49 protein-coding genes, 1 tRNA gene and 1 pseudogene (1 of these 51 only partly in view) are annotated in these 57,492 nt (G+C 63.6%); 24 read left to right on the plus strand and 27 right to left on the minus strand.

What is annotated here, in order from left to right; genetic code table 11:
• The 4 genes from AC56QP_RS24485 to AC56QP_RS24500 all read left to right on the plus strand — a co-directional run.
• A protein-coding gene (locus tag AC56QP_RS24485; RefSeq protein WP_497101003.1) for an O-fucosyltransferase family protein crosses the window boundary here: on the plus strand, window positions 1–314 show its final stretch. It extends 469 nt beyond the left edge of the window; only the last 314 of its 783 coding nucleotides appear in the window; the start codon falls outside the window, past its left edge; it ends in the stop codon at window positions 312–314.
• Window positions 314–1,018 carry a hypothetical protein gene (locus AC56QP_RS24490; RefSeq protein WP_497101002.1) on the plus strand — a complete coding sequence of 235 codons (705 nt, stop codon included), beginning with the start codon at window positions 314–316 and terminating at the stop codon, window positions 1,016–1,018. Before AC56QP_RS24485 ends, AC56QP_RS24490 begins: the two co-directional genes overlap by 1 nt.
• Before the next feature lie 206 nt (window positions 1,019–1,224).
• Entirely contained in the window at window positions 1,225–1,434 is a 210-nt protein-coding gene (locus AC56QP_RS24495; RefSeq protein ID WP_489863125.1) for a hypothetical protein, read from the plus strand.
• Between the two features lie 296 nt (window positions 1,435–1,730).
• Window positions 1,731–2,435, plus strand: a complete 705-nt coding sequence (locus AC56QP_RS24500) for an outer membrane protein (protein ID WP_489863124.1) — start codon at window positions 1,731–1,733, stop codon at window positions 2,433–2,435.
• 250 nt (window positions 2,436–2,685) lie between these two features.
• Here AC56QP_RS24500 and AC56QP_RS24505 read toward each other — a convergent pair.
• Together AC56QP_RS24505 and cpdR are read right to left on the minus strand one after the other, a co-directional pair.
• Window positions 2,686–2,760, minus strand: a tRNA-Val gene (locus AC56QP_RS24505).
• Between the two features lie 220 nt (window positions 2,761–2,980).
• Window positions 2,981–3,343 (minus strand): cell cycle two-component system response regulator CpdR, encoded by a 363-nt coding sequence (gene cpdR / locus AC56QP_RS24510; RefSeq protein ID WP_006199474.1) that lies wholly within the window; start codon window positions 3,341–3,343, stop codon window positions 2,981–2,983.
• 162 nt (window positions 3,344–3,505) lie between these two features.
• Between cpdR and AC56QP_RS24515 the strand changes: the two genes are divergently transcribed.
• The 3 genes from AC56QP_RS24515 to AC56QP_RS24525 all read left to right on the plus strand — a co-directional run bounded on the left by AC56QP_RS24515 (window position 3,506) and on the right by AC56QP_RS24525 (window position 6,263).
• Window positions 3,506–4,447: an N-formylglutamate amidohydrolase gene (locus tag AC56QP_RS24515; RefSeq protein ID WP_497101001.1), complete on the plus strand. Its 942-nt coding sequence runs from the start codon at window positions 3,506–3,508 to the stop codon at window positions 4,445–4,447.
• Between the two features lie 372 nt (window positions 4,448–4,819).
• Window positions 4,820–5,593, plus strand: coding sequence for a histidinol-phosphatase (hisN, locus tag AC56QP_RS24520; protein ID WP_489863123.1), 774 nt, complete (start codon window positions 4,820–4,822; stop codon window positions 5,591–5,593).
• Window positions 5,594–5,750: 157 nt separating this feature from the next.
• Window positions 5,751–6,263 carry a DUF1579 domain-containing protein gene (locus tag AC56QP_RS24525; RefSeq protein WP_489863122.1) on the plus strand — a complete coding sequence of 171 codons (513 nt, stop codon included), beginning with the start codon at window positions 5,751–5,753 and terminating at the stop codon, window positions 6,261–6,263.
• A gap of 34 nt (window positions 6,264–6,297) precedes the next feature.
• Here the strand turns inward: AC56QP_RS24525 and AC56QP_RS24530 are convergent, their stop codons facing one another.
• A complete protein-coding gene (locus AC56QP_RS24530; RefSeq protein ID WP_489863121.1) occupies window positions 6,298–7,275 on the minus strand; it encodes an alpha/beta fold hydrolase in 978 nt (325 codons plus the stop codon).
• Window positions 7,276–7,754: 479 nt separating this feature from the next.
• Here AC56QP_RS24530 and AC56QP_RS24535 point away from each other — a divergent pair, with 479 nt between their 5' ends.
• On the plus strand, window positions 7,755–8,222 hold the full coding sequence (locus AC56QP_RS24535; protein ID WP_489863120.1) for an Hsp20 family protein: 468 nt from the start codon (window positions 7,755–7,757) through the stop codon (window positions 8,220–8,222).
• Window positions 8,223–8,341: 119 nt separating this feature from the next.
• Here AC56QP_RS24535 and AC56QP_RS24540 read toward each other — a convergent pair whose 3' ends face one another.
• On the minus strand, window positions 8,342–9,394 hold the full coding sequence (locus tag AC56QP_RS24540; protein ID WP_489863119.1) for a threonine aldolase family protein: 1,053 nt from the start codon (window positions 9,392–9,394) through the stop codon (window positions 8,342–8,344).
• Window positions 9,395–9,868: 474 nt separating this feature from the next.
• Between AC56QP_RS24540 and gltB the strand changes: the two genes are divergently transcribed.
• Together gltB and AC56QP_RS24550 are read left to right on the plus strand one after the other, a co-directional pair.
• Window positions 9,869–14,605, plus strand: a complete 4,737-nt coding sequence (gene gltB, locus AC56QP_RS24545) for a glutamate synthase large subunit (protein ID WP_489863118.1) — start codon at window positions 9,869–9,871, stop codon at window positions 14,603–14,605.
• A gap of 145 nt (window positions 14,606–14,750) precedes the next feature.
• Complete coding sequence (locus AC56QP_RS24550) at window positions 14,751–16,205, plus strand: glutamate synthase subunit beta (protein WP_489863117.1); 1,455 nt, start codon at window positions 14,751–14,753, stop codon at window positions 16,203–16,205.
• A 78-nt stretch (window positions 16,206–16,283) separates the two neighbouring features.
• Here the strand turns inward: AC56QP_RS24550 and AC56QP_RS24555 are convergent, their stop codons facing one another.
• Window positions 16,284–17,507 carry an SGNH/GDSL hydrolase family protein gene (locus tag AC56QP_RS24555; protein ID WP_489863116.1) on the minus strand — a complete coding sequence of 408 codons (1,224 nt, stop codon included), beginning with the start codon at window positions 17,505–17,507 and terminating at the stop codon, window positions 16,284–16,286.
• Window positions 17,508–17,635: 128 nt separating this feature from the next.
• Complete coding sequence (locus tag AC56QP_RS24560; RefSeq protein ID WP_091578067.1) at window positions 17,636–18,859, minus strand: lytic murein transglycosylase; 1,224 nt, start codon at window positions 18,857–18,859, stop codon at window positions 17,636–17,638.
• Between the two features lie 211 nt (window positions 18,860–19,070).
• Here AC56QP_RS24560 and galU point away from each other — a divergent pair, with 211 nt between their 5' ends.
• Window positions 19,071–19,976, plus strand: coding sequence for a UTP--glucose-1-phosphate uridylyltransferase GalU (gene galU / locus AC56QP_RS24565; RefSeq protein WP_306280080.1), 906 nt, complete (start codon window positions 19,071–19,073; stop codon window positions 19,974–19,976).
• Window positions 19,977–20,139: 163 nt separating this feature from the next.
• On the opposite strand, the gene AC56QP_RS24570 is transcribed toward galU, so the two are convergent.
• Complete coding sequence (locus AC56QP_RS24570; protein ID WP_489863115.1) at window positions 20,140–21,924, minus strand: outer membrane beta-barrel protein; 1,785 nt, start codon at window positions 21,922–21,924, stop codon at window positions 20,140–20,142.
• Window positions 21,925–22,178: 254 nt separating this feature from the next.
• Between AC56QP_RS24570 and AC56QP_RS24575 the strand changes: the two are divergent.
• A pseudogene (locus AC56QP_RS24575) lies at window positions 22,179–23,181 on the plus strand (KpsF/GutQ family sugar-phosphate isomerase).
• Window positions 23,182–23,185: 4 nt separating this feature from the next.
• On the opposite strand, the gene AC56QP_RS24580 reads toward AC56QP_RS24575, so the two are convergent.
• From AC56QP_RS24580 to AC56QP_RS24640, 13 genes are all read right to left on the minus strand, one after another.
• A complete protein-coding gene (locus AC56QP_RS24580; protein ID WP_489863113.1) occupies window positions 23,186–23,650 on the minus strand; it encodes an NfeD family protein in 465 nt (154 codons plus the stop codon).
• A gap of 23 nt (window positions 23,651–23,673) precedes the next feature.
• A complete protein-coding gene (locus tag AC56QP_RS24585; RefSeq protein ID WP_489863112.1) occupies window positions 23,674–24,624 on the minus strand; it encodes an SPFH domain-containing protein in 951 nt (316 codons plus the stop codon).
• Between the two features lie 121 nt (window positions 24,625–24,745).
• Window positions 24,746–25,957 (minus strand): NAD(P)/FAD-dependent oxidoreductase, encoded by a 1,212-nt coding sequence (locus tag AC56QP_RS24590; protein ID WP_489863111.1) that lies wholly within the window; start codon window positions 25,955–25,957, stop codon window positions 24,746–24,748.
• A 131-nt stretch (window positions 25,958–26,088) separates the two neighbouring features.
• The gene (hemH, locus tag AC56QP_RS24595) at window positions 26,089–27,153 is read right to left on the minus strand and encodes a ferrochelatase (RefSeq protein ID WP_489863110.1); all 1,065 of its coding nucleotides are present in this window, start codon (window positions 27,151–27,153) and stop codon (window positions 26,089–26,091) included.
• 135 nt (window positions 27,154–27,288) lie between these two features.
• Window positions 27,289–29,370 carry a 5'-nucleotidase C-terminal domain-containing protein gene (locus AC56QP_RS24600; protein WP_489863109.1) on the minus strand — a complete coding sequence of 694 codons (2,082 nt, stop codon included), beginning with the start codon at window positions 29,368–29,370 and terminating at the stop codon, window positions 27,289–27,291.
• 187 nt (window positions 29,371–29,557) lie between these two features.
• Window positions 29,558–29,935, minus strand: coding sequence for an outer membrane lipoprotein Omp10 (gene omp10 / locus AC56QP_RS24605; RefSeq protein WP_489863108.1), 378 nt, complete (start codon window positions 29,933–29,935; stop codon window positions 29,558–29,560).
• A gap of 187 nt (window positions 29,936–30,122) precedes the next feature.
• Window positions 30,123–31,568, minus strand: a complete 1,446-nt coding sequence (locus AC56QP_RS24610; RefSeq protein WP_489863107.1) for a homospermidine synthase — start codon at window positions 31,566–31,568, stop codon at window positions 30,123–30,125.
• A 130-nt stretch (window positions 31,569–31,698) separates the two neighbouring features.
• Window positions 31,699–32,637: a heme-dependent oxidative N-demethylase family protein gene (locus AC56QP_RS24615; RefSeq protein ID WP_489863106.1), complete on the minus strand. Its 939-nt coding sequence runs from the start codon at window positions 32,635–32,637 to the stop codon at window positions 31,699–31,701.
• Window positions 32,634–32,921 (minus strand): YciI family protein, encoded by a 288-nt coding sequence (locus tag AC56QP_RS24620; protein WP_489863105.1) that lies wholly within the window; start codon window positions 32,919–32,921, stop codon window positions 32,634–32,636. Before AC56QP_RS24620 ends, AC56QP_RS24615 begins: the two co-directional genes overlap by 4 nt.
• Before the next feature lie 58 nt (window positions 32,922–32,979).
• Window positions 32,980–33,642 (minus strand): aminotransferase class IV family protein, encoded by a 663-nt coding sequence (locus tag AC56QP_RS24625; RefSeq protein WP_489863104.1) that lies wholly within the window; start codon window positions 33,640–33,642, stop codon window positions 32,980–32,982.
• Entirely contained in the window at window positions 33,591–34,736 is a 1,146-nt protein-coding gene (locus AC56QP_RS24630) for an aminodeoxychorismate synthase component I (RefSeq protein WP_489863103.1), read from the minus strand. The genes AC56QP_RS24625 and AC56QP_RS24630 overlap by 52 nt, the downstream gene beginning before the upstream one ends.
• A 233-nt stretch (window positions 34,737–34,969) precedes the next feature.
• Window positions 34,970–35,764 carry a helix-hairpin-helix domain-containing protein gene (locus tag AC56QP_RS24635; protein WP_489863102.1) on the minus strand — a complete coding sequence of 265 codons (795 nt, stop codon included), beginning with the start codon at window positions 35,762–35,764 and terminating at the stop codon, window positions 34,970–34,972.
• A gap of 377 nt (window positions 35,765–36,141) precedes the next feature.
• Window positions 36,142–37,980, minus strand: a complete 1,839-nt coding sequence (locus AC56QP_RS24640; RefSeq protein WP_489863101.1) for a M3 family oligoendopeptidase — start codon at window positions 37,978–37,980, stop codon at window positions 36,142–36,144.
• A 156-nt stretch (window positions 37,981–38,136) separates the two neighbouring features.
• On the opposite strand from AC56QP_RS24640, the gene AC56QP_RS24645 reads away from it, so the two are divergent.
• The 3 genes from AC56QP_RS24645 to AC56QP_RS24655 all read left to right on the plus strand — a co-directional run bounded on the left by AC56QP_RS24645 (window position 38,137) and on the right by AC56QP_RS24655 (window position 42,325).
• Window positions 38,137–39,675, plus strand: coding sequence for a sigma-54-dependent transcriptional regulator (locus tag AC56QP_RS24645; protein ID WP_489863100.1), 1,539 nt, complete (start codon window positions 38,137–38,139; stop codon window positions 39,673–39,675).
• A gap of 449 nt (window positions 39,676–40,124) precedes the next feature.
• The gene (locus tag AC56QP_RS24650; protein WP_489863099.1) at window positions 40,125–41,951 is read left to right on the plus strand and encodes a peptidoglycan L,D-endopeptidase MepK; all 1,827 of its coding nucleotides are present in this window, start codon (window positions 40,125–40,127) and stop codon (window positions 41,949–41,951) included.
• A 179-nt stretch (window positions 41,952–42,130) separates the two neighbouring features.
• Complete coding sequence (locus AC56QP_RS24655) at window positions 42,131–42,325, plus strand: hypothetical protein (RefSeq protein ID WP_489863098.1); 195 nt, start codon at window positions 42,131–42,133, stop codon at window positions 42,323–42,325.
• Between the two features lie 72 nt (window positions 42,326–42,397).
• Here AC56QP_RS24655 and AC56QP_RS24660 read toward each other — a convergent pair whose 3' ends face one another.
• Window positions 42,398–43,036 (minus strand): 2-dehydro-3-deoxy-phosphogluconate aldolase, encoded by a 639-nt coding sequence (locus AC56QP_RS24660; protein ID WP_489863097.1) that lies wholly within the window; start codon window positions 43,034–43,036, stop codon window positions 42,398–42,400.
• Window positions 43,037–43,213: 177 nt separating this feature from the next.
• Here AC56QP_RS24660 and trhO point away from each other — a divergent pair, with 177 nt between their 5' ends.
• The 3 genes from trhO (at window position 43,214) to AC56QP_RS24675 (ending at window position 46,053) form a co-directional block, all read left to right on the plus strand.
• Entirely contained in the window at window positions 43,214–44,140 is a 927-nt protein-coding gene (trhO, locus tag AC56QP_RS24665) for an oxygen-dependent tRNA uridine(34) hydroxylase TrhO (RefSeq protein WP_489863096.1), read from the plus strand.
• 122 nt (window positions 44,141–44,262) lie between these two features.
• Window positions 44,263–45,003 carry a tellurite resistance TerB family protein gene (locus tag AC56QP_RS24670; protein WP_489863095.1) on the plus strand — a complete coding sequence of 247 codons (741 nt, stop codon included), beginning with the start codon at window positions 44,263–44,265 and terminating at the stop codon, window positions 45,001–45,003.
• Between the two features lie 294 nt (window positions 45,004–45,297).
• Complete coding sequence (locus tag AC56QP_RS24675) at window positions 45,298–46,053, plus strand: SDR family oxidoreductase (RefSeq protein ID WP_269904965.1); 756 nt, start codon at window positions 45,298–45,300, stop codon at window positions 46,051–46,053.
• Window positions 46,054–46,086: 33 nt separating this feature from the next.
• On the opposite strand, the gene AC56QP_RS24680 is transcribed toward AC56QP_RS24675, so the two are convergent.
• Window positions 46,087–46,461: a YciI family protein gene (locus AC56QP_RS24680; protein ID WP_489863094.1), complete on the minus strand. Its 375-nt coding sequence runs from the start codon at window positions 46,459–46,461 to the stop codon at window positions 46,087–46,089.
• Between the two features lie 148 nt (window positions 46,462–46,609).
• A complete protein-coding gene (locus AC56QP_RS24685) occupies window positions 46,610–47,794 on the minus strand; it encodes a pyridoxal phosphate-dependent aminotransferase (RefSeq protein ID WP_489863093.1) in 1,185 nt (394 codons plus the stop codon).
• 83 nt (window positions 47,795–47,877) lie between these two features.
• Between AC56QP_RS24685 and AC56QP_RS24690 the strand changes: the two genes are divergently transcribed.
• The 4 genes from AC56QP_RS24690 to denD all read left to right on the plus strand — a co-directional run bounded on the left by AC56QP_RS24690 (window position 47,878) and on the right by denD (window position 50,871).
• Window positions 47,878–48,564, plus strand: a complete 687-nt coding sequence (locus AC56QP_RS24690; RefSeq protein WP_489863092.1) for a GNAT family N-acetyltransferase — start codon at window positions 47,878–47,880, stop codon at window positions 48,562–48,564.
• 29 nt (window positions 48,565–48,593) lie between these two features.
• Window positions 48,594–49,577 carry a cation diffusion facilitator family transporter gene (locus tag AC56QP_RS24695; RefSeq protein ID WP_489863091.1) on the plus strand — a complete coding sequence of 328 codons (984 nt, stop codon included), beginning with the start codon at window positions 48,594–48,596 and terminating at the stop codon, window positions 49,575–49,577.
• 92 nt (window positions 49,578–49,669) lie between these two features.
• Window positions 49,670–49,882: a hypothetical protein gene (locus AC56QP_RS24700; RefSeq protein ID WP_091577817.1), complete on the plus strand. Its 213-nt coding sequence runs from the start codon at window positions 49,670–49,672 to the stop codon at window positions 49,880–49,882.
• A gap of 11 nt (window positions 49,883–49,893) precedes the next feature.
• Complete coding sequence (denD, locus tag AC56QP_RS24705; protein WP_489863090.1) at window positions 49,894–50,871, plus strand: D-erythronate dehydrogenase; 978 nt, start codon at window positions 49,894–49,896, stop codon at window positions 50,869–50,871.
• A 39-nt stretch (window positions 50,872–50,910) separates the two neighbouring features.
• Here denD and AC56QP_RS24710 read toward each other — a convergent pair whose 3' ends face one another.
• The 4 genes from AC56QP_RS24710 to AC56QP_RS24725 all read right to left on the minus strand — a co-directional run bounded on the left by AC56QP_RS24710 (window position 50,911) and on the right by AC56QP_RS24725 (window position 55,028).
• The gene (locus AC56QP_RS24710; RefSeq protein ID WP_489863089.1) at window positions 50,911–52,089 is read right to left on the minus strand and encodes a nickel/cobalt transporter; all 1,179 of its coding nucleotides are present in this window, start codon (window positions 52,087–52,089) and stop codon (window positions 50,911–50,913) included.
• Window positions 52,086–52,754 carry a DUF1007 family protein gene (locus AC56QP_RS24715; protein WP_091577814.1) on the minus strand — a complete coding sequence of 223 codons (669 nt, stop codon included), beginning with the start codon at window positions 52,752–52,754 and terminating at the stop codon, window positions 52,086–52,088. Before AC56QP_RS24715 ends, AC56QP_RS24710 begins: the two co-directional genes overlap by 4 nt.
• Before the next feature lie 175 nt (window positions 52,755–52,929).
• Window positions 52,930–53,829, minus strand: a complete 900-nt coding sequence (locus tag AC56QP_RS24720) for a LysR family transcriptional regulator (protein ID WP_091577813.1) — start codon at window positions 53,827–53,829, stop codon at window positions 52,930–52,932.
• Window positions 53,830–53,831: 2 nt separating this feature from the next.
• Window positions 53,832–55,028 (minus strand): amidase, encoded by a 1,197-nt coding sequence (locus AC56QP_RS24725; protein ID WP_489863088.1) that lies wholly within the window; start codon window positions 55,026–55,028, stop codon window positions 53,832–53,834.
• Window positions 55,029–55,570: 542 nt separating this feature from the next.
• Between AC56QP_RS24725 and odc2 the strand changes: the two genes are divergently transcribed.
• Window positions 55,571–56,704: an ornithine/lysine decarboxylase gene (gene odc2, locus AC56QP_RS24730; RefSeq protein ID WP_497108995.1), complete on the plus strand. Its 1,134-nt coding sequence runs from the start codon at window positions 55,571–55,573 to the stop codon at window positions 56,702–56,704.
• Between the two features lie 99 nt (window positions 56,705–56,803).
• Window positions 56,804–57,412: a GNAT family N-acetyltransferase gene (locus AC56QP_RS24735; protein ID WP_489863087.1), complete on the plus strand. Its 609-nt coding sequence runs from the start codon at window positions 56,804–56,806 to the stop codon at window positions 57,410–57,412.
• The last annotated feature ends 80 nt before the right edge of the window (window positions 57,413–57,492 follow it).

Consider the following 57,492-nt stretch of genomic DNA (forward strand, 5'->3'; position numbering starts at 1 on the left):
GGCAGGCGCTCGACGCGGCCGGCAAATGCCGCTTTCCCGGCCCGATGGCAGCGTTGCATCTTCGCAGCGGCGACATCGTCTACGGCCATCATCGCAGACGGCTGGTTTTCGCCGACAAGGTCATTCCCTCGACATTGGCCAAGGCGATCGTGTCGGAACTTTCATCGAGGGGCCTGACAACCCTGCTGATCGGCCAGGATCATGCCACGCTCGACTATCTCAAGGCCGAAACCGGGGCGCTGCGGACCGACGACTTCGGCGCTGGAGACTTCAGGGGGAGGAAGCCCTCAGCGCATTCTTCGAGATGGCGCTGATGGCAAGATGCCAGCAGATCCATGCCGGAGGCAGCATCTACGCGGCGGTAGCATCAGTGATGGGCGATGTCCCTTGCGTCGGCGCCAACGCACTTTTCAGCAAGTCGCGCGCGGCGGAAATCATCCTGGAAGAGTTGCGGGTGCACCAATCCGACTATCACCCGCTTGAGGCTGCCTTTGGCTATCAATGGACCCTTCTGACCCTGGAAGACGAGATCAGTCCGGCGCGAGCAAGGGAGCTTCTGGAGAAAGCCCAGGTGCTGGACCCGCGAAACGACGCCTATGACCTGAAAATGGCGGCTGCCTGTTTTCGTGATGGCGATCCTGCCTCGGGCGAGGCGATCCTGAAATCGCTGATGACCAGCCAGTCCAGGACGCGCTCCAAGATTCCCTTGCCGATGATGGACATCCTGACCGATCGGCTCGGTGGTCGCCTGACGATGGAAAAGGACTTCGAGGTTTTCTTCGCCGCGGCGAAGGCTGGCCATCCCTACGCCATGGCTTGCTCGGCCTATATCCTTCTTGAAGTGCTGGGGAACAGGAAGTCGGCGGTGGAGATGGCGGCAAGGCTGGTGAAGACGGAGCCTGAAAATTCGATCTTCAGGAGAATCAGGCGGCGCGTGGCGTTGGGCAAGAAGCCGAAATCCGGACGAATGGCGAGAGCCATGTGGCGGCTCGGCCGGCTGAGGACGTCCTGGCTCTAAGCTGCGATCGAGCACAGGTCCCGAGGCTTCGCGGCGTGATCGCCGTGGCGATCAAGATGATGACCGGCTGGCGGTGCGGAGGTGTCATCAGGACCGCCCGCCCACTCAAGCATGGAAGCCGGCATCGGCATTTTTCTTTTGAACCAAATCTCCCGGGATCGCGACCAAGCGGCGTGTCCAAACACGGTCAATCACGGAGAACGTCTATGCGTACTGTTTCAAGAAACGTCCTTTTGGCCGCCCTCGCCGTTTCGGTGCTGGCCGGCTGCAAGACAACCAGCCCCAGGGAATGCGACAAGCTGAAGCCGGGCGTCACTTACAACGGGAAATGCTGCGGTGTCGGCGATGCGCCTTGCCGCGAAGGCAAGGGCGGCAGCGACAGGCCCGGAAATACTCCCGACCCAGAACCGCAATGATCTGATCGTGCTCACCGTCCTGGCCAGGGCGTTCTGCAACGAGGCTTCCCCGTGGTTCGACGACCTGCGGGGCTCGGTGGGAAAAACGGGACTTATTTGGAGGTAGCAGCAGGCTGTCGGATGTGGGAACCCAATGAGTTGCGAAAGGGCTGAATTGGTTCGCTTCTCCCGGTCAGTCTATGTGACCAGGCTGAGGTCCGCGATTGACGGATTCGTAACAATCCTCAACGCTCGCCAAGATCATCTGGGGATCGCCTCGCCGTTTGTGCTGATCCTGTGACTTTCTGGCTACATACATGACTGACAAAGCTGATACACTTTGGTGCTTGTCGAATTCGGTGGGGATTATGATGAAGAGTTTCTTGCTCGCTTCTGTTTTTGGTCTCGCACTGTGCGCACCTGTGATGGCTGCCGATATGGCAACGCCAGCCGAGACGCCGGAATGGACATGGCAAGGGCCTTATGCAGGCGTGTTTGGTGCGGGAACGCTCGAGCACTACAAGATTCACGAGCCGAACATCGACGCCGGTGCCACGCACAGTGTTGGCTCGGCGACCCTTGGCGGTTTTGCCGGCTACAACTTCCAATCGGGCAAGGTCGTCTACGGTGTTGAAGGCGAACTGGGCTATCGCTTCAAGAAGTCGTCCTTCGATGATATCCCTGGCCCGGGCAGACTGGACGCCTCGCTCGGCTTGTTCGGTTCGCTGAAGGGCAGGATCGGTGTTGATATGGGCGCCTATATGCCCTTCGTGACAGCAGGTGTCACCGCAACCCGGCTGAAGACAAACGCAATCGGCTTCTCGGAGCAGGACGCGACGCTTGTCGGCGGCATTGTCGGTGCTGGTATCGATGTGGCGCTGACCCACAACGTCTTCCTGCGCGGTGAGTACGACTTCTCGTTCTTCGGCAAGAAGACGCTTGAATATTGTGGCGGCGGCTGCGTACTCGAACACACAGTTCAGACGCATGATTTCAGGGTCGGTGTCGCGATGAAGTTCTAACTGCCCTTGGCCGCTATATAGGCGCGGGCTTCCGCGATCACACCAAAACTCCAGCCGTGCAAATCGGCCATGAGTTGCAGCGCGGCGGACCTGACGGCCGTCTGCCGGTGTCACGCTCTCCAAGGCGCCGGCCTACCGCTGTTTGCCGAGATCCCAGTGAAGCTGGAGCAGCGCAATTGCGGTGCCAACCAAATCGACCTCCGATAAGCGCTGCTATGCAGCAGAGGCTATCGGCTAAGTCTTGAAAGGATGGTGGGCGTGACAGGGATTGAACCTGTGACCCCTGCAATGTCAATGCAGTGCTCTCCCGCTGAGCTACACGCCCATCCGAAGCCGCGCATACACCATTTTTGATCCGGCGCGTCAATAGCAGGAAAAAGGAAAGAAGGCGTCGTCTCGCCGCAGCGGCGAACGGGCGCCAACGGCTAAAGCGCGTCGCGTCTGAACGGATTCAGGCGACGCGTTTTGGGTCTTTGTTTTCATGCGTGTCGTCCTCCCAAAACCGGGACCACTTTTGGGCGACATGCATCGGCCGGGAAAGCGGCTCAGGCTGCCTGCAGCATCTTTTCGACCTCGTTGACGAGATCGCGCAGGTGGAATGGTTTCGACAGCACCTTGGCGTCTTTCGGCGCCTTGGAATCAGGGTTCAGCGCGACGGCAGCGAAACCGGTGATGAACATCACCTTGAGGTCGGGATCGATCTCGGTGGCGCGCCGCGCGAGCTCTATGCCGTCCATCTCCGGCATGACGATGTCGGTCAAGAGCAGCGAGAACGGTTCTTCACGCAGGCGCTCATAGGCGCTGGCGCCGTTGTCGAAATCGCTGACCTGATAGCCGGCGCGCTCCAGCGCCTTGACGAGGAACCGACGCATATCGTCGTCGTCTTCCGCCAGAAGAATGCGTGCCATGATATCCCGTCCGAATCACCCGCCCGAGATTGCCGTTGGGCAAGCCCGTTAACCATCCTGTATATGAGGAGGTGAGGGTAAACATCAAGTGAACGAAGACGGCGATGAGCCATATTTGCCCGGCGGCGCGGCCGCTGAAATGCTGGACACGCGGCCAGCAAGGTGGCACTTTCACACAATGATGCACTGGTGTTTTCGGGTTCGCTCAAATTGAAGACGGCAGCCGAGGATTTTTCGGTCGTTCCCCCCTTCGAGATCCGGTCGGGCGCCGAGCAGCGCGTCCCCTTCCTCTTCAACTCACCGCATAGCGGTCGCTACTATCCGGAGCGCTTCCTTGCCATGGCAAGGCTGGACCGCAACGCCATCCGCCGGTCGGAGGATTGCTATGTCGATGAGCTGTTCGGCGGCGCCGTCGCACTTGGCGCGCCGATGCTGGCGGCGAACTTCCCGCGCGCCTATCTCGACGTCAACCGCGAGCCCTGGGAACTCGATCCGCGCATGTTCGCCGAGCCGGTGCCGTCCTTCTGCAACATCCGGTCGGCGCGGGTGGCCGGCGGGCTCGGCACCGTACCCAAGCTGGTGGGCGAGGGGCTGGATATCTATTCCGGCCGCTTGCCTTTGGCCGAAGCGGTCGCCCGCATCGAGGCCGTCTACAAGCCCTATCATGAGACGCTGAAACGGCTTTTGACCAGAACCCATGCCCGCTTCGGCTTTGCCGTGCTGATCGACTGTCATTCGATGCCGGCGAGCATCCGTGTCGGCGACAACGGTTTGCGGCCCGATTTCATCATCGGTGACCGTTTCGGCATCTCGGCCACCGCGGCATTGACCGAGACCGCCATCGGTCTGCTCACCGCCATGGGCTATACCGTCGCCCACAACAAACCCTATGCCGGCGGCTTCATCACCGAACACTACGGTCGCCCGGCGCGTCATCTGCTTGCGCTGCAGATCGAGGTCAATCGCGGGCTCTACATGAACGAGCGGACCTTCGAGAAGGCCGCCGGGTTCGACGCGCTGGCCGACGATCTGACGCGTTTCTCGGCGGATCTGATGGCGATGCCCGACCATCATTTCGTTGACCTGCCGCTGGCCGCGGAGTGAAATCGAGGCTTGTTTCTATACAAGTCGTTGTCCCAAGACCGCCGCGCACTTTTGGGCGACATGCATCGGGAATTGCGGCATAAAAAAAAGACCGCATCGTTTGCACGATACGGTCGAAGTCTAGGGAGGAAACGCCCAAGGAGGGCATGGACAGGAAAACCTGTCCAAGGCTGAGGGTATTGTGCGCTGCACAAATGTCAAGCGATCTTCAGGCTTTTTTAATTCATAGTGATGTGGAAATTGCGTTTCGATGATATCGGTGTGACATTTCGGCAACGGTTGTCGCAGCGGAAAAGTCGTCGAACACCCTTGTCTTGGCTGGAAAGTGGCGGCAGAGCATGGCTTGGCCATGCTGCAATGCGGGAGAATCAGTTGGACATCAGCATCGATTTCATGCGTCGCATTGCGCAGGCGGCAGCGGCGGAAACCCTGCCGCGTTTTCGCCGCCAGGGCGCGGTCGCCAACAAGGAAAAGGGCAGTTTCGATCCGGTCACCGAAGCCGACCGCGAGGCCGAACGCGCCATCCGGGCGCTCATATCGGCGGAGTATCCAGACCACGGCATCCTCGGCGAGGAGCATGGCAGCGAGAATACCACCAGCAGGAATGTCTGGGTGATCGATCCGATCGACGGCACGCGCGCCTTCATCTCCGGCCTGCCGGTGTGGGGGACGCTGGTCGGGCTGACAGTCGATGGCGACGCCGTCGCCGGCATGATGTCGCAGCCCTTCACCGGCGAGCTCTTCTACGCCAATGCCTCGGGCTCGCACTATGAGGGACCGGGCGGCCCACGCAAGCTGACAACTCGCAAGACCACGAAGCTTGCCGATGCGACGTTCTTCACCACGACGCCGGCGCTCTACCAGGGCGAGGCGCGCAAGCGCTACGATCAGTTCGAAAAGCAGGTGCAACTCGCCCGCTACGGCACCGATTGCTATGCCTTCGCCATGGTCGCGTCAGGAAGCGTCGACATCGTCGCCGATCCCGGATTGAAGCCTTACGACATCGTGGCGCTGATCCCGATCATCGAGAAGGCGGGCGGCGTCGTCACCACCTTCGACGGCGGACCGGCGGAAAAGGGGGGCGACGTGCTGGCGGCGGCGACGCCGGAGCTGCATGCGGCCGCGATGGCGGCCTTGCGCGGTTAAGGTCCGCTGATATTCAGCCTGGATCTCGACGGACCCTGGCGCGGTGACGCGCAGGTTCGGGTTAAGGCATCGATTGCCAATCCGGCAGGGCAACCCTCCTGACAGACAGGTGTCAGTACCCTTCTGTTATGGGAGGATCTCACCTGGGGAGGACCACATGCCGACGCAATCAACAGTCAGCCGCGTCAATGACGTTCCGGTGGATGGCCGCAGCGATTTCGATTTCTTCTTCGGCAACTGGGACGTCAGCCATAGAAGGCTGCAAAAGCGCCTGGCAGGCGACGGCAATTGGGACGTGTTCGGTGGCACATGCGTGGTGCGCTCGCTGCTCGGCGGGCTCGGCAATGTCGACGACAATGTGATCGAGCTGCCGGGCGGCGCCTATCGTGCGGCCACGGTGCGAACCTTCGATCCGGCGACGAGGCAATGGTCGATCTGGTGGATCGATGGCCGCAATCCCCTGACCATCGACGTGCCGATGCGCGGTGCGTTCTCCGACGGCGTCGGCATATTCCTGTGCGAGGATGTCTTCGACAGCAGGCCGATCCGGGTTCGCTTCCTCTGGTCAGGGATCACGCAAAATACGGCGCGCTGGGAGCAGGCCTTCTCGGTGGATGGCGGCACGAGCTGGGAGACCAACTGGATCATGGACTTCGCCCGTCGGGGATAAGTCGGCGAAAAGACGCTAACCTTGTGCTCCGGCATCAGAGCGTCGGGTCGTCGCTGCCTGGAATGAAGGCGTCGAAGGCAGCCAGCAACTGCTCGCGGTAAAAATCGGCTTCCTGCAGGATTTCATGGCGGGAGCCGTCGATCATCAGCAGCGAGCCGAGCCGCAGTTGCCGGGCATAGGCTTCCACCGCCTTGGTCGAGACGACCTGGTCGGCGCCAGCGGCGATCACCAGCAAAGGAACTTGGATCCTGGCCATGAAGTCGGGATCGCTGACGGCCTCGGATGCCTTCGCGGCCGCCCGTAGCCAGCGGATTGTCGGGCCGCCAAGCGCCAGTTGCGGATACTCTTCGTAGATGCGCGTGTTGCGTCGATAGCGCACGGGATCGGAAGTCAGCTTGTTGGCGTCGAAGGGCGCTGTCACCTTAGGCCGCGGACCCCATGCGGCGTAGAGCCGGCCAAGGCCGAGCGCGCAGAAAAACGAACAGACGCGGCGAACCGTTCTGATCGAGACCGGTAGATCGGGAAGCGTCAGGAACGGCGCAATCAGCACCATGCGCCGCACGCGGTTCACCATCGACGGCGCGGCAAGCAGCGTGATCAATGCACCGGCCGAATGGGCGAGGATATAATACGGTCCGCGGCAGTCGGGCAGCACGATCTCCTCGAAGAACTGTTCCAGGTCCGCGGTATAGTCGCGGAAGCTCCTGACGTAGCCGCGCTGGCGGTCGCGGATCAGCCGGTCGGAATCGCCCTGGCCGCGCCAGTCGAGGGTGGCAACGCCGAAGCCGCGATCGGCAAGGTTGCGGATGGTTTCGAAGTACTTCTCGATGCACTCGTTGCGGCCGGACAGGACGACCACGGTGCCCTTCAACGGGCGTGCGACCGCTGCAAACAGGCCGTAGCGGATCTTCTTGCCGTCACGGGTGGTGAAGAAGCCGCCAGTGGCGTTTTTCGGTCGCGGATTGCCCTCGATTTCGTGAAAAAGGGGGATGTCGTGGACAAGATCCGTCATTCGGCGCTTCGTGCTTGGCGTCTGGCGTGCCCGCCGGTGCTGGCTGGCTCCGCTAAGGTGATAGACGCCCATGCGCCAAAAGCAAAGGAATTCCGGGAGATGGGGAGCTGCAATGGGAAGGCCGGAAGCCGCTTCACGCGTGCCTCCGGCCTCTGTCGATCCGGGAGGAAGGGACGTTAACACCCGGTTCGGCCTCGTCGCGGCACCTGCCTCTGAAATCCGGCGCCGCCTGTCCTTGATCCTGGGGACACCCTAGCGCCGGCAGTCTGAACGGACGCCGAAGCGGCGGTTCATCTGCCGTTCATCGAGCACGTCGCCGGTCGTTTTTTGCCGACAGGCGAAATCTTGAAAAGTTTTCGAGCGCTCCCCAAATGTTGGATGCGGTCGCCAATGTCGGGGCCGCTGGTCCATACGAAACGCCGATCGTGGGTTTCGCAGCGGCCATACGCAAACCATGTTGCTCAACAGGAGAACACCTCATGCGTCACGTTGATTTTTCCCCGCTTTATCGTTCGACCGTCGGCTTCGACCGTCTGTTCACCATGCTCGATTCGCTCGCGCAGCCTGACGGCGCGCAGACTTATCCGCCCTACAACATTGAGCGCACCGGCGGGGATTCCTACCGGATCTCGATGGCGGTTGCCGGCTTCTCTGACGACGAAATCTCGATCGAAGCCCACCGCAACGTGCTGACCGTGAAAGGCGAGCGCAAGGACGAGGGCACCGGTGAAGGTTCCGAACTGCTCTATCGCGGCATTGCCTCCAGGGCCTTCGAGCGCCGCTTCCAGCTTGCCGACCATGTCGACGTCGTCGGCGCCACACTTAAGAACGGCCTGCTCTTCGTCGACCTCAAGCGCAACATTCCCGAAGAGCTGAAGCCGCGCAAGATCGCGATCAGCTCGGCTCCGGCCAAGGCCAAGCAGATCGAGGCCAAGACCGCTGCTTAACGTGTTCTGACGCAATTCCGGAAAACCGCTTCACGCTTTTTCTGGAATCGCATTAAAGTCTCCTCCCGAGACGGAAGCGGCGCCGAAAGGCGCCGCTTTTTCGTTGCCGGTGAAACCGATTATCCGGCGATCATCTGGCCAAAGCGGTCGACCTCTTCGGCCGTCGTGGCGAAACTGGTGACGAAACGATAGAGCAACTCGTCCTCGCCGATATGGCCGTCGAAGCCGTGCGGCTTGTGCCAGTCGTAGAAGGCAGCGCCCGCCGCCTGCAGCCTTTCGGCTTCGGCTTTCTTGATCACCGCGAACACCTCATTCGCCTGCGGCAGCCATGCCAGCTTCGCCGAGGCCGAGTCCTCGATCGCCGCCGCAAGGCGGGCGGCCATGGCATTGGCATGCCTGGCTGTGTCGAGCCACAGCCCACCCTGAAAATAGGCTTCGAACTGCGCCGCGACGAAGCGCGACTTGGAAAACAGCTGGGCGGCGCGTTTGCGCAGGAAGGCCAATTCCCTGGCGCGGTCGAGATCGAACAGCACGATCGCTTCCGCGCACCAGCAGCCATTCTTGGTGCCGCCGAAGGACAGGATGTCGACGCCGCGTTTCCAGGTCATTTCGGCCGGCGTCGTTTCGAGCGCGACCAGCGCGTTGGCAAAGCGCGCGCCGTCCATGTGCAGCGGCACGGAATGCCTTTTGGCGATCGCTGAAATCGTCTCGATCTCATCCAGACCGTAGATGGTGCCGACCTCGGTCGACTGCGTGACCGAAACGGCCATCGGCCGCCCCCAATGGACGATTTCGGGCGCGAAGCGGCCAATGGCCCTTTCCAGATTGTGCGGATCGACCTTGCCCAGCGCGCCGTCGACGGCATGCAGACGCGAGCCGCCGGAGAAATACTCCGGCGCGCCGCATTCATCTTCGATGACATGCGATTCGCGGTGGGCGAAGGAAATACCGCCGGGCTTGTTGAAGGTGGTCAAAGACAGTGAGTTGGCGGCTGTACCCGTTGCCACGAAGAACACCGCGACCTCGCGTTCGAAAATCTCGCTGAAGCGCCGGTAGATGGCCTGGTCGAGTGCGCCGTCGCCATAGGCGGTGGAAAAGCCGCCGGCATTGGCGGACAGGCCGGCGGCGATGTTGGGATGGGCGCCTGCCCAATTGTCGGAAGCGAAGAACATGCATCTGCCTGTGTTTTTGGGGAAGTCGCCGTGACCTTGGCCGGTTTCATGGCGTTCTCGCAAGGGCCAGGCACTGGAAAACCACTAAAGCCAGCCAAGCTGGCCGGGCAGCGGCCGGCGACCGAAGCTTACGTTTCTGCCCAGCTTCACGTAATTTTCTGTCGTCTGCCGACCAAGTTTTTTGTGAATCGGTCTTGCGTGCGTCCAGGATTTCTGTCATAAAAATTTAGGACAGTAGTGCTGTCTTATTTTGTCGCACAAAACAGGCTGGATTGGCGTATCATTTGGGCCTCTCCGGCTATTGCCGCGAGCGACAGGTGGACGGCCTCAATCTGGCCTGTACGAATACGAGCCATGCGGAAAGCCGCCTGGTTCGGCAAGGATTTCGCAAGACGTGCCGTAAGGATCAAGGGTGGGCCAAGCGCTTGCCGAGGCAAACCAGCGCCCGAAGGGCTGGGAACGGAGGACAGGACGATGACGGACATGACGCTCTCTGCGACGAACGGCCAGGCCGCGCAGACGAAAGCGGCAACCGTCAAAAATACCTCCCGATCCAATATTGGCCGAACCACCACCGGTTTTTCCGCCCAAGGCCTCTACGATCCGCGCAACGAGCATGACGCCTGCGGCGTCGGCTTCATCGTCAACATGAAGGGCGTGAAGTCGCATCAGATCGTCAAGGACGGGCTTGCCGTGCTTGAGAACCTGACGCATCGCGGCGCCGTCGGCGCCGATCCGCTGGTGGGCGATGGTGCCGGCGTTCTGGTGCAGCTTCCAGACCGTTTCTTCCGCGAGGAGATGGCGGCCCAGGGCGTCGAACTGCCGCCGGTGGGTCAGTACGGCGTCGGACACTGGTTCATGCCGCAGGACGCGGCACTGCGTGCCCATATCGAGGATATCATCGCCGAATCGGCGCATTCCGAGGGGCTTCCGCTCATCGGTTTCCGTGACGTGCCGGTCGACAATTCCTCCCTGTCGAAGGCTCCGGACATCGCCGCGTCCGAGCCGTTCCATCGGCAGATCTTCATCGGCCGTACAGCCGACATCACCGACGACGAGGAGTACGAGGCCAGGCTCTATCTGCTGCGCAAGGTCATATCGGGCCGCATCTACGCCGAGAACGACAACAAGGACATCGGTGCCTACTGCGTGTCGCTGTCGGCGCGCACCATCGTCTACAAGGGCATGTTCCTGGCCTATCAGGTCGGCGCCTATTACAAGGACCTGACCGATCCGCGCTTCGAAACCGCGCTGATCCTTGTCCACCAGCGCTTCTCGACCAACACCTTCCCGTCGTGGAAGCTGGCGCATCCGTATCGCATGGTCGCGCACAATGGCGAGATCAACACCGTGCGCGGCAACAACAACTGGATGGCGGCGCGCCAGGCGTCGGTCGATTCCGAGCTGTTCGGCAACAACATCTCGAAGCTTTGGCCGATTTCCTACGACGGCCAGTCCGACACCGCATGCTTCGACAATGCGCTCGAGTTCCTGTTCCAGGGTGGCTACAAGCTCAGCCACGCCATGATGATGCTGATCCCGGAAGCCTGGGCCGGCAACAAGCTCATGGATGCCGACCGCAAGGCCTTCTACGAATACCATGCAGCACTTATGGAGCCGTGGGACGGCCCGGCGGCGGTCGTCTTCACCGACGGCCGTCAGATCGGCGCCACGCTCGACCGCAACGGACTGCGCCCGGCGCGCTACATCGTCACCGACGATGACCGCGTCATCATGGCCTCGGAGGCCGGCGTGCTGCCGGTGCCGGAGGAGAGGATCGTCAAGAAGTGGCGGCTGCAGCCTGGCCGCATGCTTCTGATCGACCTGGAGAAGGGGCGCATCGTCTCCGACGAGGAGCTCAAGTCGGAGATCGCGACCAAGCATCCCTACAAGACCTGGCTCGCCAACACGCAGCTCATCCTGGAAGACCTGAAGCCGGTCGAGCCGCGCGCGCTGCGCAAGGATGTCAGCCTGCTCGACCGTCAGCAGGCGTTCGGCTACAGCCAGGAAGACACCAAGCTTTTGATGTCGCCGATGGCGACCACAGGCCAGGAAGCGGTCGGCTCGATGGGCACCGACACGCCGATCTCGGCCATGTCGGACAGGTCGAAGCTGCTCTACACCTATTTCAAGCAGAACTTCGCCCAGGTCACCAACCCGCCGATCGACCCGATCCGCGAGGAACTGGTGATGAGCCTGGTCTCCTTCATCGGACCACGTCCCAACATCTTCGACCTGGTCGGCAATTCACGCCGCAAGCGGCTCGAAGTGCGCCAGCCGATCCTGACCAATGGCGATCTCGAGAAGATCCGCTCCATCGGCCACACCGAGGACCGTTTCGACACCAAGACGATCGACATCACCTATGCCTCGAATGAAGGGGCCGCGGGCATGCAGGGCGCCATCGACCGCCTGTGCGAGCGAGCGGAGGCGGCGGTCGCCGGCGGCTACAACATCATCATCCTGTCCGACCGCCAGGTCGGGCCGGACCGTATCGCCATACCGGCGCTGCTGGCCACCGCCGCGGTCCATCATCACCTGATCCGCAAGGGCCTGCGCACCTCCGTCGGCCTTGTCGTGGAATCCGGCGAGCCGCGTGAAGTGCATCATTTCTGCTGCCTTGCCGGCTACGGCGCCGAAGCGATCAATCCCTATCTCGCCTTCGACACGCTCACCGACATGCACAAGCGTGGTGAATTGCCAGCGGAAGTCGACGCCTACGAGGTTGTCTCCCGCTACATCAAGTCGATCGGCAAGGGCATCCTCAAGGTGATGTCCAAGATGGGCATCTCGACCTACCAGTCCTATTGCGGGGCGCAGATATTCGACGCCATCGGGCTGAAGTCGGATTTCGTGCAGAAGTATTTCACCGGCACCGCCACGCTGATCGAAGGCGTCGGACTGGACGAGATCGCGGCCGAGACGCTCAGCCGCCACACCGACGGCTTCGGCAACGATCCGGTGCTGCGCAACAGCCTCGAAGTCGGCGGCGAATACATGTTCCGCATGCGCGGCGAGGCGCATATATGGTCGCCCGATGCGGTCGCCACCCTGCAGCATGCCGTGCGCCAGGGTTCTTGGGAGACGTTCAAGGACTATTCCGCCCAGATCGACAGCGAGACGGCGCGGGCCCAGACCATTCGCGGCCTGTTCAGGATCAAGCTCGCGGACGAGACTGGCCGCAAGAAGGTCGCTCTCGACGAGGTGATGCCGGCGGCTGACATCGTCAAGCGGTTTTCGACCGGAGCGATGTCCTTCGGTTCGATCTCGCGGGAGGCGCACACCACGCTGGCGCGCGCCATGAACCAGATCGGCGGCAAGTCCAACACCGGCGAGGGCGGCGAAGAGGCCGACCGTTATCTGCCACTGCCTGGCGGCGGCAAGAACCCCGAACGCTCGGCGATCAAGCAGGTCGCCTCGGGTCGTTTCGGCGTGACGGCGGAATACCTCGTCAATTCCGATGTCATGCAGATCAAGGTGGCGCAGGGCGCCAAGCCCGGCGAGGGCGGCCAGTTGCCCGGCCACAAGGTCGACGCCACCATCGCCAAGGTCCGGCATTCGACGCCGGGCGTCGGCCTCATCTCGCCGCCGCCGCATCACGACATCTATTCGATCGAGGATCTGGCGCAGCTGATCTACGATCTGAAGAACGTCAATCCGGCGGCCGACGTGTCGGTCAAGCTGGTGTCGGAAGTCGGCGTCGGCACGGTTGCGGCGGGCGTCGCCAAGGCGCGCGCCGACCACATCACCATCTCGGGCTATGATGGCGGCACCGGTGCGTCGCCGCTGACCTCGCTCAAGCACGCCGGCAGCCCGTGGGAAATGGGCCTGGCCGAGACGCACCAGACGCTGGTGCTGAACGGCCTGCGCTCGCGCGTCGCGCTGCAGGTCGATGGCGGGTTGCGCACCGGCCGCGACGTCATCATCGGCGCGTTGCTCGGTGCCGACGAGTTCGGCTTCTCGACCGCGCCGCTGATCGCGGCCGGCTGCATCATGATGCGCAAGTGCCACCTCAACACCTGTCCGGTCGGTGTCGCGACGCAGGATCCGGTGCTGCGCAAGCGCTTCAAGGGCACGCCCGAGCACGTCATCAACTTCTTCTTCTATGTGGCGGAAGAGGTGAGGGCGCTGCTCGCCGAGATGGGCTACACCCATATCGACCAGATCATCGGCGATACCGACCTTCTGGAAAAGCGCGACCTGATCGTGCACTGGAAGGCGCGCGGGCTCGACTTCAGCAAGATGTTCTTCAAGCCGGATGCGCCGCATGAAGCCGTGCACTGGACGGAACGCCAGAAGCATCCGATCGACGACGTGCTCGACCGCAAGCTGATCGAACTGGCAAAGCCGGCTCTCGAGAGCAAGCAGCCGGTCAAGATCGAGGTCGACATCCGCAATGTCGACCGCTCGACGGGCGCCATGTTGTCGGGCGAAGTGGCCAAGCGCTTCAAGCACAAGGGCCTGCGCGAGGACACGATCTCGGTGAAGCTGACCGGAACCGCTGGCCAGTCCTTCGGCGCCTTCCTGGCGCGCGGCATCTCGTTCGACCTCGTCGGCGCCGGCAATGACTATGTCGGCAAGGGGCTGTCGGGAGGACGCATTGTCATCCGGCCACCGGAGAACTCCAAGATCGTCGCGGCGGAATCCATCATCGTCGGCAACACCGTGCTCTACGGTGCGACCGAGGGCGAGGCCTATTTCGCCGGTGTCGCCGGTGAGCGTTTCGCGGTGCGCAATTCGGGCGTGGCCGCCGTCGTCGAAGGTGTTGGCGATCATGGCTGCGAGTACATGACCGGCGGCATCGTCGTCGTCATCGGCCAGACCGGCCGCAACTTCGCCGCCGGCATGTCGGGCGGCGTCGCCTATGTGCTCGACGAGGCGGGCGATTTCGCCGAACGCTGCAACATGGCGATGGTCGAGCTGGAACCGGTGCCGGAAGAAGACGATCTGATGGAAAGACTGCTGCATCATGGCGGCGACCTCGACCACAAGGGTCGCGTCGACGTATCGGGTGACATGACCAGCCATGACGAGGAGCGGCTCTACCAGCTGATCTCCAACCATGTGCACTATACCGGCTCGGCGCGCGGTCGCGAGATCCTCGACGACTGGGCGACGTTCCGGCCGAAATTCCGCAAGATCATGCCGGTCGAATACCGACGTGCGCTGATCGAGATGGAACGCATGCGCATGGGCGTGGCGGCCGAATAGACTTTTTGGAATTGCCGGGAAGCCCAGGTTTCCCGGCCCCAACTTTCAACGACAGTTTGACCTCGTGCGGAAGGTTGCCATGGCTGCCTCAAGAGGTTAACGGGTGCGGCGAAAACCGCACCATCTGGACAGCAGGAACTGGACTATGGGCAAGGTAACAGGCTTTCTCGAAATCGACCGGCAGGTGCACAAGTACCAGCCGGCCTCCGACCGCATCCGGCATTTCCGTGAGTTCACGCTGCCGATGTCGGACAAGGAGGTCGAGAAACAGGCCGCGCGCTGCATGGATTGCGGCATTCCGTTCTGCCACGGGCCGACGGGCTGCCCGATCCACAACCAGATCCCCGACTGGAACGACCTCGTCTACAATGGCGACTGGGACAACGCGATCCGCAACCTGCATTCGACCAACAACTTCCCGGAATTCACCGGCCGCATCTGCCCCGCGCCCTGCGAGGAAGCCTGCACGTTGAACCTCGAGGACATTCCCGTCGCCATCAAGACGGTGGAGCAGGCGATCGCCGACAAGGCCTACGAGACCGGTCACATCAGGCCCTATCCGCCGGAAAAGAAGACCGGCAAGCGCGTCGCCATCATCGGCTCCGGTCCAGCCGGCATGGCTGCCGCCCAACAGCTTGGCCGCGCCGGCCATGACGTGCATGTCTACGAGCGCGAGAGCCGGCCCGGCGGGCTGATGCGCTACGGCATCCCCGACTTCAAGATCGAGAAGCACTATATCGACCGGCGCATCGAGCAGATGCAGGGCGAGGGCGTGACCTTCCACTGCGACGTCAATGTCGGTGTCGACAAGCCGGTTGCCGAACTGCTCGCCGAACATGATGCCGTGCTCTATTGCGGTGGTTCCGAGACCCCACGCGCGGCCGGCATTCCGGGCGATGATCTCGGCGGCGTGCATGACGCGATGCCCTATCTGGTGCAGCAGAACAGGCGCGTCGGCGGCGAGCCGATCCAGTCGGTGGCATGGCCGTCGCATCCGATCATCGCCGGTGGCCAGCATGTCGTCGTCGTCGGCGGTGGCGATACCGCGTCCGATTGTGTCGGCACCGCCTTCCGCCAGGGTGCGGTGCGCGTCACCCAGCTAGACATCCGCCCGCAGCCGCCGGAGAAGGAAGACAAGCTTTCGGTCTGGCCCTACTGGGCGACCAAGATGCGCACCTCGTCCTCGCAGGCGGAAGGGGCGGAGCGCGAATTCCAGGTGGCGACGCTCGAGTTCATCGGCGAAGAAGGCCAACTGACCGGCGTCAAGTGCTGCGAGGTCGACGACAAGCGCAAGCCGATCCCCGGTACCGAATTCGTCATCCGCGCCGATCTTGCCTTCATCGCCATCGGCTTTGCCGGACCGGCTGCCGCCGGGGTGGTGTCGGAGCTGGACGGGCAGATGAAGATCGCCACCGACAGCCGCCGTTCGCGCAACGTCGAGGCCAATGACCGCGACTACAGGACCAGCGTCGACAGGCTCTACGCTGCGGGAGACGTGCGTCGTGGCCAGTCGCTGGTCGTCTGGGCGATCCGTGAGGGCCGCCAGGCGGCGCGTTCGATCGACGAGGCGCTGATGGGATCGAGCGTATTGCCTCGCTGAGCCCGTTGGAGACCCTACTCCGCGGTCATATGACTGGCAGGAGCGAGTTTCGTAACCGCCTCCGAGAGGTCCGCGGCCCTAAGGATTGACCGCCGTCGTCGTATCGACCGCTGCGGCGGTGGCCGCCGGATTTGCCTTGGGCGGCCACGAGAAATCGTCGGCGCGGCCGGGCGAAGCCTGCGATGCCTTGCCCTCGATCACCAGTTTTTCGCCGGGCAGGTTCGGATTGGCCTTTGCCGGTGGTGCCGCGCCCAGCAGTTCGGAACCGCCGTCGAGCGCCGGATCGCTGAGCAGCATCGGCGCGGTGCGATCGATGACGATGGGCGCCGCGGCAGGCGCCGGCGCCTCGACGGGAGCGCCCGCCGGAGCGGTCGTGACCGGGCTTCCCGGCGCGGTCAGGCCCAGGATCTTCAACAGCGGTTTTTCAGTGTAGAAGGCGAGCTTGCGCTTGCCGGCCTTCGACACGTTGATTCCGTCATCGGCGCGCAGCCGCACGGGCTGGCCGTTCATGTCGGGGCCGCTGGTGACGAAGGCACCGTTCTCGTCGACGAACCCATCCCAGACGTCGACGAATTCGCCGCCATGGGCCTCGGCCGCCTGACGGTAGATGTCGTTGAAGGCAAGCATGTCGGAGGTCATCTTCGGCACCCGGAACGCCGGCATGCCGACCCACAGGAAAGGCACCTTGGCCTCCGCGATGGCTTTGCCGAGCGCGTCGGTTCGGTGCTCATACTCCTTGGTCCAGTTCTCGGACCGAGGCTGTTCGCGCACGTCACCCACCTTCATCTGCTGGCGGTCGTTGGATCCCAGCATGACGACCACGGCGGCGGGCTTTTCAGTCTCGATCAGCGACTTGATCTGTTCGGGCCAGTTGTAGAAGTCGTCGCGCACGAAGCCGGACGAGCCATTGGAGCGAGCGACGATCCTGATGCCGGCGTTTTCGCCAAAGGCGGTGTCGAGGCCTTCGGCAAGGCCGGCCGCCATGAAGTCGCCGACCACCAGGACGGTGCGGGCATCAGGCGCCTTCTCGACGATCGGCGTTTCTGGCTCGGCCGGCGCACGCGGGACGCGGGGCTTGCGCGGCTTTGGCTTCGCCTGCTGGATGTCGAGCGGCGGCTCGATCCGCTCGCTGCGGCGCGGAAACAAGAGATCGCGCAACGACCAGCCACGGCTTTGCTGCTGTTCCTGCGCCACGGCCGGGCTGTGGAGGGCCGCCGCAACACCGACGGTGAGCAGGACGACGGCCAGAATCAGCACCGGCACGCGACGAACAAGCCTTGCGATGCGCGCAGCCGAAGCCAATTTTTTCCTCCATCCCTGGCGCACTTCCCCCCGAAAAATCGCATCGACTTTCAGGAGAACCTTGCGCCAATCAGATTGCTACAGTGTCCTTTGCGCGTCCGAAAGGCCGCGCGGCACCGCAGGTGGCTCTATTTCTGCCGGAGCCACTTCAGCACTTCCATGCTCGGATAGCCGTCCTGGGTCAAGCCGGCCTTGGCCTGGAAGGCCATGATGGCGGTCTTCGAGCCGTCGCCGATCTTGCCGTCGAACTTGCCGTCGTAAAGGCCGTGCTGGGAAAGCCGCTTCTGCAGCTCCTGCCTTTCCTCGAAAGTGAGCTTGGTGAAGGGCCGCTTCCAGTCCTGCACAAGACCGCTGGAACCGGCGATTTCGTCGGCAAGCAGACCAACCGCAAGCGCATATTTGTCGGCGTTGTTGTAAGCCTTGATGACCGAGAAATTCTTGATCATCAGGAAGGCTGGTCCACCGCGGCCATCCGGCACTTTCAGCGTCGCCTTGTCGGTGCCGTTCTTGAACGGCTTGCCGTTGGCCCTGACGACGCCGAGCGCCTGCCATTGCGCCAGCGTTTTCGATCCGGCGGGAAGTTTGCCGGCCGGCAGGGTGACTTCATAGCCCCAGGTCTTACCGGCCTGCCAGCCGTTCTTCTTCAAGAGATTGGCGGCGGTCGCCAACGCGTCGGGGATCGAGTTCCAGATGTCGCGCTTGCCATTGCCGTCCATGTCGACGGCATAGTGCTGATAGCTGGTCGGGATGAACTGGGTGTGGCCCATGGCGCCGGCCCAGGACCCGCTCAGATGGCTTTCGTCGATATCGCCGGTCTGCAGGATCTTCAGCGCGGCGATCAGCTGCGTGCGGGCGAATTTCGCGCGTTTCGGATCGGCATAGGCCAAAGTCGCCAGCGAGCGCACGACATTGCGCATGATGTCATCGCGCTTGAGGATCTCGCCATAGTTCGATTCCATCGACCAAATGGCGAGCAGAATATAGCGGTCGACGCCGAACCTTGCCTCGATCCTATCCAGCCATGGCTTCCACTTCTTGGCCATCTGCTGGCCGACGGCGACAGATTGGTCGTGGACGCGGTTGTCGAAATAGTCCCAGGCAGGCGCGGTGAATTCGGGTTGCGTGCGCGCTTTTTCCAGCACCACCGGGTCAATGTCCTTGATGTCCCTGAAGGCCTGATCGTAGAGGGCGCCCGAAACGCCGCTCTGCACGGCAGTGGCGCGGAACCCGGCGACCCATTGCCGGAAACCGGCATCGGCGAAGGCAGGCCCGGCAGGCATCAGCAGAGCGAGCGAGAGGCTGGCGGCCGTCATGACGCTGGTCAAACGTTTTGCGGCATTGCGAACGGACATGTTTTCCTCCTTCTCTGTCTCAGGAAAGACCATTCATCGCCGAACCGGGTTAGGAATTAGTTTACCATAGGTGTCGCCTGGAACGAAAAGACACCTCGATGCTTTAACCGGTGCAAGTTTCCCTTACCCGCCCCAGTAATCTTCAATTCCGGCGTGAAAATGTCGCGAGACAGGGATTGCGGAGCCGGCCAGCAAACGGATAATTGAAAGCATGAAGAGAGTTCGCAAGGCAGTTTTCCCGGTCGCCGGCCTCGGCACGCGGTTTCTCCCGGCCACCAAGGCTGTTCCCAAGGAAATGCTGACCGTCGTCGACAGGCCGGTCATCCAGTATGTCGTCGACGAGGCGCGCGAGGCGGGCATCGAGCATTTCATCTTCGTGACCGGCCGCAACAAGGCAGTCATTGAAGATCATTTCGATATCCAGTTCGAGCTCTATGACACGCTGGCGCAGCGGGGCAAGGACGAGCAGCTTGCCCGCCTGCAGCGACTGCAGCCGGCGCCGGGCCAAACCAGCTTTACCCGCCAGCAGGTGCCGATGGGCCTCGGCCATGCCGTCTGGTGCGCACGAGAACTGGTTGGCGACGAGCCCTTCGCGCTGTTGTTGCCCGACATGATCATGCAGTCGGAAAAGAGCTGCATGAAGTCCATGGTCGAGCTCTACGAGGAAACCGGCAACAACATCATTGCCGTGCAGGAGTGCGACCCGGCAGAGGCTCACAAATACGGCATCGTCGGTCGCGGCGAGGATACGCATAACGGCTTCCGCATCACCGAGATGGTGGAGAAGCCGAAGACCGGCACAGCACCGTCCAACCTTTACATCAATGGGCGCTACATCCTGCAGCCCGAGATCTTCAAGATACTCGAAGACCAGGAAAAAGGTGCTGGCAACGAGATCCAGCTCACCGACGCCATGCTGAAGCTGGAAAAGCAGCAGCCCTTCTATGGCTACCACTATCAGGGCCGCACCTTCGACTGCGGGTCGCCGGAGGGTTTTGTCGAGGCCAATGTCGCCTTCGCGCTGTGGCGCAGCGACATGAACGAGAACATGGCTGGCGTCATCCGCACGCTGCTCGATGAGATAAAACCATCGGAGCGGCGCGGCGCCGCCTTCTAGGATATATTGATATCCGGGCGATGCCGGCCTGCGAATGGCAGCGTCCCGCGCTTCCGGTGCTCACTTACTTTGAATACGCTCCGCTCCGGCCCTCGGATCCCACCATTCTCGGCGCGGCCTGACCTGAAGCTCAGCACATTCATGGCGTTGGTGCGCCAGCGGCTCAGCGCTGCACTTTCACGCCCAGGTAGATGCTGTTGGCGGTGTAGTCGCGGCCGGGCAGGTTGCTGGTCAGCTTTTCGGTTCTCACCCTTGTGGTCAGGCCCGCATAGCGGTTCAGCCACCAGGTCAGCCCGGCTTCGGCGCTCAAGGTCATGTCGTGGCCGTCGATGCCGATATAGTCGCGCCAGTCCAGGCCCAGAGCCGCATTTCCGGTCAGGTTGGCGCGAATCTGCCGTTCGCCCGTCAAGCGACCTGAATAGAGAATGTCGCCGCTTTGCCCGGCGGTGGTCGTGCCTTCGACGGTGGTCTTCCCGGTCAAGCCGATCGTGGTGCCGCGTTCCGGCGACCATTTGAGGTCGGCGTTCATGGTCGCGCCCGAGATCGCCTCCAGCCGGTCGTCGTCGATCGCTTCCCTCAGCCAGCCGGCCGAGAATTCGCCGGAAAGCTTCTCGCCCATGTCCAGCCGCAGGCCGGCGCGCGCGCCGAGCCGTGTCGAGGAGCGTTCGAAGCCATCGGTGTCGAAGCGGAGATCATAGGTCCGGCGACCGACCTCGATCTCGGTGAAGGGGGTGATGGCGGGGGAGATTTCGTAGCCGGTCCGCAAGGTCGCTGTATAGAGCGTGGAGTCGCGATCCTTCTGCGACAACGAGGTGCCGTCCGAAAGCTTGGCGTCGCCATAGAAGTCGTGCTCGACCGCGCCGGTCAACGCATAGCGCATCTTGCCGACATCCTTCTCGATGCCGAGGCTGCCGTTCACGGTCTGCCGCAGCGGCTGTGAGGAGACACCGGCAATGGCGTCCGGCGACGAGGCCGATTCCGGTACGGCCTCGTAGCCGAGCTTGGCGATGGCGCGCAACTCATTGTCGAGGTCGACGTTGAGCTGGCCTTCGATGCGGCCCTGCGCATTATGAACCGGGTAACCCGATACGGTCTCGCGGAAAAGGCCGTAGCCGTCGATCGTCGCCGAGTTCTCGCGCCAGTCCGAGGCGGCGGAAAAGCGCAGCGCCGTCTCGGACAACAGCGCCGACTTGCCGGCATTGCTCGAATCGCCGTTCGACGTGGCGGTGAGGCCCTGTTCGATCGTCGGCCGTATGACGAAGGAGCCCCACCTGATGCCGGTGGCGGCAAAGGGATCGTCCTCGACCTTCTTGTTCTGGCCTTCAATGGAGGCGGTGCGTTCGGCGCCGGGGTCGAGCTTCTGCCGGTCGGCACTGTCGACGGTGAGGGCGCGGCGATTGGCCGCCTGATCCGTGTCGGTATTGTCAGCGTTGTCCACCGCGGCCGCAGTGGCGCCGGTGATCGTCGTGGCGTCCGTGGCCGCGGTCGTCGACTTCTTCTTCTTCGATTTGTCGGCGGCCTTGGCCTTGTCCGCCGCCTTTTGCCTGGCAGCCGATGGGCGGCGAGGCTTCGGCGGCGCCGAGGTGTCGGTGGACGTGTCGTCGGTGGCAGCCGGAGGATCGAAAACACTGTCGGTCGCGGTCGCGTCGTTGGTGTTCGTGTCTTCAGGCACGGCGCCGGCGCTGGCCGGCAGGTAGGTTCGCGCCGGTGCGTTGTCCTGCGCCGCGTTGGCCGATGCCTGCTGCGCCTGTCTGGCAAGAGCCAGTTTTCTCGCCTTGCGCTGCTGATCGGACAGGATCGCCGATTCCGAGACCTCGCCACGCAGTTCCGTTTCCTGGGCATGGAGGGGCGCCGGGCGCAGCAAGGCAAGCATGCTGGTCGCCAGCAGCAAGGCGCAGGCCGCCTTGCCCCTTCGTCCTCTTGATTCTTCTGGCTGGGCCCCGGACATCGCCACCACTGCTTGCGCGGCGCACGCGCGCCATACTTACCGAACCGTAAATGGGGATGGTTAACGGAGGGTTGAGGCGGCGACTCGCCGGCAGCCTCGACCGCCGATTTCCACACCGATACATGCGGCTTGCGTCAGGCCTCTTGTTTTCATGACTGCCGTTAGCCCAGACCACCACCGCACAGTCTCGGGCGATACGCATCGGCGGCATTTCTGTTGGACAGGCGGGCGGCAAAGCGCTAATCGCATCATCCATGCATGCGGGATCCCTCGATAAGAAGCCTTTGGACAGGCAAGCGTCGATCGCTTCGGCGCTGAGAACGGTGGCAACCGAACAGGCTGGTGTCGCGGCACTCGCGGAGGCGCTCGAGAACGGACTGGCCGCGCCTTTCGCCCAGGCCGTCGACACCGTGTCAAGAATCGAAGGCCGGGTCATCGTCACCGGTGTCGGCAAAAGCGGCCATATCGGCTCGAAGATCGCGGCGACGCTGGCTTCGACCGGCACCCCAGCTTTCTTTGTCCATCCGTCCGAAGCCAATCATGGCGATCTCGGCATGATTGCCAGGGACGACGCCATCATCGCCATGTCGTGGTCGGGCGAGAGCAAGGAGCTCAACGGCATCGTCGCCTATTCCAGGCGGTTCTCCATTCCGCTGATTGCGATCACTGCCGGAGAGACGTCTGCGCTGGCGCGCGCGGCGGATGTGGTGCTCCTGCTGCCCCGGGCTCAGGAAGCCTGTCCGCACGGCCTGGCGCCGACGACGTCGACACTGCTGCAACTGGTGATGGGCGACGCGCTGGCGATCGCCTTGCTTGAGGCACGCGGCTTCACGCCGGACCATTTCCGCACCTTTCACCCTGGCGGCCAGCTCGGCGCCAACCTGACGCAGATCCGCGAGATCATGCATGTCGGTGACAGGCTGCCGCTGGTGGCCTCGGGCACTGGCATGCAGGACGCGATCATGGAACTGTCGCGCAAGGGATTTGGCTGCGTGGCGATCACTGACGCTGACGGCGCGCTGGTCGGCATCATCACCGATGGCGACATAAGGCGTCACATTGGCAGCAACCTGCTGGCGATGACGGTGGATCAGGTGATGACAAGAAAGCCGAAGACGGCGGCACCTGACACGCTGGTGGCAACGGCATTACAGACGATCAACAATTCGGCCATCACCAGTCTGATGGTGGTGGAGGGCAAGCAACCGGTCGGCCTGGTCCATCTGCACGATCTCTTGCAGAATCGGCGCGGCCTGAGAGCTCAGACCGGCTCCACTGTCAGTTCCAGATCCGTGTCGGCCGCAGCCGTCACCCGCACCTGCGTGCCAGCCGGCAGGTCCGGGCCGGAGACACGCCACAGCGTATCGCCCAGCTTGATGCGGCCGCGCCCGTTGGCGATCGGCTCGGCAAGCGTGGCCGTCTTGCCAACCATCTGCGCGCCGCGCCTGTTGAGGAGCGGCTGATCGGTCGGTTCGTCGCGACCACCCACCAGACTCTTGCCGACATAGGCCGAGACCAGCGACAGCGCCAGGAAGGCGAGGACCTGAGCCTGCCAGGTCCAGAAGCCAGTATCCCAGAGCAACAGCGACACGGCGCCGACCAGAATTGCGGCGATGCCGATCCACAGCATGAAGATGCCCGGCGCGATGATTTCCATCACCAGCAGGACGAAGCCGAGAACCATCCAGTTCCACGGGCCGAGTTCGGAAATGACACGATCGATCATGGCGTTCTCCTATGTTGGAGACATCAGTTGTCGGTTGGGCGCACGACTGGCGGGCGCGCGGCCTGCCGTTGCGCACCGCTCGTGCCTTCGCTGCGGAAGACCTCCTTGGCGATCTCGCCGATGCCGCCGAGCGAGCCGATCAGCGACGACGCCTCGAAGGGCATCAGCACGATCTTGCTGTTGGTGGCCGTGCCGATCTTGCCCAGCGCCTCGGTGTATTTCTGCGCGACGAAGTAGTTCAGCGCCTGCACGTCGCCCTTGGAAATCGCTTCCGACACCACCTGCGTGGCGCGGGCCTCCGCTTCGGCCGAGCGCTCGCGCGCCTCGGCGTCGCGGAAGGCTGCTTCCTTGCGGCCCTCGGCCTCGAGGATCTGCGACTGTTTGAGACCCTCGGCCGCGAGGATCTGCGCGCGCTTGTTGCGCTCCGCGGTCATCTGCCGGCCCATCGATTCGATCAGGTTGGCCGGCGGGTTGATGTCCTTGATCTCGACGCGGGTGATCTTGATGCCCCACGGATGCGCGGCTTCGTCGACGACGCGCAGCAGCCGCTCGTTGATGGCGTCGCGGTTGGACAACAGCTCGTCGAGGTCCATCGAACCCATGACGGTACGGATGTTGGTCATCGTCAGGTTGAGGATGGCGTTCTGCAAGCCGGCAACCTGGTAGGCGGCCTGTGCCGCATTGAGAATCTGGTAGAAGGCGATGCCGTCGACACCGACGATGGCGTTGTCGCGGGTGATGATCTCCTGGCTCGGAACGTCGAGCACCTGCTCCATCATGTTCATCTTGGCGCCGACGCGGTCGACGAAGGGCATGATGAGATTGAGGCCTGGGCTCAGTGTCTTGGTGTAACGGCCAAAACGTTCGACGGTATAGTTGTAGCCTTGCGGAATTGTCTTGATGCCCTTGAACAGCACCAGCACGACAAGCGCGACCAGAACAATGACCGCGATATCAAAACCACTGAAATCCATTTGGCTCTCCCTCAGACGTCGGCCGCGCGAGCCATTCTCGCGCGGCCGACTTCACCAAAGACTTAAGTGTGTTTCAGGAGCGTTACAATCAGGTGATGAGGGATTGTTTATGGGTTTGCGATCAGCGGTTGAAGGCAAACAGCCTTGCATCCGTATCTTCCAGCCCGTTGATCGAGGCCGAGACAATCTCCGACGCGATCTGTGAAAAGGTGATGCCGTTGCCGCCGTAGCCCATGACGGCGTGGATGCGGGGGTGCCTGGGAATGGCGCCGATATAGGGCAGGCCGGTGGTTGTGGTGCCGAAAGAACCGGTCCAGGCGAATTCGGGCCTGACATCGAGATGCGGAAACAGCCGGCCAAGCTTCTCGGATATCCGCGCGCTCTTGTCGGCGATCAGGCCATCTCGCCGCGTCTCGTCGACAAAATCCTCGTCCTCGCCGCCGCAGATGACCCTGCCGTCGGCTGTCGCGCGCATATAGAGGTACGGGTCCGAAGCCTCCCAGATGAACGCCGCCCGCGGCCAGATCTTTCGCGATTGCGAGCGCGTCGCCATCGCCCATGTCGAGATGATCTGATGGGCCGCGGCCGGCACGACGTCGACCAGTTCGTAACCGGTGGCCAGGACAACATGCCGGGCGGTGATGGTCCGGCCATCCCTGGTCGAGACGACCACCTCGTCGGCGCTGTCCTCGATCGTCGTCGCTTCGACGGGGGCGTAGAAGCGTGCCTTGCGCTCGAGCGCCTTGAGCAGCAGACCGGCCGTCAGCTTGCGCGGGTCGAGCGCGATGTTGCCATGGCTGAGGATGGCACCGTCGCGGTCGATGCCGAATGTCTCGGCCAGCGGTGCCGGCGTGAGATAGGTCGCGGCGATGCCTGCTTGCCGACGCGCGTCGGCTTCCTCACGCAGTTCCGACGGGCCGAGCACCGTGCCAGCGAGATAGAGTGACTGGGTGCGGCTCGGGCCGCAGTTGATGCCGAGTTCGGCAATGCGGGCGGCGAGACTGGAGACAGCAAGCCGCGAGCGCCGCCAGGCCTGCTCCGCCGAGCCCTTGCCGATCATCCTCGAGAGCGCCGTAAGCGGCTGGTCGATTTCGAACTGCACCAGTGCGGTGGTCGCGGGCGTCGAGCCTTTCAGCGGGCCGCGGCGGTCGATGCAGATCACCGAATGGCCGTCGGCCGTCAGCGCCTCGGCGATCATGGCACCGCTGATGCCCATGCCGACGACCAGCACGTCGGTCTTCACGTCTCTTGTCAGGCTATCCGTCGGCACAGCAGGCGCGCGATAGGCGGACCAGACGGGCCGGCCAGTTCGTAGGTCGAGTTTACGTGACATTGAATTCTCCGGAGGTGCGGCTCAACGCTCCGAAGCATGCGTGGTTCCGGTGTCAGAGCGGCGAGCCGCTCCAACTCTTTGTCTGAGGCAATTCCGGACGGAAAACCGTTTCACACTTTTCCTGGAATTGCCTATGCCCAGCCGGACAATTCGCGCCGCACCATCGCCTCGATCACCGCCATGCCCTCGGCACTGTCGTTGAGGCACGGGATGTGGGCGAAGTTCTTGCCGCCGGCATGGTGGAAGGTCTCGGCCGCCTCGCGGCCGATTTCGTCCAGTGTCTCGATGCAGTCAACCGAAAAGCCGGGATTGACGATGGCGATCGACTTCACGCCATCCTTGGCCAGTTTCTCCACCGTCTTGTCGGTATAGGGTTGCAGCCATTCCTGTGCGCCGAAGCGCGACTGGAAGGTGATGATCAGCTTCTTCTCGCTCCAGCCGAGCCGTTCGCGCAACAGCCGCGTCGTCTTCTGGCAGTGGCAATGATAGGGATCGCCCTTCTCGAAATAAGGTTTTGGGATGCCGTGATAGGAGGCGATGACCACCTCCGGTTCGAAATCCAGCGTCGCCAGATGCCGCTCGATCGAACGGGCGAGCGCTTCGATATAGACGGGCTCGTCATGGTAAGGCGGCACGCTGCGGATGGCCGGCGCTGCCCGCATCTTCATCAAGGCACGAAAAAGCTGGTCATTGGCGGTGGCGGTGGTGGTCGCCGAGTATTGCGGATAGAGCGGGAACGACAGGATGCGGTCGCAGCCCTTGTCGACCAGTCCCTGGGCCACGCTCGCGGTCGAAGGATTGCCATAGCGCATCGCCCAGTCGACGACGACATTGGGCAGGTCGGCGAGCGCCTCGGCCAGCTTTTCGCCCTGGGCACGGGTGTAGGTGCGCAGCGGCGACTCGTTCCTCTCCTGGTTCCAGATCCGGGCATAGTTGGCACCGGACTTCTTCGGTCGCGCGGTGAGCACCAGGCCATAGAGGATCGGATACCAGATCGCCCTGTTGAGTTCGATGACGCGCGGGTCGGACAGGAATTCCCTGAGATAACGCCACATCGACTTGAAATCGGTGCCGTCGGGCGTGCCGAGATTGATCAGCATGACGCCGATCTTGCCAGCCTTGACCGGCGGATGTCCGGCCGGCAACGGGCCGACGGCCTTCGCGGCTTTGGGATCGACAGGGGTGGAAAGCGTCATAGGGGTTCTCCAGGAGACGCGAACCTAATCATCTCGCGCGCGCTTTCAATACCGCGTCTGGCCGCACCCTGGGCTCAAAACAGGAAACCCGCCCGAATTCCCGGGCGGGTTTCCGTTGAAAGGGGCGAAGCGACGTTACTTGGCCGGGATGGTCAGCGTCGCGCCAAGCTTAAGCTGGTGGGGTCTTAGGCCCTTGTTGGCCTCATAAATCTGTTTCCACTTCGTCGCGTCGCCATAGGCCTTCTTGGCCAGATCCCAATAGGTATCGCCGGCGACGATGACATGGCTGCTTTCGGCCGGAGCGGCCTCGGCCGGCTTAGCCGGCTCGGCGGGTGTTGGCGCGGGGGCCGGGGCTGCTTCGGCCGGTTTTGCGGGCTCAGCCGGTGCAGCAGGCGCTGTCTCTGTCGATATGGCCGGTGGCGTGTTGGCGATGTCGCCCGAATTGGCTGGCAATTCAGGCATTGCCGGCGCCGCATCGGCGGGCTTGGCGGCTTCAGCTGGCTTTGCCGGTTCTGCAGCCGGAGCCGGAGCTGCTGGAGCCGCCTCCGCGGGTTTGGCGGGCTCGGCCGGCTTTGCGGGTTCGGCTGCCGGTGCTGCCGCAACGGTCGCGGCGATCTCGGTGATGCGGCCGTCGAGCTTCGGCGTGTAGGGCCGGTGCGCTCCGAGATAGTCGGCGACCACCTGTTCGAGGCCCGGACCGTAGTCGTAGGCGTTCTTGGCCTTCTCGGCGAAGACCTTGTAGCCGTCGCCACCCTGGCGGACATAATTGTTGGTGGCGACCAGATAGTCCTTGTCCGGATTGAGCGGCGTCCAGGCGCCGCCCTCCATGACTTCCACCGACTTGACGCGGCCGGCGTTGGGTGCGACCGATTTGTCGAAGGAATATTTCAGGCCGGCGACCTGCGGGAAGCGGCCGGCGCCGTCCTCGATCTGGCTGAGACCGCTTTCGAGCCCCGCCACCAGGTCCTTGCCGGAAATCTGGAAGGTTGCCAGCGTGTTCTGGAACGGCAGCACGGTCAGCACCTCGCCCATGGTCACGGTGCCCTTGTCGATCGAGGCGCGCAGGCCGCCGCCATTGGAGATGACGATCTGGACGCCCTGTCCCTTGACGCGGTCGAGGATGGCGTCGGAGACGAGGTTGCCCATCGCGCATTCATGGGTGCGGCAGCTCTCGCGGCTGCCGTCGATGACGTCGGTGGTCTCGGCCACTTCCTTGTTCTTCAGCGCCTCGATCGGCGCGCCGAGCTCCTTGATGCGGGCGAGCGCGGCGGGATCGGGCGTGATCGACTTGTCGAGATAGATCGGGTCGCCGCTGGCCGATTTGACGACGCCATTGTCGTCGAACACCACCTTGAACTCGCCGAGATACTTCGAATAGGACGCCGCCTGCACCACCGGCACCTTGTAGCCATCCGGGTTGTCGACCATCGTCGGGTAGGGCCCTTCCGCCTTCGGGTCGGTGTTCGACAGCAACGAATGGCTGTGGCCGCCGACGACGACGTCGATGCCCGGGATCTTGGCGATGACGTCGCGCTCGCGCCTATAGCCGATATGGGTGACCGCGATGATCTTGTTGACGCCCTGTGCCTTCAGTTTTTCGACCTCGGCGGTGATCGACTTGACGTCGTCCTCAATGGTGATGTTGGGGCCGGGCGAGGCGAGTTCCGGCGTGTCGTTGGTGACGGCGCCGACGATGCCGATCTTCTGGCCACCGACCTCGATGACGATCGACGGCTTGACGCGGTCGCCGAGCTTGGACTGCGCGTTGGCCTTCACATTGGCGCCGAGCACCGGGAACTTAATCATGTCGAGGAACGGCGCCAGGGCGGTCTCGCCATCGTCGAATTCATGATTGCCGAGCGCCATGGCGTCGAACTTCATCTGGTTGAGGAACTCGCCTTCGACCTTGCCCTTGTAGGTCGTGTAGAACAGCGAGCCCTGGAAATTGTCGCCGGCGCTGAGCAGCAGCACGTTCTGGCCGTCGAGCTTCTTGCGCTCCTGGGCGATCGCGGTGATCAGCCGGCCCGCGCCGCCGATGCATTCGCCCTTGGTCTCCTCCTCGGCAGAGCAGGTCGACTCGTATTTGTTGTTGCCCTCGATGCGGCTGTGCCAGTCGTTGATGTGCAGGATGTTCAGCGTGTAGTCGGCAAAGGACGCGCCAGCCGACAGGCCGAGCGTGGAGGCAGAAAGGGCGGCAATGGCAGCAAGCTTCTTCATCTTCGTCTCCCGGAAAGCTGATCAGAGGCGTTTAACGCTCTTGCTAGACTGGAACATGACAGTCGGCGTTTTGGCCATGTTCCCATCGCGTTCCGGATGACGCAAGCGGAAATCGGGTGCGCTTTGCCGGCATAAAAAAGGACGGCGGCCATCGGCCGCCGTCCTGTGCAGGAATGGATGCGCTGGTTCAGGTGCGCCGTGTCAGGACGAAATTCTGGCCCGAGGCGCTGGTGCAGTTGAGCTGGCTTGTCGAAACCATCAGGCAGTTGAAGCTGACCGGCGTCTGGCGGATCAGCGAGGTACCGTTGATCTGCACCGAAGTGGCACCGGTCATCGTGTAGCTGCCGTCGGCAAGCTTCTGGCCTGTGTCGGTGGCGACTGTCGTAAAGGTACCGCCGGTGAAGGTCGAAAGGCCGGTCCCCTTGGCATCGATCCAGGAGCCTTCGACGCCTTTCGGCGAGGCCGCCATAGGCGGCTGGTCAGGGCCGCTGGTGGCGCAAGCGGCAAGCATCGTCGCAAGGGCGCCAGCGATGCTCATCGAAAGAACTTTGCGCGCAATGATCATATGAAAATCCTCTCCTCTCGCATCGGCCCGAAAATCGGAATCGATTTTCGGAAGGCACAATGCGTGCATCCAAGTTTCGAGAGCGTACCTTGTGCGTCCAAATGGATGCAGGTCGCTCTCGTCCGCATCCCTTCAATCGCCCGATTTCCAGGCGATTGCAAGGCAGGGAGATATGCTCCGCAGGGTGCTATCGAACCAGGATGTTGCGGAATTGCCACGGGTCGTTCCGGTCGAGGTCTTCCGGGAACAGGCCGGGGCGGTTATCGAGCGGCGTCCAGTCGGTGTAGTGGCCCTCGACCGGCCCGAGATACTGGGACTGCACTTCCAGGCAGCGCTTGTAGTCCATCTCGTCGGCCTCGACGATGCCGGCCTGCGGGTTTTCCAATGCCCAGACCATGCCGGCGAGAACCGCCGAGGTGACCTGCATGCCGGTGGCGTTCTGATAGGGGGCCAGCTTGCGCGCCTCGGCGAGCGAGAGATGCGAGCCGTACCAGTAGGCGTTCTTGTCGTGGCCGTAGAGCAGCACGCCGAGTTCGTCGACGCCGTCGACCAGTTCATTTTCGTCGAGCACGTGGTGAACCGGCTGGGCCTTGCCGGCGGCGCCGAACATCTCGTGCAGCGACAGCACCGCGTCATTGCAGGGATGGTAGGCATAGTGGCAGGTCGGGCGGTAATGCACCTTCCCCTTCTTGCCACGCACGGTGAAGAAATCGGCGATCGAGATCGCCTCGTTGTGCGTCACCAGGAAGCCGTACTGCGGACCGGGCGTCGGGCACCATGAGCGCACGCGCGTGTTGGCGCCGGGCTGCTCCAGATAGATCGCCGCCTTGGAGCCGTGCTTGTGCTCCTTGGCGTTCTTCGCCATCCACTTCTCATGCGTGCCCCAGCCGAGCTCGGCGGGCTGCAGGCCTTCAGAGATGAAGCCCTCGACCGACCAGGTGTTCCAGAACACATTCATCGGCTTCGGCTTCTTGGCGCGCTGGGTGTCGCGCTCGGCGATGTGGATGCCCTTGACGCCGGCCTTCTTCATCAGCTTGGCCCAGCCCTCGCGATCTTCCTGCGCGGGTTCCGAAAACTCGAGGCCAAGATCGGTGGCGAGGTTGACCAGCGCCTGCTTGACGAACCACGAGACCATGCCTGGATTGGCGCCGCAGGTGGAGACCGCCGTCGCACCGCCGGGCTTGTCGTGCTTTTCCTTGATCAGCGCCTCGCGCAGCGCATAGTTGGTGCGGCTGGCATTGTCGGCATTGGCATCGAAATAGAAACCAAGCCATGGCTCGACGACGGTGTCGATGTAGAGCACACCGAGCTTGCGGCAGAGCCGCATCAGATCCACCGAGCCGGTATCGACCGACAGGTTGATGCAGAAGCCCTGGCCACCACCATTGGTCAGGAGCGGCGTCAGCAGCTTCTTGTAGTTCTTCTCGGTCACGGCTTCCTGAACGAAGGCGATGCCGCGCTCGTCGAGCAGCTTGCGGTCGGTGTCGCGCGGGTCGATGACCGTCATGCGCGACTTGTCGAACTTGAAATGGCGTTCGATCAGCGGCAGCGTTCCCCGGCCGATCGAACCGAAGCCGATCATCACGACAGGGCCGGTGATCTCACCGTAAACGGGCCAGTTTTCAGTCGCCATTTTATCGAACACTCCTTCAAAACCCAGGAAACCGGGGAAAACACGCGCAAAAACCGGGCATTTTTGCCCGGCGGCCATGCGCTACATCACAGATCATTGTCACAAACCAGCGAAAAGCGCCAACCAGCGGCTACGCGTCATTGGCCATGTGGTTAAGGACGGCGACCAGCCGGTCGCGGTCCGATGTCAGGCCCTTGTAGTCGAGCTGGGCGAGATCGAGGGCTTCGAGCTGGGCGGCGAAGGACGTCGCGAGCTTCCCCCGATCCGGATGGCGCGCCAGCACCGCCAGGGGATCGAGATGGATGCGGATGGTGAACAGGATGTCGCGCGATGCCGGCAGCTTCCTCAGCGTCTGCCGCTCGACGCGGATGAAGGCGTGCGCGTCGATGTCGCCATCCGGAAACCGCGACGGGCGGTTGGTGGCGCGGTCGATGCGCTGCAGGTCGGAGAGCGGATGATAGAGTGCGTCGCCCGACTGGATCGACCAGTTGTAGCGCTCGACGGCCTGGCCCTGGAGGCCGTCGAACATGCGGTTGATCAGCTCGGCGGGCCTCGTGCCCGGACCGAAACCCGGCACCGGCGCATGGATATCCTGCAGCGGCCGGCCGAATTTCTCGACCAGCGACCAGGACGAGGGAAAGCACAGCGAGCCGGCGACTAACCGCCAGCCATTGTCGTCGCGGCGCATCAGGATCAGATCTTCCTGGATGAGCAGCGAGGCCGTGACAAGCGGGGCGCCATCGAGACCGGAAGGGGCGGTGAAACGGCTCGCCGCGCCCACTGCCTCGAGGCCCGAACCGGTGCTCCGATAGGTGTCGGGAAACTTCTCCAGCAAATGCGTGCCGAGCAGGTCGAGCACCTCCTGCTGGGCGTCTCGCGTGTCGTCCTCCTCGACGAAAACCCGCTCGGGGATCTCGGCATAGAGCCGGCGCTTCTCGGCGAGATACGGCAGCAGATGGTCGTCGACCTCGATCCAGTCTGCCGGATCGAGTGGCTTCAGCCCGATGGTGAAGAGTTTCGACGAGCCGTCATAGGGCGTATGGGTGGGCAGGATTTCGGCCAAGCTCATGCTTCCCTGAAAGTGTCGAGCCCGGCCGCGGTCATCCTCGCCATGAATTCGGTGACATCGTAATCGGCCGCGCCTGCCTTGGCGAAAGGGTCGGCGGCCAACCTAGCGTCAAGCAGGTCGCGTGAGCCGCGCGCGATGATGATGCCGCCGGTCCGCGGTGTCTTCGGCCCTGAGGCGACGAAGATACCTTCTGCATAACAGGCCTTCAGCCATTCGACATGGGCCGCCTGCAAGCGGTCGATCTCGGCCAGCGGCACCTTGTAGTTCAGAGAAACGATGAACATGGCATTCTCTCGGACACGTTTGGCTCTCGGACAAGTTGGCCCTTAAGCACGGTGGCTCTCAGGCAAGTCTCGCAGGGATCAGTCCGCGCAGCGAGTTGCCAACGAACAGCGCCTTGGCGGATTGCAGATCAGCCAGGCTGTATATCGCTTCGCGTGCGCGGCCATCATCCAGAAGCTCGGCGCGCAATACACCAGGCAGCAGGCCGCAGTCGAGCCGGGGCGTCGCCAGCATGCCGTCGCCAAGATCGGCGAAGACGTTGGTGATGGTGCCTTCGCAGATTTCGCCGCGCTCATTGGCCAGCAGCACCTCGTCGGCCTGGGTGATGAGATATTCGGCGCGGGCATGGCTGTAGACCTGCCGCCGGCTGGTCTTGTGGCGCAGCAGCATGTCGTGCGAATCGAGCCTTGTCCGCGCCAGCCGCAGCACCCAGACCTTGTCGGCGGCGAGCGGTTCATAGGGCTGCGCGGAGGCGTTCACCTCGCCGTCGCGCGACAGGACGAGGCGCGTGCGCAACGCAATGCCGGACCGGTCTACCGCGCTGCTCAAGGCCTCACCGACCTTGCCCGGATCATGGCGGAAGCCCAGTTCCGCCGCCGACCCGTAGAGACGCGCCAGATGGCGCTCGAACCGCAGGAAGCCCGAGCCGGGTTCCCACCGCATGGTCTCGATCAGGTCGAAATTGGCGGCGTTCCCGTCGCGAAGCGCGCTTTCAAGAGACACTCCTGATACTCCTCCTGCACCGTCGAATCGAAGACGATGCCGCCACCGACATTGTAGACGGCCTCGCCGCTGGAAAAGAGCGAGATGGTGCGGATCGCCACGGAAAAGCGCATCGTGCCGCCAGGTGCGATCCAGCCGATGGCGCCGCAATAGACGTCACGCGGCGTTCCCTCCAGGTCGTGCAGGATCTCCATGGCGCGGATCTTTGGCGCACCGGTGATCGAGCCGCAGGGAAACAGCGCCGCGAAGATCTGGCGGATGGTGAGGCCTGGCAGCAGTCTTGCCCTGACGTCGCTCACCATCTGGTGGACGGTCGGATAGGTCTCGATGCGGAACAGCGCCGGCACCTCCAGCGTGCCGACCTCGCTGATCAGCGAGATATCGTTGCGCAGGAGATCGACGATCATCCGGTTTTCGGCCTGGTTCTTCTCGTCGTTGCGCAGGAAGATCTTCTGCCGTTCGTCCTGCGCCTTGGTCGCGCCGCGCGGCGCCGTACCTTTCATCGGATGCGTCTCGATCATTCCTTTGGCGTCGATCTCGAAGAACAGCTCCGGCGAACGCGACAGCACGATGGGCTCGCCGAGCGCGACCAGCGCGCCATACTTCACCGGCTGGCGTTCGGTCAGCGCGTCGAAGGCGGCCAGCGGATCGCCCGACCATTGCGCATGCACCGGAAAGGTCAGATTGCCCTGGTAGCAATCGCCTTGCCTGATGTGCCGGTGCAGCTGCGCGAAGCGCTTTTCGTAATCCTCGAACGACCAGGTTGCGCGGGCATCGAAGATCGGGCCGTTGGTCGCCACAGCATCGCGGGGCGGCACCGCCCGTTCGACCGGCGCATCGAAGACTCCCAGGCAGACAAGAGGGGCGCGGCGTCCGTCCGGCAGCAGGGGAACGAGCTTTGGTTCGAGCAGGTAACCCGCCTCGTAGGAAAAATAGCCGGCCAGCCATTGGCCGGCATCATGAGCGGCCTGTGCCGCCGCCAGCGCCGGCCCGAAATCCTTTGCCTCACGCGCCACGATGATTTCGGCCGGCCGGTCGAAAACGAGCTCGCGCGCGCTTTCGTCGTTGCGGAAAATTGCGGCGGGCAGGGACATGGGACTCGAATGCTGCGGTCAATGAAGCCGTTGACCGCTCTATATGGGGGGCCGCTCACGCGCAATCGAGGGAACGGCAGCCTCTCCCTCAAAGCCGACCTTTGGGCCGACCTCTGGGCCGACCTTTTGGGGCCGACCCTTGGGGAGACGCCTGTGCCGGCCTTGCGGCCAAAAGCAAACCGGCGGCGCCATGGTTGCGCCGCCGGCTGCAATCGTCGGAGCTTGCCAATCGCTCAGGTGTTGCTGGCGGTTCCCGCCGTCGGAAACTGCTTGGCGAATTCCTTCTCGTTGCCGGCGGCGAGCAGCTTGGCCTGCTCGATCCAGCGTTCGCGCGCGATGCGGCCGTCGAAGTTCATGACCTCCTCGATCCGCTTGATGTCGGCGGCCGTCCAGGCTGCGATCTGGGCGAAGCTGGTGACGCCCTGCGCCTTGAGCAGCTTCTCGTTGGCCGGGCCAATGCCGATCAACCGGCGTAGATTGTCAGGTTTTCCGGACGCTGGCTTGGCTGTCGCCGGCGCCGCTTTCTTGGCAGCCGCCGCCTTTGGCGCGGCCGAACTCTTGGCTGCCGAGGCCGTGGCAACGGGCTTGCTCGCCACGGATTTGGCTGGCGCCGTTGCCTTGGCCGCGGGTTTCGCCGCGGCTGGCTTTGGCGCCGCCGATTTTGCAGGGGCGACCTTCGCGGCGGCCGGCTTGGCGGATGCAGGCTTTGCCGGAGCGGATTTGGCTGCAGCGGATGTCGACATCAAGGCCGCGGGCGCCTGGCTGGCCGGCTTTGCCGCGCTGGTTCCGGCGGCGGGCGCTGCCTGCGCTTCGCGCAGCCGGCGCTCGAGGTCGGCGCGGGTCTTGCCGCATGCATCCAGTTCGCCGGTCAGGCGGTCGCTGTCGGCGCGCAGCCTGTCGCGTTCGCTGCGTGTGCGGTCGAGGTCGCCGCGCATGCTGTCGAGCTCACCGCGCAGACGTCCCCAGATGAACCAGCCAACCAACAAACCCACAAGGAACGCCAGGAGCATGTAGAAAAAAGTGCCCATTGTCTCTTTCTCCAGTCAGGTCCGCCCGCCGTGGCATGAGGCCATGACTTTCGGCGAAGGACTACTCGATGGTGGTTCCGCGGGTTCGCAGAACAGCCGGCTTCGATCGAGCTGTCGGCGATGGCTTTGCTTGCCCATGGCCAACGGCCGTTGTCGCGTTCGCCTGAGCGCCACGTCCGGCTGAGACTTCTCCTCGCCGATCCGCATGGGCTCCGGCTGAGCTTGGAGCGAAGCTACCATAGAGCTTGTGGAAAGCTATCGGAAAACTTCCGTGGAGAGTACTTCAAGAACAGATATTTAGGCCAAGAATAGAGCCGTTCCCAATATGCATTCCGGCTAAACTGCTTTGCGAACAGATGAGATCTACGGGACGCGTTTCATGCGTCGAGCAGTTCGAGTTCGTCGATCAGGCCGCTGATCACGCCCAACCCGATTTGCCAGAAGGCGGGATCGGTGGCGTCGAGGCCGAAGGGCGCCAGAAGCTCGGAATGATGCTTGGTGCCGCCGGCGCGCAGCATCTCGAAATACTTGTCCTGGAAGCCGCGCTCGGCGTTCTGGTAGACCGCGTAGAGGGAGTTCACCAGGCAGTCGCCGAAAGCATAGGCATAGACGTAGAAGGGCGAATGGATGAAGTGCGGGATGTAGGTCCAGAACACCTCGTAGCCTTCGCGCAGCTTGATCGCCGGCCCGAGACTTTCAGCCTGCACTTCCAGCCAGAACTGGCCGAGCCTGTCGGAGGTCAGCTCGCCATTCTTGCGCTCGGCATGCACCTTGCGCTCAAATTCGTAAAAGGCGATCTGGCGCACGACCGTGTTGATCATGTCCTCGACCTTCTGGGCGAGCATGGCCTTGCGCTCGCGCCTGTCGGAGGTCTGGTCGAGCAGCGAGCGGAAGGTCAGCATCTCGCCGAATACCGACGCCGTTTCGGCCAGCGTCAGCGGCGTCGAGGCCATCAGCGCGCCCTGGCCGCCGGCCAGCACCTGATGCACGCCATGGCCAAGCTCGTGCGCCAGCGTCATCACGTCGCGCGGCTTGCCCATGTAGTTGAGCAGGACATAGGGATGCGCCGACGGCACGGTCGGATGCGCGAAGGCGCCGGGCGACTTGCCCGGCCGCACCGGCGCGTCGATCCAGTTGCGGTCGAAGAAGGTTCGCGCGATCTCGGCCATGTCGGGCGAAAAGCGTTGATAGGCGGAAAGTACGGTGTTCCTGGCCTCGTCCCAGCCGATCACCGCCTGCGGCGTATCCGGCAACGGCGCGTTGCGGTCCCAGTGGTTCATCACCTCCATGCCCAGCCAGCGTGCCTTCATCGCGTAGTAGCGGTGCGACAGGCGCGGATAGGCCTCGCGCACCGCCGTGGCGAGCGCATCGACCACGCCGCGCTCGACACGGTTGGCGAGATGACGTGAATCGGCGATGTCCTCGAAGCCGCGCCAGCGGTCGGATATTTCCTTGTCCTTGGCCAGCGTGTTGGTGATCAGCGTGAAGGTGCGCAGGCTCTTGCGGAAGGTCGCAGCCAGCGCCTCGGAGGCCCGCCGGCGCACCTCGCCGTCGGCATCCTGCAGGCGGTTGAGCGCCGGTTCCAGCGTCAGTTCCTCGCCATCGATGTGGAAACGAAGGTCGGTCATCGTCTCGTCGAACAGGCGGTTCCAGGCACCGCGCCCGGTGATCGATTTTTCGTGGAAGAGCTGCTCGACGCGGTCCTCGAGCTGGTAGGGCTTGTCCTTGCGCAGATCGAGCACCCATGGCCGGTAGTGGCCGAACGCGGGATCGGCGGCCAGCGCGCCTTCGATCGCCGCGTCGTCGATCAGGTTGAGTTCGAGCGTGAAGAACAGAAGGTGCGCGCTGGCGTCGGTCATCTTCTCCTGGACGTCGCCATAGAGCTTGGCGCGCTGCGGATCGGCGGTGTTTCCGGCATAGACCAGTCCCGCATAGGAGACGATGCGGCCGATCAGTTCCTCCAGCGCCTCGTAGGCGACAAGCGCCTCGCCCAGCCTGCCGGCGCTGCCGCGCCCGGCCTCCGCTGCCAGCGTACCCTTCCAGCGGCTCTCGAAGGTGATCGCGTCGGTGGCGGCCTTGGCGATGTCGCGCTTCAGTTCCGGCGCCTCCATGCCGGCATAGAGATCGGCAAGGTTCCACTCGGGCAGGTCGCCAAGCTCGGCCGCGCCCTGACTGGACGTTGGCGCCGCAAGCTGACGACCAGAAACCATGCGCATTGCCAACACCTTCCGTGACCAAGGTTCAAGGAGAAACGTGAAGCCGGTCAAATCCTAAGGAATTCATTCACCGGGTTTTTTGAAACCTTATTTAGAACCCTGTGCCAAGATGGTCCACAGGGCAGAATTCCTCGGGCGGGCGTAGTCGTACCAGTCATGACAGGTTCCATACTCATAGTCGATGACGATCCCGTGCAGCGCCGGCTGCTCGAGGCCGCCGTGACGCGGTTCGGCCATGCGGCAATCGTCGTCGACGGCGGCGCGGCCGCGCTCGATGTCCTCGACGGGCCCAGCGCCCGCGACGTCTCGGTGGTCATCCTCGATCTGGTCATGCCCGGTCTCGACGGCATCGGCGTGCTGAAGGCGATGCGCGAGCGCGACATCAATGTCCCGACGATCGTGCAGACCGCCCAGGGCGGCATCGAGACCGTGGTTTCGGCGATGCGCCACGGCGCCTTCGATTTCGTCGTCAAGCCAGCGTCTCCCGACAGGTTGCAGGCATCGATCGGCAATGCGCTCAAGGTCGAGGCCGTCGAGGGCGAGGTCAAGCGCACGTCGCGCCGTCGCGGCGGCCTTCTGACCTTCAAGGACATGATCACGCACGGCCCGGCCATGGACAGGGTGATCCGCCTCGGCCAGAAGGCGGCGGCATCCAACATACCGATCCTGATCGAGGGCGAGTCGGGCGTCGGCAAGGAACTGGTGGCGCGCGCCATCCAGGGCAGCGGCGACCGCCGCTCGAAACCCTTCGTCACCGTCAATTGCGGCGCCATTCCCGACAATCTGGTCGAATCGATCCTGTTCGGTCACGAGAAGGGCTCGTTCACTGGCGCCACCGACAAGCACACCGGCAAGTTCGTCGAAGCGCATTCGGGTACGCTGTTCCTCGACGAGATCGGCGACCTGCCGCTCGACGTGCAGGTCAAGCTCCTGCGCGCCGTGCAGGACGGCGAGGTCGATCCGGTCGGCGGCCGATCGACCGTCAGGGTCGACATCAGGCTGATTTCGGCGACGCACCGCAACCTGCTGCAACAGGTCAAGGACGGCAAGTTCCGCGAGGATCTGTTCTACCGGCTGAACGTCTACCCGATCTTCGTGCCGCCGCTGCGCGACCGTCGCGACGACATTCCCTATCTGGTCGCGCATTTCATGCAGAAGGTGGCGCCGGCCGACCCGCGTCATCGCCTGCAAGGCATCTCGGCCGCGGCGCTGGCCGTGCTGCAGGCCTATGACTGGCCCGGAAACATCCGGCAACTCGAAAATGCCGTCTTCCGGGCCTCGGTGCTTTGCGAAGGCGATGTGCTGACCACCGAGGACTTCCCGCAGATCCGTGCGCAGGTGGAAGGCACCGTCAACCTCGATACCGGCGGCGTCAGGCCGTCACCGTCCTTGCCCCTGGACATCCAGCGCGACGAGCAGGCTTTGCCGGGCGAGGCCACCTCGATGACGGAGCTCGATCCGCCGGCCAGGCTTCAGCCTCGCTTCGGCACGTTGCGGGCGCTCGACGAGCGCGGCAATGTGCGTGCGCTGGCCGACGTCGAACTCGAGATGATCAAGCTCGCCATCGATCACTACAACGGCCAGATGAGCGAAGTCGCCCGCCGCCTCGGCATCGGCCGCTCGACGCTTTACCGTAAGCTCAAGGAATATGGTATCGACCCGGAAACCGGCCGCGTCGAACGGCTTGCTTCCTAGCCAGATTCCATTCAGATCGAATCTGGATTCCCGTCGGTTTGTTTGTGGGTGACCGTGTCCGAAAACCCGGACCGTGCCTCTCACGCAAGGCCGGGACCAGCTTGTAATGCCAGAACAGGCCCGGTATCGGGGTTTGGCGGAAATGCGGCAGGCCTATGGACAGGCCTGTTCACGCATTAAGGCTAACGGTAACAGATCGTGTTTCGTGCGAGGGCGGAAATATGATCTAAACCAGCGGTTTACCAAGAAACTCTGTGAACAATTTTTGACGGGATATCGCCATGGTGTTACCGCATTTCGGCTTCAATAAGCGATGATTAACCATTAGGATCGATATTCGGATGTGATAACGACACATCCGTTTGGGCAAATCCGGGGACAAACGGCAGCCTGCAAGGCCTTTTGATTTGAACAGAATCGAACGACACACAGACGGGCGGCACCATCACGTGAGCGTCTGGCCGAAGTGGCTGGCAGCGTTGATTGTCGCATTTGGTTTTGTTGCCGCGGCTGCGACGGGCGCCAGCGCCGACACACGTTCGCTGAAGCTTTACCACCTCCACACGCATGAGAAGGCCGAGATCGTCTACAAGCGCAATGGCCGCTACGATCCGGAGGGCCTGAGGAAGATCAACATCATTCTGCGCGACTGGCGTCGCAACGAGCCGACCAAGATGGATCCGCGCCTGCTGGACCTGGTCTGGGAAGCCTATCGGGAAAGCGGTTCCTCGGACTACATCCAGGTCGTCTGCGGCTATCGTTCGCCGTCGACGAACTCGATGCTGCGCAGCCGCAGCAAGGGTGTCGCCGAAAAGAGCCAGCATATGCTCGGCAAGGCGATGGACTTCTACATTCCCGGCGTGCCGCTGAAGAAGCTGCGCAACATCGGTCTCAGGATGCAGGGCGGCGGCGTTGGCTACTACCCGACATCCGGTTCGCCGTTCGTCCATATGGATGTCGGCAACGTGCGCCACTGGCCCGGCATCAGCCGCCAGGAACTGGTCAGCCTGTTCCCCAATGGCAAGACGCTGCATGTGCCGAGCGACGGCAGGCCTCTGCCCGGCTACGAGCAGGCGCTTGCCTCCTACAAGGCGCGCAGGGGTTCTGGCGCTCCGGCCATCGAGATGGCCAGCGCCGGTGGCAGCGGCAAGAAGTCGGGTGGGTTCCTATCAGCTTTCTTTGGCGGCGGCGACGACGAGGCTGACGACAGCGCGGATGTCCAAACCGCTTCGGCTGCGCCTCCGCCCAAGGCTAGAAACCTGAAGCCGGCCGCGGCAGCCAAGACCAGCAACCTGCCGGGCATCGCCATCGTGGCGCCCGAGAACGCGCAGCGCGCCGAAATTCCACAGGTCGCCGAAGAGCAGGCTCAGGAGCCGGAAAAGGATACGCCGGAGACGATCATCGCGGCGTTGCCTGCCCGCGAGATTCCGCTGCCTGATTTCGCGCCGCGGCCGAAGGCCGACATTGGCGCTCAGCCGCCTGAGACCGTGCCGTTCGGCACGGCGGATGCGACGGCGACCACCGAACAGGCCGTGGCGACCGCGCAGGCGCCGACCAATGTTCCTTTCGGCACGGCTAATGCATCGGCTACCGCCGATCCGGCACAGGTTGCCGTCAACAACATACCGTTGCCGACATGGCGTCCCGAGCGCACGCTGCCGGCAGACTTGGCCCCGCCGCCCAGCAAGGATGTGCTGATGGCGCTGGCCAATACGGCTGAGCAAGACAAGACCGCGACCGCCGCGTTCTCGGTGCTGCCGTCGGCACGGCCCGAGACGACCAAGCCGGATGCGGTAAAGGCCGTGCTCGACGAGGCCAACGCCCAGGTCGGCGAAGCGGCTGACGATTACCAGGTCGCTTCCTTGCCCGTGTCGCGTTCGGCCTTCAACGATCCATCGGGCGCCGATGCCGCATCGCCGCGCGAGGCTGTCGCTGCCCGCCCGGCCGGCTCCGACCCGGTCGCCGCGATCGGCACCGGCGTGAAGACGACGCGCAAGGAATCGAGGGCCACCGCCCGCGACCTGAAACCCGGCCCCAAGGCCATGGTGGTTGCCGCCGCGCCGCAGGCCGCTCGCTGGGCGCTGACCAGTGGCGACACTGTCGCCACCGTTTCGAGCGCGACGACGGCGCCGGGCTATGCCTACAATATCGTGCATACGCCGCCGAGCGAGGTTTACACGGCCGGCTTCCAGCCGGGTAACCAGATGGCCGATGCCAACCGCTTCACAGGCAATGCCGTCAAGTTCCTGTCGGTCGCCCGCTTCCAGACCAAGTAACGGACCAAGCAATCAACAAAGCCGCGCCGGGCAACCTGCGCGGCTTTTTGTTGCGCGGCCGGGCGCGGGTCGCACCGCCCCCTGTAAGTCCGATCACGCCAGTCTGACATTGCAGTGACCGTGGAACTGCTCGCCAATTCAACGGTTTCTCCCAAGTTCATTCAAACCCGGAGATACCCATGAAGAGCATTCTAATGGCATCGGTCATTGCGTTGGCAACCGCTTCGGCGGCCATCGCTCCTACGCAGGCCGCCACCATGATCGTCAAGACCAACGACCACATGCACGGGATGAAGAAGCACTGCCGGACCAAGGTGGTCACGCATTGGCGGCATCACCACAAGGTGGTCGAGAAGGTCAGGGTCTGCAATTAAGCGGCCTGAAGGCGATCCAGCAAAGCCCGGTCGACGCAAGTCGGCCGGGCTTTCATGTCGTATGGAAAGGCCTTAGTTCGCGAGCTTGCACGCCGCGCGCGCCAAGGCTTCGATCTCGTCCCACTTGCCCGCCTTGACCAAGTCGTCGGGCGCCACCCAGGAGCCGCCGACACAGACGACATTGGGCAGGCTGAGATAATCGGCCGCGTTCTTGCCGGTGATGCCGCCGGTCGGGCAAAATTTCACATCGGCGAGCGGCGAAGCGAAGGCCTTCAGCGAGGCGATGCCGCCCGACTGCTCGGCCGGGAAGAACTTGAGAAAGCGCAAGCCCGCCTCGCGCGCGGCCATGATCTCGCCGGGCGTGATGGCGCCGGGCAACAGCGGAACCTCGCTGTCAGCGGCCGCGGCCAGAAGCTCGCGAGTGATGCCGGGGCTGACGATGAAGCGCGAGCCGGCGGCGGCGGCCTCATCGAACTGGCGGGCATCGAGAATGGTGCCGGCGCCGACAATGGCTTCCTTGACCTCGGCTGCCACCCGACGGATCGCTTCCAGCGCATCGGCGGTTCTGAGCGTGATCTCGATTGCCGGCAGGCCGCCGCGTGCCAGAGCGCGCGCCAGCGGTACGGCGTCAGCGACGTTGGTGATCTTCAGCACCGGAATGACTGGTTGGCCGTTGAGGAGCGACAGGAGCTTTTCGGTCTTGCTGGGCACTTCGTCTCTCCTTGATCTGGACAATTCAACCGATTAGCAGAAGGTCGTTTTCCTGTCCACGAAACCAGCCGTGTCGCGATGTCACGCAGTCGGGATCAGTCAGCTCTTCTCTCCATATGGGAAGGATCTACGGCTCTGCCTTGAATCGGCTTGCATGAGCGTTTAGTGGCTTCGGCAATGACTTCGTCCACGCCTCAACCTTTCCGCGTCGCCGCGCTCTACCGGTTTGCGCGGCTCGACGCCTTCGAGGAATTGCGCGCGCCGCTCGCGGCCTTCTGCTGCGGGCGCGGCATCAAGGGAACCTTGCTACTGGCGCGTGAGGGCATCAACGGCACCGTTGCCGGCAGCGACGCCGACATCGCCGCCCTGATCGCGCATCTCGAAGCCCTCGAAGAACTGGCCGGCCTCGAGGTCAAGTACAGCGTAGCTGCGGAAATGCCGTTCCACCGCATGAAGGTGCGGCTGAAGCGCGAGATCGTCACCATGGGTGTCGGGGATATCGACCCGACGACAAGCGCCGGCACTTATGTCGCGCCGGCCGACTGGAACGCGCTGATTTCCGAGCCCGACACGATCGTCATCGACACCCGCAACGCCTACGAAGTGTCGATCGGAACCTTCAAAGGGGCGGTCGATCCGGCAACGGCAAGCTTTCGCGAGTTTCCGGCCTGGGTCGAAGCGCACCGGGCAGAGCTCGAAGGCCGCAAGGTCGCGATGTTCTGCACCGGAGGCATACGCTGCGAGAAAGCGACCGCTTACGTCAAGTCGCTCGGCTTCGAGGACGTGTTCCATCTCAAGGGCGGCATCCTCAAATACCTTGAGGATGTTCCGCTCGAACAGAGCCTGTGGCAAGGCGAGTGCTTCGTTTTCGACGAACGGGTTTCGGTGTCGCACGGCCTCGCCGAGGGCGAGGCGGAGCTGTGTCGCGCCTGTCGCCATCCACTGACGCCGAGCGACCGGTTGTCACCTGAATTTGCCGCCGGCGTCTCGTGCCCGCATTGCTTCGATGCCCGTTCGGACGAGGATCGCCAGCGCTATGCCGAGCGCCAGCGTCAGGTCGAACTGGCGCAGGCACGGGGCAGGGGTCCGCATATCGGATCTTAGGCCCGTGCTGGTTTCGTCGGTTGCGGCAAAGCGACGGTTTGTCATTGTAATGCAGAGATTCGGGCCCTACCTCTTCGACGTCCGAAACCTGCCCGTTCGGCCGGGCAATCCTGGAGGCATTGATGTTCGATCCCAAGAAGCTTCTCGACGATCTGCTCGGCTCGCAAATTCCCGGCACCAGCGGCACCGTCAGCGACAAGGCGGGGCAAGCCGTGCAGATGGCCAAGGACAATCCGCTGGCCGCCGGCGCACTCGCTGCCGTGCTGCTCGGGACGGGTGCCGGTCGCGAGGTGACGGGCGCCGCGGTGAAGCTTGGTGGACTGGCCGCGATCGGTGGCCTCGCCTATAAGGCGTACCAGAATTACAAGGCCGGCAACGCACCCGCGGAAGCGCCGTCAGCTGGCGAACCGGAATTGCTGCCGCCTCCCGAGGACACCGCCTTCCACCCGTCGCAGGCGCCGCAAGGCGAGGACGAATTCACGCTGACCCTGATCCGCGCGATGATCTCGGCCGCGAAGGCCGACGGCCATATCGACGATGACGAACGCCAGAAGATCGCCGGCAAGCTGAGCCTCTCGGGGATCGGTACCGATGCCGAAAAATTCCTGATGGCGGAGCTGGAGAGCCCGCTCGATCTCGACACGCTGGTGGCCGGCGCCAAGACCGATGCGCAGAAGCTCGAACTCTACACCGCGTCGCGCCTCACCGTCGATCCCGACACCCGCGCCGAGCGCGGTTATCTCGACCTGCTTGCCGGCCGGCTTGGCCTGCCGGACGCGCTGGTCGATCATGTCGAGGCGACAGTCTCGGCGGCCAAGGTGCCGGCACCAAAGGCCGGGACCTCACCCAATCCGCGCTGGTAGTCCAAATCGGCACAGGTCGCCTTCCCCGGCGTTAACCTTTCGTTAACTCAGGAAGCGCATGATTCTATGCAGTCGGACCGGCTTTCCTCCTCCCAAGCCCGGTTCAGATCAGGGCGGTCGCCAATGACCGCCCTTTTTGTCGGGACCTGTTGGTGGTCTCGCTTGCCATCACGCCGTTATGTGCAAAGCCTTCGCGCCAAACCCTGAAAATCAGGCGAGGAAGCGCGGCACCTTGTTTTATGCGTGTCGTTGTCCCAAAAACGCAGCGCACTTTTGGGCACCAGGAGGACAGCCATGACCGAGCAAAGAACCGCCATCGTCACCGGCGCCGGCACCGGCATCGGCAAGAGCGTCGCCACGGCGCTGCTCGAGGCCGGCTGGAACACGGTGTTCTGTGGGCGGCGCAAATCCGTGCTGGATGCCGCGATCGTCGAGGCCGGTCCCACGGACGCCAAGGCCTTGGCGGTTGCCTGCGACATCAGCAAGGCCGGCGAGGTCGATGATCTGTTCGAGACGGTGGCGGAGGCCTTCGGCCGTGTCGATCTGCTCTTCAACAATGCCGGCATGGGCTACAAATCGACACTGATCGACGAGATCCCGGTCGAGGTGTGGAACGATATCGTCGGCGTCAATCTCACCGGTTCGTTCCTGTGCGCCCGCGCCGCCTTCGGCGCCATGCGCAAGCAGCGGCCGATGGGTGGCCGCATCATCAACAATGGCTCGGTGTCAGCTTACGCGCCGCGCCCGGGCTCGGTACCCTATACGGCGACCAAGCATGCCATCACCGGGCTGACCAAGACGCTGGCGCTCGACGGCCGGCCCTATGATATCGCCTGCGGCCAGATCGACATCGGCAACGCCCTGACCGACATGGCGCAGCCGATGACGGTCGGCGTGCCGCAAGCCAACGGCTCCATCGCCGCCGAAGCGGTGATGGACGTTCAGCGCGTCGCCGACGCCGTCGTCCACATGGCCAGCCTGCCGCTGGACGCCAATGTGCTGTTCATGACGGTGATGGCGACCAAGATGCCGTTCGTTGGGCGTGGGTGAGCAGCGGGCACCGGCTGGGCTTTCGCCGCCGGCTCATTTGCCCACCAGCGGCACTCCGGGTTTGAAGAGCAGAATGGGCCTGATCTCGTAAACGGCGGTCGGATTGACGCGGCGAAGGTCGCGGGCGATCGCGATGGCGTCGTCTCTCGTGGCGCAGTCGACGACATAGAGGCCGAGCAAGTGTTCCTTGGTCTCGGCGAAAGGGCCGTCGATGATCATGCCGTCGCCCGGACCGCGCAGGGTGCAGGCATCCTGGGTCGCGCCCAGGCGCGCGGACGGTCCAAGCGTGCCTGCCTCATGAAGCCGGGTGTTGATCTTCAGCAGGTCGGCCATCAGGGCCGCATCTTCCTGCGGCGTCAGCGCCTTGATCGCATCTTCCACGTGATAGGCAAGGATTGCATAGAACATCCGGGGCACCCCACTTCGGTCCTTATTCGAGGACCGTAACCGTTCTGGTTATGCACGCCCAGTCTCGATTGCTCGACTCCGGACAGCTCATGACACCGCCATGGCAGCCGGCCGTAATCCTATGGGCTCACGAGGCGGAGGCTGGGCCTTACTTTGCGAGGAACGCCCCGATCCGGTCCAGCGCGCGCAGGATGTTCTCCTCGGAGTTGGCGTAGGAGAGCCTGACATAGCCTTCGCCGAGGATGCCGAAATCGGGACCGCCGATCAGCGCCACGCCGGCATCGTCAAGCAGGGCAGAGGCGAGCTTCTTCGCCTTCCAGCCGGTCTTCGAGACATTGGGGAAGGCGTAGAACGCGCCCTTTGGGGTGATGCAGGAGATGTTGGGCAAGGCATTCAACCCCTCGACCACGACCTTGCGGCGGCGGTCGAAGGCGCGCATCATCTTGTCGACATCGTCCTGCGGGCCGTCGATCGCGGCGATGCCGGCCAACTGGCTCGGCGCGTTGACGCAGGACCAGCAATTGACCGCCAGCTTGCGCACCTTGTCGTAGAGATGGGCGCCCTTGTCGCCATTCGGCCAGATCGACCAGCCCATGCGCCAGCCGGTCATCGCCCAGGTCTTCGACCAGCCGTTGAGAACGATCAGCCGGTCGCGGATCTCGGGAAAGCCAAGCAGAGAGCAATGCGTCTCGCCGTCATAGGTCATGACGTCGTAGATCTCGTCGGAGAGGATGGCGACGTCGGGGTGCTTCTCCAGCCCCTTGACCAGCTTCTCGATCTCGGCGCGTGGCGTAACGCCGCCGGTCGGGTTGGCCGGCGAGTTGAGGATCAGGAGCCTGGTCTTCGACGTGATCAGCGCCAGCGTCTCCTCGGCGGAGAAGGCAAAGCCGTTTTCCTCGCGCATCGGAACCGGGATCGGGGCGGCACCGGTGAACTCGATCATCGAGCGGTAGATGGGAAAGCCGGGGTCGGGATAGAGAATCTCGGCGCCCGGCTCACCGAACATCAGGATGGCGGCGAACATGGTCGGCTTGCCGCCGGGCAGGATCATCACCGCTTCGGGCGAGACCTCGACGCCGGTGGTGGTCAGCGTGCGGCGCACCACCGCCTCGCGTGTCGCCAGCAGGCCGTTGGCCGGCGTGTAGCCGTGGTGGCCGTCGCGCAGCGCCTTGATGGCGGCCTCGACGATATGCTGCGGCGTCTTGAAGTCCGGCTGGCCAATGCCGAGATTGACGATGTCGCGGCCTTGGCTCGCGAGTGCCGTTGCTCGGGCCAGCACGGCAAAGGCGTTTTCCTCGCCGAGACGGTCGAAGGCCGAAATCGTGTGGAGCATTTTTCCCGTCCGTGTGGTTCTTACTGTTGGCGTGCGTTTTTGTGAGCTTCGGCGGGCAAATGTCAAACGGATTGGAGCTTTCGGTGTCGGAAAATCTCAAAGATTGGCAGCCGCGCCCGCGTCCCGCGCGCAAGTCCATCGACGGCCGGTACGCCCGGCTCGAACCGCTGAGCGCCGCAAAACACGGCGACGGTCTCTATGAGGCCTCCTCCGTGTCCGACGTCGACGGCCGCTTCGCCTGGCTGCCCGATTATCCGCCGGAAACCCGCGCCGCCTTCCAGCCATGGCTGGACAGAGTGGAAGCCAGCGAGGATCCGCTGTTCTTTGCCGTCATCGACAAGGCCAGCGGCAAGGTCGCCGGACGCCAGACGCTGATGCGCATCGATCCGGCCTATGGCGTCATCGAGATCGGCAACATCTATTGGGGTCCGCTCATCTCGCGCAAGCCGGCGGCGACGGAAGCGCAGTACCTGTTCATGAAATACATCTTCGACGAGCTCGGCTATCGCCGCTACGAATGGAAGTGCAACAACCGCAACGAGCCATCGAAGCGGGCAGCGGAACGGTTCGGCTTCAAGTTCGAAGGCATTTTCCGGCAGCATCTCATCGTCAAGGGTGAAAACCGCGATACCGCGTGGTATTCGATCATCGACAAGGAGTGGCCGGCCCTGCGCAATGCCTATGAAGCGTGGCTCGATCCGGCCAACTTCGATGGTGACGGCCAACAGAAGCGACGGCTTGAGGATTTTCGCGCGGAGTTCGGCGCGTGAGCTGAATTCGGCGTAACGGGAGTTCGTCATTGGCGCATAGCCACGATCATAGCGGGCACGATCATACTCGGCACGATCATGGGGCCGGCCATGTGCATGGCTCGACCGACAAGAAACGCGTCCTGATCGCCGCCGGCCTGACCGGTGGCTTCATGATCGCCGAAGCGCTTGGCGGCCTCTTCACCGGGTCGCTGGCGCTGCTGGCCGATGCCGGCCACATGCTTGCCGATTCGATCGCGCTTGGTCTTGCCTGGTATGCGTTTCATCTTGCGGGGCGCCCGGCGACCGGCCGTCTCACCTATGGCTTCGGGCGGGTCAAGACACTGGTGGCCTACACCAACGGCATCGCCATCTTCGTCATCGCGCTGTGGATCGTCTACGAGGCATGGGGGCGCCTGCAGGTGCCGGTGCCGGTGCTTGGCGGGCCGATGCTGGTGGTGGCGATCCTCGGCCTCGTGGTGAATATCGGTTGCTTCTTCGTGCTGCATGGCGGCGACCGCGAAAGCCTGAACATGCGCGGCGCCATCCTGCATGTCCTCGGCGACCTGCTCGGTTCGGCCGCCGCGATCGTTGCCGCGCTGGTCATCCTGGCCACGGGCTGGACGCCGATCGACCCGATCCTGTCGGTCTTGGTCTCGCTGCTGATCCTGTACACGGCGTGGTCGCTGATGCGCGAAGCCGCGCATGTGCTGCTCGAGGGCGTGCCGCCGACCCTCGACCGGGATCTGATCGCCAGGGACCTGGAAACGACGGTCCCGGGCGTGCGCGAGGTGCACCACATGCATGTCTGGTCACTCGACGGAACAAGCAACATGGCGACGCTGCATGCCTGCCTTGGCGAGGGCGTCGATGCCTATCAGGCGGTCAGCGCCGTCAAGAAGCGGCTTGCCAGCGAGCACGGCATCAGCCATGCCACGGTGGAACCGGAGTTCGGCCAGTGCGCCGACAAAGGCGACGACGACGATCATGATCGCGGGCACCATGCAGCGCCGCATCATGGCCATTATCACTAGGGCCGATCGATTGATGTCGATCGGTGCTGCCTCAGGAGTTCCAAAGCTTTGAAAGCCAGCCCGATGAATGACCGCCGCTGCCCGGGTGCAGCGTGATGGACCGCGACACGCGCAATGCAGCCATCGCGGCGGTGTGGATCATGCTTCTGTTCGGCATCGCGGCCTTCTATCTGCCGACCGTGATGTTGGCACTGGGCAGCCTCTCGACCGTGCTGGCCGGTGCCTTTGGCATTGTCTTCGTTCTGGCGTTTTTCTCGGTGTTCTGGTTGCGGGCCCGCAACCAGCGCAAAAACCAGGGTAAGTAGAGGTCTTTGACATGCGCATTCTGATCACTGGCGCCGCGGGAATGGTCGGCCGCAAGCTCATCGCCCGGCTGGCCAAGGACGGCATGCTGCGCGGCCGCAAGATCACCGCGCTCGACCTGCACGATATCGTGCCGCCGCAGGCGCCAATCATGGACGGGGTCAGCGTCGCGGCTCACACCGGCGATCTCGCCGTGGCCGGTGCCGCCGAAAGCCTGGTCGCATCGCGCCCCGATGTCGTCTTTCATCTCGCGGGCATCGTGTCCGGCGAGGCGGAAGCCAATTTCGATCTCGGCTACCGCGTCAATCTCGACGGCACACGGGCGCTGTTCGACGCCATCCGCCTGGCCGGCTTTGCGCCGCGCGTCGTCTTCACCTCGTCGATCGCGGTGTTCGGCGCGCCGTTCCCGGACGTCATCCCCGATGACTTCCATCCGACGCCGCTGACCTCCTACGGCACGCAGAAGCAGATGAGCGAAGCGCTGCTGGCCGACTACTCCAGGCGTGGTTTCTTCGACGGCATCGGCATCCGCCTGCCGACCATCTGCGTGCGGCCCGGCAAGCCGAACAAGGCGGCTTCAGGGTTCTTCTCCGGCATCATCCGCGAGCCCCTGAACGGTCAGGAGGCGATCCTGCCGGTGCCGCGCTCCGTCGTGCACACCCATGCCAGCCCGCGTTCGGCGGTGAATTTCCTGATCCATGCGGCTCAGATCGACGGCGCCGCCGTCGGGCCGCGCCGCAACCTGACGATGCCCGGCGTCGCCGTCACCGTTGGCGAACAGATCGAGGCATTGGAGCGCGTTGCCGGCGCCGAGGCGGTAAGCCTGATCCGCGAAGAGCCGGACGAAACGATCTGGGCGATCGTCAAGGGCTGGCCGACACGATTCGAGGCGCGGCGGTCAAGGGAACTGGGCTTCAGCGCTGAAAAGAACTTGGACGAGATCATCCGCGCGCATATCGAGGATGAGCTGGGCGGCAAGATTCCTGGTTAGGGAGGGGCACCCATCCCGTTCCAACGGGATGGGACAGACCTAAACGCTGCCCGTCAGGCTGGCCGACAGCAACAGCAGTCCGAACAGGAAGACGAAGGCGGCGCCGCCGATCTCGACGATCGAGTGGATGCGGTTGCCCATGCGGCCATCGCCGGCGAAATACACCGCCCAGTTCTTAGCGGTCACCGCAAGGGTCGCAAGCGCCGAGACGGTGATCGCGGTTCCGAGCGACATCGCCAGCACGGAGAGCAGGCCGCCAAGCCAGAGCCCATTGAGCAGGGCGAAGCTGAGCACGATCAGCGCGCCGGAGCAGGGGCGGATGCCGACGGCGGCCACCGCCGTCCAGGCCGTGCGCCAGTCAAAGCGATCGCCCGACAACAGCGCCGGATCGGGCGCGTGCGAATGGCCGCAAGTGTCGCAGACCTCGCCCGCCGCGTGATCGTGATGAGCATGATCATGCGCGCCATGACCATGGTCGTGATGGTCGTGCGAATGGCCGTGCGCGTGGTCGTGATCGTCATGAACGTGCAGGGCGTGCGAATGGGCATGCGCCGAATGGCCGTGACCAGCATGCGAGTGACCGGCGTGCGAGTGGCCGCCGTGGGAATGACTGGCGTGGGCCGCCGACAGGCTGTAGGCGGGGCCCCTGCCGAACAGCCGCAGGACGGAGGGGCCGAGCTTGCGCCACAGCAGCCAGGCACCAAACAGGGTGACGAAGACGAAGCTCATGATCTCCATGAACCAGGCCGCATCGGTCATCGAGACGGCGGTGCCGCGCAGGACGAAATAGGCGACCGCCATCACGGCGACCGCGGTCAGGCCCTGCAGCAGCGCAGAGACGAAAGACAACAGGATGCCGCGGCGCAGCGCCACTTCATTGGCCACCATGTAGGACGAGATCACCGCCTTGCCGTGACCGGGACCGGCGGCATGGAAGATGCCGTAGGCGAAGGACAGGCCGATGAGCAGCCAAAGTTTGCTGCCGTCCTGGCGCATCGCCTTCATCGCCGTCGCCAGCGCGCGATAGAATTCCTGCTGCCGCAGATTGATCCACATCAGGATGTGGGCGAACGGGCCGGTGGTGGGCGCCATGCCGTCATTGACGCCGATGCCGAGCGAGCTCTGGGCATGGGCGACGTTGGCGAAATGCATCATGGCGAAGGTGATGGCCAACAGGCCGAATGCCAAACGCAGGGACGGTTTCGTCACCGGGTTCATCCTTCTGGCTGACAGTTCAGTTCAAGCTTGGTGGCGAAGATCTTGCTCATGTCGGTGCCTGTCGGATCGTTGAAGAAGGCGTCCGTCAGGGTCTTCTGGTTTTCCTTGATGGCTTCATCCGGGTCCGGCCGAACGACCTTGCTGGTGCAGTTCGATGGCAGGCCTTCAACCGTTATGTTGGAATCCTCGGTGAAGTCGATCGCGGTGTAGAATGTCGGATCGTAGACGCCAATGTCGATCTTGCCGGCCAGCTTGATCGGCACCTTCGGTTCGGACTCGAACAGGATGATCAACTGGTCGTTGTCGAAATTGGCCATCAAATGCGGTGGCGGTGTCATCGCCACGTCCTTGCCGTCGACGGTGACGAGCTGGAAATAGTTGAACTCGGCCAGCGAGGCGTGGACGGTGTCGGCGACCTCCTTCAGCTCGTTGTCGTCGAGCTTCAGGTCGGAGTTCTTGTCGAACTCCATCATCACCGTGCTGGAGAACAGATCGTCGAAGCGCCAGAGATGACGCAGCGCCTTCACACTTTGGTGATCCGGGGAGAGGATCACGTCGAGGCGGGCCTCGGCGAAGACGTGCGGATGCACCTCAGCCGGTCCGACGGCGGCAAAGGTCGCCGCCAAGGCCGAAGCCAGCATGATTGCGTGCCGTTTAAGATGCATTCTCGGTCGCGATTCCATCGGCCTCGGAGAGATATCGAGAGTTACCAGAAAGGGGGCGAAATTGGGACCGCTGGTGCTTGTCACCCAGATGGCGTGGCGGCTTGGGGACATCTACACGCACAAGAAAAGACCCAAAGCGCGTTGCGGCGCAACGCGCTTTGGCGGCTGAGCCTGGTCAGGCAGCCTCGCGCGTCCTGAACCACTGCACCAGGAAATCGACGAAGACGCGGACCTTCGCCGGCAGATAGCGGCGATGCGGGTAGACGGCGAAAATGCCCCCGCCGGACAGGATGCGGTCATCCAGCACCGTCACCAGCCGGCCGCTCTCGATGTCGGGCGCGGCGATGAAGTCCGGCAGGACGGAAAATCCCAACCCCGCCACCGCCGCCGCGCGCGCCGTCATCGGGCTGTTGACTTCGATCGGGCCCGATACCGAAACGCTTATCGGATCGCCATTGTCACCCTTGAACGGCCAGTTGTTCAGGCCTCGGCCATTGGTGTCGATGATGCATGGCATGCGGCCAAGGTCCTGCGGCCGTGTCGGCGTGCCATGCTTGGCGATCAGCTCGGGGGAAGCGCACAGCTTTATCGAAAACGGCGCCAGGCGCCTGGCGATCAGCGACGAGTTCTCCAGCCGCGAGATGCGCACCGCAAGATCGAAGCCTTCCTCGACGAGATCGACGAAACGGTCGTCGAGCTGGATGTCGAGCACGATGTCGGGGTGCTGCTTGGCGAAGTCGATCAGCGACTGGCCGATCGGCGCGTCGGCGAAGGTGCGCGGCGCCGACAGCTTGATCCGGCCGCGCACGTCGCCGGAGGATTCGCGCACGGCGTCGGCCAGGCTGTCGACCTCGCGCACAATCTCCGAGGCGCGCCGGTAGTAGGTGTGGCCGGCCTCGGTCATCGAGAACTGGCGGGTGGTGCGGTTGAGCAGCAGCGCGCCGAGCTCGTCCTCCAGCTCACGCACATATTTCGACAGCAGCGCCTTGGAGCGGCCGATCTTGCGCGCCGCCGCGGAAAAGCCCTCGGCTTCGACCACGTCGATGAAGGCACGCATGCGGGTCAGTGTGTCCATGGTCAGGCCTTTCGTGCCGCGTCGAGAAGTTTCCGGCCGAGCCGTATCAGGGCGATGTCGCTGCCGGAAGGGCCAAGCAGCGACAGGCCGAACGGCGCGCCGGCAACCGAGCCGATGGGCAAGGTGATTTGCGGAAAGCCGGACAGTCCGGCCAGGCACAGAAGCCGTAGTGCCCGCTCGCGATAGGCCTGGAATTGCTCCGGCGTGCTGTCCACATACGGTGCCGGGCCCGGAACCGTCGGCAGGACAAGGAAGCCGTCCTTGCCGAGCAGGGCGGCCAGTTCGCCGCGAAAGGTCAGCCGGCGCACCATCTCGCCCTGCGCCGTTCGGTCGTCGACGGCACGGCCAAAGCCGAAACGTTCCTCGACGCCGGGGCCGAGGTCGCGCTCGGCACTGGTGATCCATTGCCCGTGCACCGCCCAAGCCTCCTTGGCCTGCAGCCGGCGAAAGCACCAGTAGAGTTCATCCGGAGACGAGGTGAAGGGCGTTTCCGGCGCCGCCGGCGTGCCGAAAACCGCGCTCGCCAGCGCCTTCATGTCAGCATATTCGGCAATCGCCGGGCGGGCGACCAGATCGTCCAGCCAGTCCAGCGACAGCGGACGGTCCAAGGGGTGGTGGTGCGGGTCGCGGCCGAGCAACAGCTTGCCGACCGTCTCGTAGGTCTCGATGTCGTCGGCGAACCAGCCGAACGTGTCGAAGCTCGGCGCCAGTTGCATGGCGCCGCCGAGCGAGATGCGTCCATGCGTGGTGCGCAGGCCAATCAGTCCGCAAAAGCTCGCCGGCGCGCGGATCGAGCCGCCGGTGTCGGAGCCGGTCGCGATGTCGGCCAGCCTGCCCGCCACCGCCGCCGCCGATCCCGACGATGAGCCGCCGGTGACGCGGTCGGGCGCTGCCGGGTTCACCGGAAACGAAAAATGCGCATTCTGGCCGAACAGCGCGAAGGCGAGCTCGTCGGTCTGGGTCTTGCCGACGAAGCGTGCGCCGGCATCGAGAATCATCTGCACGGCGGGCGCGGTGCGCGAGGCGGCATCGCTTTCGGCGAATTTCCGTAGATTGCCGCAGCCAGTGCGGTAACCGGCAACGTCGTAGATGTCCTTGACGGCCAGCCGCAGGCCGGCAAGCGGTCCGAGCTCGGCATGTGCCACCGGCATCTGGGGAAGATCGAGAAAGGCGTTGAGAGGGCCGTGCGTGCCTGTCATCGTTCGATATCCGGATACGGTTGTCGCAACATTGTTCGATGCCGGAAATTTTACAACCTTGGATGCGATTTTTATTGATTGTGAAACGCTTCGCTCTTATATCGCGCTTGCCCAAAGTCGCACGTGCCTGTGGGTGTCCGCCGATCCTCGAATGGTGAGGGAAATCGGTAAGGTAGCTGGAGCCAACCCCTCCAGTCGGTTTAGCGGCCAACCGCCAGATCGAGGACACCTTGAAGCAACGACGGTGCGGGCCTTTCTGGTGTTCTGCCGGTTGTCCAAAGACCGGGGTTACTGAAGAGGCACACCTTCATTGCCGGCAGTGCGGAACGGGGTCTCCCAATCCAAGCCAAGGCAGACAAAGCGAACCGAGGCCGGGCAAGGCCAAGGTTCACCGCCGCGAGACGGCGTTTCATGGTTCCGGGGTCTCCACCGGCTGGTTCCATGGATTTCCGTCCCGCCTTTGTCCACCGCGTGTTCGCGAGGCCGAGGGCCCGCGTCCCGCAGCCTTTGTGCGCGCCGAGAGGCGCTGATGGAGAGACCCGATGGCTACCCAGCGCATCCTTGACTTCCTCGCCACCCGACGTCCGACCGGCCCCTGCCTCGTGGTCGACCTCGATGTCGTGCGCGACAATTTCCGCGCCTTCGAGAAGGCGCTCCCCGATCCGAAGATCTACTATGCGGTGAAAGCAAACCCGGCGCCGGAAATCCTGCGCCTGCTTGCTGCGATGGGCTCGTCCTTCGACACCGCTTCCGTTGCCGAAGTCGAGATGGCCATGGACGCCGGTGCGCCGGCGGACCGCATTTCCTTCGGCAACACCATCAAGAAGGAGCGTGATATCGCGCGCGCCTACCAGCTCGGTATCAAGCTGTTCGCGGTCGATTGCGTCGAAGAGGTCGAAAAGATCGCTCGCGTCGCTCCCGGCGCGCGCGTGTTCTGTCGCGTGCTGACCGATGGCGAAGGCGCCGAGTGGCCGCTGTCGCGCAAGTTCGGCTGCGTGCCGGCGATGGCCGTCGACGTGCTGCGCCATGCCAAGGGGCTCGGCCTCGACGCCTATGGCGTATCGTTCCATGTCGGCTCGCAGCAGACCGACCTGACCGCCTGGGATCGTGCGCTCGCCGACGCCAAGGCGGTGTTCACGACGCTCGCCGAGGAAGGCATTGTGCTCAAGATGGTCAACATGGGTGGCGGTTTCCCGACGCGCTATCTGCGTGACGTGCCGGCCGCCCAGGCCTATGGCCAGGCGATCTTTTCGGCGCTGCGCAAGCATTTCGGCAATGCCATTCCGGAAACCATCATCGAGCCGGGCCGTGGCATGGTGGGGAACGCCGGCGTCATCAAGTCGGAAGTCGTGCTGATCTCGAAGAAGGCCGACAACGACAATGTGCGCTGGGTGTTCCTCGACATCGGCAAGTTCGGCGGCCTGGCCGAGACGATGGACGAGGCGATCCGCTATCCCCTCGTCACCCGCCATGACGGCACGGAGACCGCACCTTGCGTGCTCGCCGGCCCGACCTGCGATTCGGCCGACGTGATGTACGAGAAGACGCCTTATCCGCTGCCCTTGTCGCTGACCATCGGCGACGAGGTGCTGATCGAAGGCACCGGTGCCTACACGACCACCTATTCGGCGGTCGCCTTCAACGGCTTCGAGCCTCTCCGATCCTACGTGATCTGACGGTTCGCAAGAGCCGATCAGATCATCCGGCGCGGGCGAAGAGATCGCCCGCCTCGGCTCGCTTGTGGAACAGATCTCCGCTCGCCAGGGATTGCGGAAATGGACATTGCAAATTTCACTGTTGAAGGCGCCGCGCACTGGTCGATCTCCTCCCTTGGGGGAGAGGTGGCCGGCGCTGTTGCCATCGTTGCCGAAACCGCGGCCGACGTCACGGCACGCGAAGCCTTGCTCGACGATGCCATGGGGCCGAAGCGCAAGGCAAAGTCGTCGGAAAAGCTGCGGCGTGGCCGGCGCCCTTCGGAAGGCCTTGCCTTCGTCGCGCGCGATGCGTCCAGCGCCGTGGCCGGCACGGTGCGGCTGTGGGACGTCACGCTGGGCGAGGGCGGTCCGGCAGCGCTGCTGCTTGGCCCGCTCGCCGTCGCCCCATCGCTCAAGAGTGCCGGCATCGGCTCGGCGCTGATGCGCCATGCAATCGCCGAGGCGGCGCGCCTCGGCCACGCCGCGATCCTGCTGGTCGGCGACGAGCCCTACTACGGGCGCTTCGGATTCTCGGCCGCCAGGACCGGTTCGCTTGCCATGCCGGGACCCTATGAACGGCACCGCCTGCTGGCGCTGGAACTGGTGGACGGCGCGCTCGACGGTGTGCAAGGCACGCTGAAAGCGGCGGGACGCAAGCTGAAGGCACAGGAGCTGACGTCGGCGGCCTGAGGCTGCAAGGGCAGCTTAAAGCGGGTACTTGGCTTATCGTCCAAAACAAAACGCCGCCGGTCGGGCGGCGTTTTGTGTGT

It is taken from the genome of Mesorhizobium sp. RCAM 05104 (assembly GCF_059683645.1).

Coding starts and splice junctions, on each gene's coding strand:
- AC56QP_RS24490 (WP_497101002.1), top strand. CDS start 314: ATGGCAAGATGCCAGCAGATCCATGCCGGAGGCAGCATCTACGCGGCG.
- AC56QP_RS24495 (WP_489863125.1), top strand. CDS start 1,225: ATGCGTACTGTTTCAAGAAACGTCCTTTTGGCCGCCCTCGCCGTTTCG.
- AC56QP_RS24500 (WP_489863124.1), top strand. CDS start 1,731: ATGACTGACAAAGCTGATACACTTTGGTGCTTGTCGAATTCGGTGGGG.
- cpdR (WP_006199474.1), bottom strand. CDS start 3,343: ATGGCACGCATTCTTCTGGCGGAAGACGACGACGATATGCGTCGGTTC.
- AC56QP_RS24525 (WP_489863122.1), top strand. CDS start 5,751: ATGCCGACGCAATCAACAGTCAGCCGCGTCAATGACGTTCCGGTGGAT.
- AC56QP_RS24530 (WP_489863121.1), bottom strand. CDS start 7,275: ATGACGGATCTTGTCCACGACATCCCCCTTTTTCACGAAATCGAGGGC.
- AC56QP_RS24535 (WP_489863120.1), top strand. CDS start 7,755: ATGCGTCACGTTGATTTTTCCCCGCTTTATCGTTCGACCGTCGGCTTC.
- AC56QP_RS24540 (WP_489863119.1), bottom strand. CDS start 9,394: ATGTTCTTCGCTTCCGACAATTGGGCAGGCGCCCATCCCAACATCGCC.
- gltB (WP_489863118.1), top strand. CDS start 9,869: ATGACGGACATGACGCTCTCTGCGACGAACGGCCAGGCCGCGCAGACG.
- AC56QP_RS24550 (WP_489863117.1), top strand. CDS start 14,751: ATGGGCAAGGTAACAGGCTTTCTCGAAATCGACCGGCAGGTGCACAAG.
- AC56QP_RS24560 (WP_091578067.1), bottom strand. CDS start 18,859: ATGTCCGTTCGCAATGCCGCAAAACGTTTGACCAGCGTCATGACGGCC.
- galU (WP_306280080.1), top strand. CDS start 19,071: ATGAAGAGAGTTCGCAAGGCAGTTTTCCCGGTCGCCGGCCTCGGCACG.
- AC56QP_RS24570 (WP_489863115.1), bottom strand. CDS start 21,924: ATGTCCGGGGCCCAGCCAGAAGAATCAAGAGGACGAAGGGGCAAGGCG.
- AC56QP_RS24580 (WP_489863113.1), bottom strand. CDS start 23,650: ATGATCGATCGTGTCATTTCCGAACTCGGCCCGTGGAACTGGATGGTT.
- AC56QP_RS24585 (WP_489863112.1), bottom strand. CDS start 24,624: ATGGATTTCAGTGGTTTTGATATCGCGGTCATTGTTCTGGTCGCGCTT.
- AC56QP_RS24590 (WP_489863111.1), bottom strand. CDS start 25,957: ATGTCACGTAAACTCGACCTACGAACTGGCCGGCCCGTCTGGTCCGCC.
- hemH (WP_489863110.1), bottom strand. CDS start 27,153: ATGACGCTTTCCACCCCTGTCGATCCCAAAGCCGCGAAGGCCGTCGGC.
- AC56QP_RS24600 (WP_489863109.1), bottom strand. CDS start 29,370: ATGAAGAAGCTTGCTGCCATTGCCGCCCTTTCTGCCTCCACGCTCGGC.
- omp10 (WP_489863108.1), bottom strand. CDS start 29,935: ATGATCATTGCGCGCAAAGTTCTTTCGATGAGCATCGCTGGCGCCCTT.
- AC56QP_RS24610 (WP_489863107.1), bottom strand. CDS start 31,568: ATGGCGACTGAAAACTGGCCCGTTTACGGTGAGATCACCGGCCCTGTC.
- AC56QP_RS24615 (WP_489863106.1), bottom strand. CDS start 32,637: ATGAGCTTGGCCGAAATCCTGCCCACCCATACGCCCTATGACGGCTCG.
- AC56QP_RS24620 (WP_489863105.1), bottom strand. CDS start 32,921: ATGTTCATCGTTTCTCTGAACTACAAGGTGCCGCTGGCCGAGATCGAC.
- AC56QP_RS24630 (WP_489863103.1), bottom strand. CDS start 34,736: ATGTCCCTGCCCGCCGCAATTTTCCGCAACGACGAAAGCGCGCGCGAG.
- AC56QP_RS24635 (WP_489863102.1), bottom strand. CDS start 35,764: ATGGGCACTTTTTTCTACATGCTCCTGGCGTTCCTTGTGGGTTTGTTG.
- AC56QP_RS24640 (WP_489863101.1), bottom strand. CDS start 37,980: ATGCGCATGGTTTCTGGTCGTCAGCTTGCGGCGCCAACGTCCAGTCAG.
- AC56QP_RS24645 (WP_489863100.1), top strand. CDS start 38,137: ATGACAGGTTCCATACTCATAGTCGATGACGATCCCGTGCAGCGCCGG.
- AC56QP_RS24655 (WP_489863098.1), top strand. CDS start 42,131: ATGAAGAGCATTCTAATGGCATCGGTCATTGCGTTGGCAACCGCTTCG.
- trhO (WP_489863096.1), top strand. CDS start 43,214: ATGACTTCGTCCACGCCTCAACCTTTCCGCGTCGCCGCGCTCTACCGG.
- AC56QP_RS24670 (WP_489863095.1), top strand. CDS start 44,263: ATGTTCGATCCCAAGAAGCTTCTCGACGATCTGCTCGGCTCGCAAATT.
- AC56QP_RS24675 (WP_269904965.1), top strand. CDS start 45,298: ATGACCGAGCAAAGAACCGCCATCGTCACCGGCGCCGGCACCGGCATC.
- AC56QP_RS24680 (WP_489863094.1), bottom strand. CDS start 46,461: ATGTTCTATGCAATCCTTGCCTATCACGTGGAAGATGCGATCAAGGCG.
- AC56QP_RS24685 (WP_489863093.1), bottom strand. CDS start 47,794: ATGCTCCACACGATTTCGGCCTTCGACCGTCTCGGCGAGGAAAACGCC.
- denD (WP_489863090.1), top strand. CDS start 49,894: ATGCGCATTCTGATCACTGGCGCCGCGGGAATGGTCGGCCGCAAGCTC.
- AC56QP_RS24710 (WP_489863089.1), bottom strand. CDS start 52,089: ATGAACCCGGTGACGAAACCGTCCCTGCGTTTGGCATTCGGCCTGTTG.
- AC56QP_RS24715 (WP_091577814.1), bottom strand. CDS start 52,754: ATGCATCTTAAACGGCACGCAATCATGCTGGCTTCGGCCTTGGCGGCG.
- AC56QP_RS24720 (WP_091577813.1), bottom strand. CDS start 53,829: ATGGACACACTGACCCGCATGCGTGCCTTCATCGACGTGGTCGAAGCC.
- AC56QP_RS24725 (WP_489863088.1), bottom strand. CDS start 55,028: ATGACAGGCACGCACGGCCCTCTCAACGCCTTTCTCGATCTTCCCCAG.
- odc2 (WP_497108995.1), top strand. CDS start 55,571: ATGGCTACCCAGCGCATCCTTGACTTCCTCGCCACCCGACGTCCGACC.
- AC56QP_RS24735 (WP_489863087.1), top strand. CDS start 56,804: ATGGACATTGCAAATTTCACTGTTGAAGGCGCCGCGCACTGGTCGATC.